Raw genomic sequence first — 56,640 nt, 5'->3', positions numbered from 1 at the left:
CGGGCCGGTCTTGCCGGGCCGTACGGTGATCGTGTCGGGGGCCCCGCCCTTCCAGGCGGCGTCGACGGTGACGTCGCCGCGGGCGCGCAGGCCGGTCACCGAGCCGTCCTTCCACGTGCTGGGCAGCGCGGGAAGCACGTGCACCACGTCGTGCTGGCTCTGCACCAGCATTTCGGCGATACCCGCGGTGGCGCCGAAGTTGCCGTCGATCTGGAACGGCGGGTGGGTGTCCCACAGGTTGTCCAGGGTGGAGGACTTCAGCTGCTCGGCGAGCATCTTGTGGGCGTGGTCGCCGTCCAGCAGGCGCGCCCAGAAGTTGATCTTCCAGGCCTTGGACCAGCCGGTGCCGCCGTCGCCGCGCGCGGTCAGGGAGACCTTGGCGGCCTCGCCCTCGGGGGTGCCCGCGGTGATCTGGTTGCCCGGGTGCAGGGCGAACAGGTGGGAGACGTGCCGGTGGGTGTCGGTGGGAGAGTCCCAGTCGGTCTTCCACTCCTGCAGCTGGCCCCAGGAGCCGATCCGGATGCCGGGGTCGAGCTTGCTCAGGGCCGCGGTCACCTCGTCCTGGAACGCCTGGTCGACGTCCAGCTTCTTGGCCGAGGCGAGCGCGTTGGTGAAGACCTCGCGGACGATCTGCTGCGACATCGAGGCGCCGGCCGAGAACTGGCCGTTCTCCGGGGAGAAGCTGGGCGAGACGACGAGCTTGCCGTCACGCGGGTCGGTGTGCAGGAAGTCCAGCCAGAACTCGGCCGCGCCCTTGATCGCCGGGTAGGCGGTCTCGCGCAGGTAGGTCACGTCGCCGGTGAAGCGGTAGGTGTCGTACAGGTGCTGGGTCGTCCAGGCGGCGGCCTCGGGGAACCAGAACGAGGCGGGGTAGTTGTGCAGGCCGGTGAAGCCGTACGGGTTGGTCTCGTTGTTGACCACCCAGCCGCGGGCGCCGTACATGTCCTGGGCGGTCTTGCGGCCCGGGGCGACCATGGCGGTGATGTAGCGGTCGTAGGGCTTGGTGGTCTCGTGCAGGTTGGTCTGCTCGGCCAGCCAGTAGTTCATCTGCAGGTTGATGTTGACGTGGTAGTCGGCGTCCCACGGCGGATTGGTGACGTTGTTCCACACGCCCTGGAGGTTGGCGGGCAGGATGTCGTTCTCGCGGGAGGAGGCGATCAGCAGGTAGCGGCCGTACGCGAAGAACAGCGCCTCCAGGGCGCGGTCCTGAAGGGCGGAGCCGCCGGTATAGTTCCTGCGCAGCTCGTCGGTGGGGATCGTCGGCGTCGATCCGCCGAGGTCCAGCTTCACCCGGTCGAACAGCTCGCGGTAGTCGGCGAGGTGGGCGGCCTTGAGCTGGTCGTAGCTCTTGGCCGCGGCGGTGTCCACCGCGCCGGTGACGGCGGCGTGCGGGTCCTCGCCCCGGTAGGTCGGATACGTCCCGGCGTAGTCGGTTCCCGCCGACAGCACGAACACCGCGCTGTCGGCGCCGGTGACGGTGATCTTGTCCCCGGCGTCCACGCGGGAGCCGCCCTGGGCGATCACCTGTACCTGGGCTTCGAACTTCAGCTGGTTGCTGCTCAGCGCGCCGCGGATGGTGAGTCGCCCGTCGGCGGCGGTGACGGTCTTGTCGTTGCGCGGTGAGGTGTGCCGCAGGGTGAAGGAGACCTTGCCGCCCTGGTCGGCCGAGAGCCGGCCCACGATCACGTTGCCGGGGTTACTGGCGAAATACTCGCGGGAGTACGTGACACCGTCGGCGGTGTAGCCGACCTTGGCCACGGCGTCGCGCAGGCTCAACTCGCGGCGGTAGCCGGTGGAGCTCTGCGGCGCTCCGGCGATGTCCAGATATAGGTCACCAAAAGTCTGGTACGACCCGAAACCGGTCTTGCCCTGCCCGAGCCGGGCGGCCACGCTGTCCGGGCTCACTCTGCCGTCGCGGTCGATCTGCGCCTGCACGTCGGCGATGGCGCCCGGCCGCGGCGTCCGCCAGTTGCCGAAGTCATAACCGGCCTGACCGGGACCGCCGGTCCACAAGGTCTTCTCGTTGAACTGGATCTGCTCGCTCGCCACGCCGCCGAAGACCTTGGCGCCCAGCGGCCCGTTGCCGATCGGCAGAGCCTGGGTCTCCCAGTTGGTCGCGGGCTTGTCGTACCACAGGGTTAAGTCATCGGGTGTCTGGGCTGCGGTGACTGCCGGTTCGGGGTCGGCCTGCGCCTGCACCGGTATCGTCAACCCGACAGCCAGGGCTAACGCGGCGAGGAGGGAGACACCTAGTCTTCGCTGCGGAGAGTTGATCACAGATTCCTCCGATCACATGGGGGGTCCGAAATAAGGAAATAGCACCGAAACCTGTCCGCAACAAGACTTATGGTCCGATGTTCTCCCACTCGTGATCGGACCTCAGTGGTCACGCTCCGGCGCTCGCATCTCCCGGCGAGATCCGACCGTCCCAGCTCACCCTGTCCTTGCGGGAGGCCACGACCCCTTCACGACTCGGCAAATCAGAACAATCTTCTGCATGCGTCCGATAGACCGTGACAAAACATCCGATGTATCGTCCACTGGCCGGTGTGCTGTCACCAGGTAGACGCGATTGCGTTAGCCCAGGTCAGCGCTAATGTCCCCCAGGGCATGTTCAGCGAGCGCGACGGGAGTGCAGACATTTGTCCAAGACTGATGGTCGGCAGCCCACACATCGTCTTCTGCATGAGTGAGTACAACCTTGAGCAGTCGCATGGGATGCGCGTGGTCCACGACGGCCCGCGGGAGGCGCCGCCGCTGTTGCTCATCCACGGATCGGGTTTCTCGGGCGCTTCCTGGAGCCCGGTGGTCCCGGCACTCGCCGGCCACCATCACGTCATCCGGGTCGACCTCCCGGGCTGCGGCCAGTCCCCGCCCGCGCGGTCATACGACGTGCCCGTGCAGGCCGGCCGGGTGGCAGCGGTGCTCGACGACCTCGGCGTTCGTCGCGTGACCACGGTCGGGCACTCCAGCGGCGGCTACATCGCCACCGCGCTCGCCGAACAGCGCCCCGACCTGGTGCGGTCGCTCGCGCTGATCAGCACAGGACCGAGTCTCGACGCGCTCCTTTCGCAGCCGTTGTCTGGGGCCGCGACGCCGGGCGAGCCGAGGACAGGCTGCGCGCCGCCGCGTCGTGGGACGAACGGTTCACGATCGCGGCGGAAATCCTCGGCCGACGGCTGGGCGCCCGCCCACCCGTCGATCCGGAAGTCGTCTACACCTGGCGGCGGACGCTCACCAGCCGGGGGCGGGTGCGGGTCGACGGCCTGGCGAACGAGGTCGGCTGGAGCCGCAAGCGCCTGTGGTCCCGCTTCCGGTCCCAGCTGGGCATCACCCCCAAACGCGCCGCCCGGCTGGTGCGCTTCGACCACGCCGCCCACCTTCTCGCGGCGGGTCACGCCGCCGCCGGCGTCGCCGAGAGCGGCTACGTCGACCAGCCCCACCGCCACCGCGAGGTCAAGGCGTTCGCCGGACTCACGCCCACGGCCGTGGCCGTCGCGCCGTGGCTCGCGATTGACGACGTCGCGTGGCCGGTCGATCCTACTCGTCCTCGGGATTCAGCTCGAAGGTAAAGTAAATGCTCAGTACGTAGGGCTCGGGTTCGTCGTGCATGAAATCCCAAGAAACATCAACGAGGAAAACGGCATTTTCCTCCACCCACTGCTCTGCTTTTCTGAATGCTCCTGCGGCAGTTGTGGCGGGAAACAGCTTCCTGGCCATGGGGTGGACCTGGGTCTCGGCATCCGAGTCGTCGAAGTCGTGCGGAACTTCCAAACGGATATTGACGTTTGACTTCATGCGTCCATCACCTTTCGGTATACCGGAGATGCAGGTTGCCGAGGTTTCGGCGTCGAGTGTACTTCGCTCCCTAAGCGAGTGAGCTCTTTTCGTGGGTCAGGGACGAATAGGCGCCGTGGGCCAGTCCGTCGCGGATCAACTTTGTGGCCGCGGGGCGCATGATCTGCGCGCTTGATCGGTCAGGATCGCGCTCGCGACGACACCGAAGAGATGATCGGCGCGGCGCGCGAGCGAAGGTTGGTCGCCGAGCCACGTGAGCGCCCCGATCAGCGCGAACAGATCGGTGCCATCGATGTCGGTCCGCGCCATGCCCGCGGCCTGAGCGCGCGCGAGGAGCCGCGTGGCGGCCGCGCGCATCGTGACGCACGAAGCATGGAGTGCGGACTCGGTGTCTTCAATGGCGGCCATCATCAGCGCCACAACGCCCCGATACTCATGTGCGCACGCGACGCAGTCGCGTAGCCACGAAACAAGAGCCTCCTCGGGCGAGCTCGACGTTTCGAGCTCGGCTGCCTGTGCCGCCAGCTCGTCGAAGCCTGCGCGGAGCAAGGCCTCAAGCAACGCCTCTCGCGTCGGGAAGTGACGGTACAGCGTGCCGAGCCCGACGCCGGCCCTGCGGGCGACATCACGCAGCGACGCGTCGGCGCCTTGCTCGGCCACGACGGCGCTCGCGACGACAAGCAGGTGGTCGTAGTTCTTCTTCGCGTCGGCTCGCATCTACCCACCTTGACAATCGGAGCAGTGCTCCATATATATTCGGAGCACCGCTCCGCTAAGCCTAGCCCAGCTGCAGTGAAAGGCGAAACCGATGCCGGCAAACACGATGAAGGCCATTCGGCTGCACGAGTTCGGTGGTCCTGAGGTGCTGCGTTACGACGAGGTGCCGATTCCCGAGCCGAAGCCGGGTGAGGTGCTCATTCGCGTTCACGCGGTTGGCGTCAATCCCCCCGACTGGTACCGTCGCGAAGGAATGCCCAACGTGCCTCCTGAGGTGAGACCGCCGTTGAGCTTGCCCGCCATTCCGGGGACGGACGTGTCGGGCGTCGTCGAGGCCATCGCCGCGGATGTAGCTGGCTTCTCCGTCGGCGATGAAGTCTTCGGCCTCCTGCGCTTTCCCGGCCTCGAAGGCAACGCCTATGCCGAGTACGTCGCCGCACCCGCGTCAGACCTCGCCCGCAAGCCGGCTCGCCTCGATCACGTGCACGCCGCAGGGGTGCCCATGGCAGGGCTCACCGCGTGGCAGTTCCTGATCGAGCTCGGACACGAGCATCCGTCGCCCTTTCAAGCGGCACGGCATCGCCCGATGGCACTCGGCGCCGAGACGACGGTGCTCATCAATGGCGCCGCGGGCGGCGTGGGGCACTTCGCGGTGCAGCTCGCGAAATGGAAGCGCGCACGTGTCATCGCGGTGGCATCGGGAACGCATGAGTCGTTCCTGCGCGAGCTCGGCGCCGACCGATTCATCGACTACACCAAGAGCCGTCCCGAGGAAGCCGCGCACGACGTCGATCTCGTTCTCGATACCGTCGGTGGCCGCGACAGCAGTCGCCTCCTGCGCACGCTCAAGCGCGGCGGCGCGTTGTACCCGGTGTTCTTCGGCGACTACGACCCCGAGGAGACCGCGAAGCTAGGCGTCACGATCTCGGGCACCCAAGTGCGCTCGAACGGCCCGCAGCTCGCAGCACTCGGGCGCCTGCTCGATGCGGGCACCCTTCGCGTCGCCATCGACAGCACGTTCCCGCTTGCGGATGCTCGAGGGGCGCACGAACGAGCCGCCCGCGGGCACCTCCAAGGCAAGATCGTGCTCACCGGCGCGTGAGACGACAAGGTCGTGGCCCGCTCCTACGCCGAGTGGTGCGGCATCCTCGACATCCTGATCGCCGTTCAACTGGTGCTCATGCTGTAGAGGTCAGGATGGGTCCCGCGGGCAGGTGGCGGCCGTGCGGGGTGGGGTCCAGGAGGGTGTTGTCGTGGACGACGGGTCGGCCGCCGACCAGGACGGTTCGCGGGCGGCCGGTGAGGCGCATGCCCTCGTAGGGGGTGTAGTCGGTGGCCATGTGGAGCTCGCCGCTGGTCACCTGCCATCGCGCGACCGGGTCCCAGATCGCGATGTCGGCGTCGGCGCCGGGCATCAGGGTGCCCTTGCGGGGATACAGGCCGTTGGCCCGGGCGGGGTTGGCCGAGGTCAGGGCGACGAAGCGGCTGGCGGGCAGACCGGCGCCCGCGACGTACGCGGAGAAGATCACGGGGAGGCGGGTCTCGACGCCGGGCAGGCCGTTCGGCATGGCTCGTACGTCGGTTCGGTGTGACCGTTTCTGGGCCAGGTCGTAGCAGCAGTGGTCGCTGCCGATCGTGGTGATCTCGCCGGTGAACAGGTGGCGGGAGAGCGCGTCCACGGCTGGGCGCGGGCGGAGCGGCGGGCAGCAGACGAACCGTTCCGGGGAGGCGCCGCCGTACCGGGTGTCGTCGAGGATCAGGTGGTGGGCGACCGACTCGGAGAAGGCGCGCACCCCGCGGCGGCGGGCCGCCGCGACCAGTTCGACGGCCTCGGCGGTCGACTGGTGCACGAAGTAGACGGGGGCGCGCAGCGACTCGGCGATGGCCAGCACCTCGGCCACGGACGCCGTTTCCGCCAGTTCGGGGCGGGTGCCGGCCATGTGCTCGGCGCCGATCGCGCCGCTGGCCGCGCAGCGGGTCTGGGCGTCCTCGATGATGTGGTCGGCCTCGCAGTGGATCACCACCATACCGCCGAGGTCGCGCAGGGTCTTCATGGTGCGCAGGATGGTGTCCTCGTTCGCCATGGTCTCGCCGCGGTAGGTGGTGAACATCTTCACGGTGGCGACGCCGTCGGCGACCAGCGCGCCGAGCTGGGCGGGCACGGTCTCGTCCCACTCGACCACGCAGGCGTGCAGAGCGCTGTCGCACAGCCCCTGCCCGGCCTTCGCCCGCTGGGCGTACGCGACATCGGCGGGCCGCTCGCCGGGGCGCGGGATCGCGAAGTCGACGATGGTCGTGGTGCCGCCGAACACGGCGGCCGTCGTGCACTGCGCGTAGTCGTCGAGCGAGGTGAACTCGCCGGAGGTGAAGCCCACGTGGCAGTGCGGGTCCACGCCACCGGGCATGACGAGCGTCCCGGACGCGTCGATCTCGGTGGCGCCGCGCGGCGCGGGGGTGCCGGGCACGGCGAGGGCGGTCACCCGGCCCTCGGCGATGAACACGTCGGCGGGCGCGGACCAGCCCGCCTCGACCACCGTTCCCCCGCGCACCACCGTCTCAGCGGGCGTCATCGCGCGCTCGCGGCCATGTGCGCGCGCCAGCCGCCCGCGGCGCTGATGTCCGTCACCCCGGGCGCGGTCAGCGACTCCGCGCGCATCCGCATGGACAGGCAGCCCGAGCCGTCGGACAGTTCGATCACCGTCAGTTCCAGCTCGGGCGGTTCGCGGGGAAGCAGCTCCTCGCGCAGGATCTCGTAGGTCACCTCATATAGCTCTCCCGGGACGGCCACGCCGTCGCCAATCACCGGGTGCAGGCCCGGGAACTCATCCCGCACCGAGTAGAACCGGTAGCGGGGTGCGGTTTCGGCGGGTCCGAGGAGGCGTGCGCCGCTCAAGGCGGTGTTCAGGCTGCCTCCGGACATCGCCTGTCCGTTGACGAACATTCTCATGGGTGACTCCCTCGATCGGTGGGGTCAGGCACGGGCACGGCGTCCAGCAAGGACCTGGTGTACGGATGCCGCGGATTCCCGTACACCTCCGCGCGCGTGCCGATCTCGACCAGCGCGCCCTGCTCCATGACCGCGACCCGGTCGCACAGGTAGTAGACGACCGCGAGGTCGTGGGCGATGAACAGGATCGACAGGCCCAGCCGCTGCCGCAGGTCGCGCAGCAGGTTGAGCACCTGCGCCTGCACCGAGACGTCCAGCGAGGAGACCGGCTCGTCGCAGATGAGCAGCCGGGGCCGCACGGCCAGCGCCCGCGCGATGGAGATGCGCTGCCGCTGCCCGCCGGAGAAGGACCGGGGATGGCGGTCCAGGTGCTCGGCCGACAGGCCCACGGTCTCCAGCAGGTCCGCGGCCCGCTTCCGGCGCAGCCGCCGGTCGGGTTCGAGCCCGTGCACGGCGAGTGGCTCCTCGATCAGCGCGGCCACGGTCATGCGCGGGTTCAGCGACGCGTACGGGTCCTGGAAGACCATCTGCATGTCGCGCCGGAGCACCCGCAGCTCGCGGCGGCCGGCGGCGAGCACGTCGCGCCCGCCGAGGACGACCTGCCCGGCGTCGGGTTCGGTCAGCCGGGCGACGCAGCGCGCGGTGGTGGACTTGCCCGACCCGGACTCGCCGACCAGGCCGAGCACCTCGCCCGGCGCGACCTCGAAGGAGACGCCGGACAGCACGCGGCGCCCGGCGAAGCTCTTCGTCAGGTTCGCCACGCGCAACAGGGGCTCGGTCACCGTTCACCCTCCTTGATCGTGACCAGCGGGCGGGTGGGGTCGCCGCCGATTCGGGGGACGGCGGCCAGCAGCGCCTTGGTGTACTCGTGCCGGGGGCGGTGGTAGATGTCCTCGACTGTGCCGGTCTCTACCGCCCGGCCGTGCCGCATGACCACGGCCCGGTCGGCGAAACCGGCCACGATGCCGAGATCGTGGGTGATGAGCAGGACGGCCATGTCGCGCTCGTCGGTCAGCTCGTGCAACAGTTCCAGCACCCGCGCCTGGACGCGCACGTCCAGGGCGGTGGTCGGCTCGTCGGCGATGAGCAGATCGGGTTCGGCGATGACCGCGATGGCGATGACGACACGCTGCCGCATGCCGCCGGAGAACTGGTGGGGGTAGTCGTCGAAGCGGCGCTCGGCGTCGCGGACGCCGAGGCGGGCGAGCAGGTCGACGCCGCGCCGCCTGGCCACCTTCTTGGGTACGCCCCTGATGACCAGCGGCTGCGTGATCTGCCAGCCGATCGTCATGACGGGATTGAGGGCGGCGAGCGGGTCCTGGAACACCAGGCCGACGCGGGCGCCGCGGATGGCGCGCATCCGGCGGGGCGGCAGCGTGAGCAGGTCGGCGCCGTCGAGTTCGACCCGCCCGCTCAGCGTGGCGTCGGGGTCGAGCCGCAGGATCGCGCGGGCGGTGACGGACTTGCCGGAGCCGGACTCGCCGACCAGGGCGAGCTTCTCGCCGCGCGCCAGGTCGAGATCCACGCCGTGGACGACCTCAACGGGCCCGGGATAGCACACCCGCAGATCTCGTACGGCCAGCAAGATGGACGTCATCGAACCTCCTCCCGGATCGTCGGGTCGTTGCGTACCCGCAGCCAGTCGCCCACCAGGTTGAAGGCGACGGCGGTGAGCAGGATCGCCAGGCCGGGGAAGGCCACCGCCCACCAGCCGTTGGTGAGGTTGTTGGCGGCCGCGGCGATCATGGCCCCCCACTCCGCGGACGGCACCTGCGCGCCCACCCCGACGAACGACAGGCCGGAGATGACCAGCATCACGGCGGAGACATCCAGCGTGGTCTGGACGTAGAGGCTGTTCAGGGCGTTGGGGAGGATGTGCCGGAAGACGAGCCTGGCCCGGGAGACGCCGAGCATGCGGGCCGCGTCCACGTACTCCGCGTCCTTGACCTCGCGGACCAGGGTGCGGACCAGCCTGGCGTAGCCGGGCCACCAGGTCAGGGCCAGGGCGATGACCGCGGACCGCAGGCCGGGGCCGAGCGCGGCGGCGAGCCCGAGGGCGAGGATGATCGAGGGCAGGGACAGGCCGATGTCGGTGAGCCGCATCAGCACCTCGTCCACGGCCCTCCCGCCGAGCGCGGCGACCGTGCCGATCAGGGTGCCGATCAGCGTGGCGGCGACGATCACGATCACGGTGGCGGGCAGGGTGACCCGGGCGCCGTACAGGATCCGGCTGAGCACGTCGCGGCCGTTGACGTCGGTGCCGAACCAGTGCGCGGCGGAGGGACCTTGGAGCGCGTTGGCCAGGTCGACGGCGTAGGGGTCGTGGGGTGCGAGCAACGGGCCCACCGCGGCGAGCGCCACCACGAGCACGGCGACCGCCAAGGCGATCCGATCGATCGGCGTCATGCCCGCACCGCGATCTCCGCCCGCCGCTCCCGGCCAGCCGCCTTGCGCAGGCGCGGGTTCAGCCAGAGCTGGACCAGGTCCACGACGACGTTCATCACCACGAAGACCACTCCGATCACCAGGACGGTGCCGATCACGGCGTAGAGGTCGTTCTGCAGGACCGCCGTCACGGCGTACGCGCCGATGCCGGTCCTGCCGAAGATGGCCTCGACCAGCACGGTGGAGCCGAGCATCCAGCCGAGCTGCATGCCGAGGATCGTGCTGGCCGGGACCAGGGCGTTGCGCAGGCCGTGGCGCACCACCACGCGGAGCTCCGACGCGCCGGTCGCCCGGGCCAGCGTGATGTAGTCGGAGTCCAGCGTGGCGATCATGGAGGAGCGCACCGTCCGCGCCACCACGGCGACGAACGCCGCCGCCAGCGTCACGGCCGGCAACACGAGATGCAGCAGGGCGTCGCCGAAGGCCGTCCAGTTCCCCGACAGCAGCGCGTCGAGCGAGATCATGCCGGTGATCTCCGGCACCTGCTGCCCGAAGGCGAGCTGGCCGGTGAGCGGGAGCAGGCGCAGCTGGGCCGCGAAGACGAGCTGGAGCATCAGCCCCAGCCAGAACACGGGCACCGCCGCGCCGAGCAGGGTGATGAGCCGGGCGGCGACGTCCGCCGCCCGGCCGCGCCGGTAGGCGGCGTAGACGCCCAGCGGCACGGCCACCGCGATGTTGATCGCCATCGCGGCCAGCACCAGTTCCACCGAGGCGGGCAGCATGGCGGCCACGTCGTCCAGCACCGGCCGCTGGGTGAAGACCGAGGTGCCGAGGTCGCCGTGGAGCAACCGCCCCAGGTAGCCGGAGAACTGGTCGGGCAGCGGCTGGTCGAGACCGAGCCGCGCGCGGACCGCGGCGACCTGCTCGGCCGTCGCGTTCCGCCCCGCCGCGGCCCTGGCCGGGTCGCCGGGCAGGACCTGGGTCATCAGGAACGTGACGACCGCCAGCCCGGCCAGGACGACGACGCTCGTGACCAGGCGCCGCAGCAGGAAGCGGCCCATGGGAGGTCAGCCCACCTGGATCTTGTAGACGTCCACGGTCTGGTGGTGCGCGGGCTGGTAGACGTAGCCGTTCAGCCCGGCGCGCAGGACCGTCACGTACTGCGGATTGGACATGTTGACCGAGGGCACGTCGGCGGCGATGGTCTGCTGGGCCTCCTTGTAGGCCGTGCACCGCTGATCGAGGTCCGTCTGCTGCTGCGCGCCCCGGACCAGGGTGTCGATCGCGGGGTTGTCGTAGCCGCCGTTGTTCTGGCCGTTGTTGATGAACTTGGAGTCGAACAGCAGGTACAGGACCGAGTCGGGGTCCGGGTACGGCGGGAAGGCGTAGATCATGCCGAGGTCGGGAGTGGTGGCGTTGCTCTTCAGCTTCTCCGCGTACTGCGGGTAGGTGATCGCCTCAAGCTGGAGGGTGATGCCCACCTCCGCCAGGTTCGACTGGAGCAGCGTGGCCGCCTGCTCCATCTCGGCCGTCGCCTTCAGGTAGGTCATCGTCAGGGTGACGTCCTTGAGGCCGGCGGCGGCGAGGATGCTCTTGGCCTTCTCCGGGTCGCGGCCGGGCTGCGGCACGGTCGGGTCGAAACAGGACATCGCGCTGGGCAGCACGCCCACGGCCTTCTTGCCCGCGCCCTTGAGGATCGCCGAGACGTGCTGGTCGTAGTCGTAGGAGTAGGCGATGGCCTCGCGCAGCGCCTTGTCGGCCAGCGGGGAGTCCTTCATCTTGAAGAACACGTACAGCTGCACGTTGGTGTCGGCCTTGTTCACCACGTAGCCGGAGCTTTCCAGACCGGCCCAGTCGTTGGGGTCGATGTCCATCGCGATGTCGATGTCGCCGCTGGTGAGCGAGGTCTTCTGGGTCGCCGCCTGCGGCAGGTAGCGGAATACCACGTTGGTCGCCTGGCCGGTGAAGCCGCCCCAGTAGCCGTCGAATTTGACGAACTTGGCCTCCTGGTTGGGGGTGTACCCGGCCAGCTTGTACGGCCCCGACCCGGCGTCGCCTGCGGCCAGCCACTGCTGCCCGTCATCCGCGCCCGCGTTGGTCTTCACCAGCGCGGAGTTGAGCAGGTAGACCCTGGTCAGCGCGGCGGGGAACGGCGAGTACGCCTGCTTCAGCTTGATCGTCAGGTGGGTGTCGTCGGTGACCGTGGTCGAGTCGTAGGCGCTCATCAGCGAGGCCACACCGATCTTGAGCTTGGCGATGCGGTCCAGCGTGTACGCCACGTCGGCGGCGGTCAGCTTGGCGCCGTCGTGGAAGGTCACGTCGCCGCGCAGGGTGACGTCGAGGCTCTTCCCGTCGGCGGCGAAGGCCCATTCCGTGGCCACCGAGGGGCTGAGCTTGTCGCCCTCGTACCGGACCAGGGTGTCGTAGGCGGGGATGACCACCTCGTCCACGGTGGAGTTGTCCGCCTGGGCCGGGTCGAACGTGGCCGGCGGCTCGTTCTCGGCGATGATCAGTGTCTGCTTGCGCGGGTCGGCGCCGCCGGTGGAGCCGGTCGAGCCGCTCTGCTCGCCGGCGCCGCCGCACGCCGCGAGGGCCAGCGAACCGAGGAGGAGGATGGAGATCAGTTTGGGCGGGATATGGGAGCGGTGCATCGGCTGTTACCCTTCGTGGTTTTCGGCTCTGGCGGGTGTGGGCCGCCAGCCGCCGGTCTCATCGACGATCACCCCGTAGATCTGCTCGGCGACCTCGGCGCTGACGTAGCCGTCCAGCACGTCGGCCACCACCGCGGCTGGATCGCGTTCCAGCGGATCGCCGTATCCCCCGCCGCCCGCGGTCCGGTTCACGAACCGGTCCCCCGCCCGCATCGCCGCGCGGTACATTCCGACCCGCTTGGCGCGGTCGGTCTCCGGCCACAGCACCATCTCGCTGGGCTCGGACTCCTGGCCGCCGTGCAGCGCCCAGGGGCGGGTCTTGCTCTTCTTCTTCATCGACAGCACCTCGCCGTCGGCCAGGTAGCGGACCTGCCTGAGCACGCCCAGGCCGCCGCGGTGCCGGCCCGCGCCGCCGGAGTCGGGGATCAGTTCGAGCCGCTCGTGGAACAGGGTCGCCTTGTGCTCCAGCACCTCGATCGGGGTGTTGCGCACCACGCTCTGCGAGGGGTGCTGCTGGGCGTTGGCGCCATCGTGGTCCCTGCTCGCGCCCCAGCCGATGCCCTCGTTGTTGCTGATCACATAGTCGGCGTCGGTACGCGGATCGTGCCCGAGCGCCATGAACCCGGGCTCGTCGCCCCCCGAGGAGGCGGGAATGGAGTCCAGCACCTGGGCCAGCGCCTTGTGCATCAGCTCGAAGGCGACGATGCCGCTCCACTGGGTGAAGGTCGCGACCGGGTAGACGGCGTGGAAGAAGTTGCCGGGATCCGCCTTGATCGCCAGCGCCCGGTAGTGCCCCGCGTTGGACGGCTCCGTCGCGGTGGTCAGCTCCTTGTAGATCGCCTTGGCCAGGCTCTCGGTGGCGCCGATGGGCAGGTTGACCGGCCCGGCGACCGCGCCGTCCGAACCGTTGAAGTCGACCTCCATGCGCTCACCGGCGATGGTGACCTTGACCTCCATCCGGATCAGGTCGTCGGTGATGCCGTCGTCGTCGCAGTAGTCGAAGGCCGTCCAGGTGCCGTCGGGCAGCGCCGCCACGGCCTTGCGCGCGACCCGCTCGCCGTGCTCGATGATCTGGCGTACGGCCTGGTCCACGGTCGGCCCGCCGAACTTCTCCCAGACCTGCGCCAGCCGGTTCTCGCCGGTGCGCAGTGACGCCAGCTGGGCGTGGAAGTCGCCGATGGTCAGGTCGGGCAGGCGGGAGTTGAAGCGGATGAGCTCGACGATGTCGCGGACGACCTCACCCCGGCTCACGATCTTCGTGCCCGGGAAGATCAGCCCTTCCTGGTGCATGTCCGTGGAGTCCAGGACGTATCCGGGGGCCTTCGCCCCGAGGTCCATCCAGTGCGCGCGCACGGCCAGGTAGGCGGCGGGACCCTCGTGCCCGGGGCGGAAGACGGGCGCGAACAGCATCGCGTCGTAGGAGTGCGCGCCGCTCCAGTACGGATAGTTGAGCAGGTAGACGTCGCCCTGGCGGAGGTTCTCCCGCCCGACGTACTCGACGCCCTTGACGATGGCGTGGTCGTTCGCGCCGAGGAAGGAGGTGATCCCCGCCGCCTCCGCCGTCAGCTCCAGGTCGGCGTTGTAGATCGAGATGCCGAAGTCCAGCACCTCGTAGATCACCGGATTGAACGCGGCTCTGACCAGGGTGCGGCGCATCTGCTCGCCCACCGAGACCAGGTAGTTGCGGATCACCTCGACGGTGGCCCCGTCCAGCGGTTCAGTCATCGTCTCCTCCAGCGCCGGTGACCAGCAGTTGTCCGTAGCCGTCGACCGTGAGCCGCTGGTCGGCGAAGATCACGGTGGTCGAGGTGCCCTCCTCGACGATCGCCGGGCCGCGCAGCGTGTGGCCGGGCGCCAGCGAGTCCCTGAGGTACACCTGGAAGGGGGTGACCTCGCCGGTCGCGACGTCGAAGGCCGGGCGGGAACCGGCGGGTCGCGCGCGGCCCGGGCCGGTGGCCGGCAGCTCGCGCAGCCCTGGTTTGGCCAGCTTTCCCACCGCGCGCACCCGCAGGGTGAGGATCTGGCCCGCGTCCGGCATCGCGTGGCCGTACCTGGCCTCGTGCTGGGCGTTGAAGCGGGACAGCACGGTGGCGGCCGTGTCGCCGGGGGCCAGGTCGATGCCGAGGCTGTGTTCCTGGCCGTGGTAGCGCACGTCGAGGCGGCGGATCAGCTTGCGGTCCTCGGGCTTGATGCCCTGCGTGGACAGCACCTCCTCGCCCTGCTGCTCCAGCTCGGCGAAGGCGGGTTCGACGGCGGCGAGGGTGGCGTCGCTCAGCGGACGCAGCACGGTGGTGGCGAATTCGTACTCCAGGTCCGACATCAGCATGCCGAAGGCGGAGAACGCGGCCGGGACCCGCGGAATGAGGGTCGTGGCGATGCCCATCTCGCGGGCCAGCATCGGGCCGAGCAGCGGACCGGCGCCGCCGTAGGCGAGCAGGGCGAACTCCCGCGGGTCCAGGGCGCGTTCGACGGTGATCTCGCGCAGCGCGCCGACCGTGCGGGCCAGCAGGACCTGGAAGACGCTCGCCGCCGCCTGGGTGACGGTCACGCCGAGGGGGACGGCGAGCTCGGTCTCGATCGCGGCGCGCGCGGCGCCGGCGTCGATGGCCATCTCGCCGTCCAGGAACGCCGCGGGGTCCAGGTAGCCGAGCACCAGCGCGGCGTCGGTGACGGTCGGCTCGGTGCCGCCCGCGCCGTACGCCACCGGCCCGGGAACAGCGCCGGCGCTGTGCGGGCCGACTTTGAGCAGGCCCTCGTCGATCCAGGCGATCGAGCCGCCGCCCGCGCCCACCGTACGGATGTCGAAAATGGGGATGAGCAGCGGGAAACCGTCGATCGCCGCCTCGTGCACCTCCCCCGGCTCGCCGTCCTCGATCACGCAGCAGTCCACGCTGGTGCCGCCGACGTCGAAGGAGATCAGCTTGGGCAGGTGCTGCTCGCGGGCCAGGAAGGACGCGCCCACCACGCCGCCGGCGGGGCCGGACAGCACGGTCATCAGCGGCGCGCGCCGGGCCAGCTCTGCGGTCATCGCGCCGCCGCCCGAGCGCATGATGTGCAGCGGGCGGGTGAGCCCCGCGTCTGCCAGGCCGCCCTCCAGGGCGCCGATGTAGTCGTTGAGCACCGGCCTGATGTACGCGTCGAGGGTGACGGTGCTGGTGCGCTCGTACTCGCGGTACTCCCTGGTGATGTCGGTCGAGGTCGAGACCGATACGTCCGGGTAGGCCGCGCGCAGGATCCGGGCGGCCCGCCGCTCGTGCGCGGGGTTGGCGTAGGAGTGCAGGAAGCAGATCGCCAGCGAGCGCAGCCCGCGTTCCTCCACCAGGAGGCGGCCCGCCTCGCGCACCGCGTCCTCGTCGAGTTCCGTCACCTCGGCGCCCTGTGCGTCCATCCGGCCGGGTACGCCGGTGCGGTGGCGGCGGGGCACGAGCGGCGGCGGGGGCGCGTACGAGAAGTCGTACATGTGCGCCGCGGGGACGTTCGCCCGGGCGATCTCCAGCAGGTCGCGGAACCCCTCGTTGGTGATGATCCCGACGTCCGCGCCCCGGCGCTGGAGGATGGCGTTCAGGCCGAGCGTCGTGCCGTGCACGAACGCCTCGACGTCGTCGAGCCGGTCCGCGAGGCCGCCGACCGCGTCGAACACGCCGCGGGCGGGCGAGCCGGGCGTGGTCGGGGCCTTGTGCAGCCTCAGCTCGCCGGTCGTCTCGTCGTAGGCGATGGCGTCGACGAACGTGCCGCCGATGTCCACCGCGAAGCGGATCGCCGATTTCACAGGGCACCTCCGTGCCGGGGAGCGGGCAGGTCGTCGCGGACGATCCGCCCGGCCTGCATGACGAAGGGGATGCGGCGCAGCGCCGAGACGTCCCCGAGCGGGTCGCGGTCGGTGACGATCAGGTCGGCCAGGTAGCCCTCCTCGACGGAGCCCGCCCGGCCCGCAAGCCCGACCAGGCGGGCCGCGTCGAGGGTGCCGGCGCGCAGCGTCTGGGCCGGGTCGAGACCGGCCTCCGCCAGGAACTCCATCTCGCGGACCGCGACCACGGTGTCCTCGATCGGCTCGCCCGGCGGGTAGTCGGTGCCGGCGAGCATGGTGATGCCCGGGGCCCGCGGGTCGGCGGGGTCGGCGACGCCGGCGGCGATGGCCCGGCGGATGCTGGCCAGGTGGCCGGGGCCGACCTCCAGCGCGCGTTCGATCTGCCACGCCGTGAAGTCGTGCTCGGCCATCCACTCCGGGCAGCGGGTGACGCACAGGGTGGGGGTGAGGTAGACGCGCCGCTCCGCCATCCGCGCGGCCGTGTCCTCGTCCAGCTCGTAGGCGTGCTCGAAGCCGCGCACCCCCGCGTGCAGCGCCTCCCTGATCGCCGATCCGGATCCGGCGTGCGCGGTGACGTAGGTGCCGTGCTCCTCGGCGGCGCGGACGACCGCCCGCATCTCCTCCGCCGTCATCTGCGCGCCGGTGAACGACTCGCCCTGGTGGGCGATGCCGCCGGTGATGAAGATCTTGAGCAGGTCGGCGCCCGCCGCGAGCTCCTGCCTGGCGGCGCGCAGGAAGCCGTCGTGGCCGTCGGCGTAGGAGCAGGCGCTCCCGTGGCCGTGGCCGCCGGTCGTGGAGATCGCGCGGCCCGCGCCGACGATGCGCGGCGCGGCCACCCAGCCCTGCTCGGCGGCCGTGCGCACCAGGAGGTCGGCGCGGTTCTGCTCGTGCACGCAGCGGATCGTGGTGACCCCGGCGTGGAGGGCGTCCTGGGCCCGCGACAGCGCCCGCAGGGCCGTGAGTCCAGAATCTTCCGACTCGTCGATGGCGGAGAACGGGTAGCGCACCGACAGGTGGGTGTGCACCGAGATCAGGCCGGGCAGGACGTACCTGCCGCCCAGCTCGACGGTGGCCGCCTCCGGTGGCGGGGCGGCGGCGGTGATCCGCTCGATCCGCCCGTCCTGCACCACCACGTTGACGTTCCGGCGGATCCGCCCGGAGCGTACGTCCACCACGTGCCCGCCGGTCAGTGTCAGCACCGCTGTCTCCCTTCGTGCGTCATCGGTTGGGTCATGAGCCGGTCGGGCCCGAGGTCGGCGATCTCCACCGGCGGCGGCGCGCCCTCGGCCAGGCGGCGCAGCGTCTCGCCCCACAGCGGCGCGAACGTGAACGCGTACGTCCCGCCGGCCACCAGGAAGCCGGGCTCGCCGGGCACCTCGCCGATCAGCGGCATCTCGTCGGGGGTGGCCGCCAGCGGTCCCGCCCAGGCGCGCAGCAGCCGCAGGTCCCGGATGAAGGGCAGCACCCGTACGGCCAGGGCCACGTTGCCCAGCAGGCTGCGCGTGCTGGTCGCGCTCCTGCCCGCCAGGTTCAGGCTCCCGGCCGGCCAGCCGCCGCCGATGAGCAGGTTGCCCGCGGTGACCTGCTTCACCGACAGCCCTTCGCCGATGTGCTGGACCAGGTGGGACAGGGTGACGGGGGCGCGCACGGTGGCGTGCATCTGGATCGCCACCGGCGTCATCCGCAGCCGGATCCCGGCCCGCGCGGCGATCTCGCCCAGCCACGGCCCGGCCACGTCGATCACCACGGGGGTTTCCACGACGTGCTCCCCCGCCTTGACCCGCCAGGTCGCGCCGCGCCGCGTGATCTCCCGCACCGGGGCGTACGGCACGAGTTCGGCCCCGTGCCGGGCCGCCGCGGCCAGGTAGGCCGGGGTGACCTTCAACGGGTTGGCGTAGCCGTCCCTTTCGCACCAGGTTGCGGCGGCGACCGTGGGGCCGAGCAGCGGCAGCGCCGCACGGGCGGCGTCGCCGTCGAGGACCTCGGTCGGGATCCCGGCGGCCGCCTCCCAGGTGTGCTTCTCCTTCAGCTCCTGGCACTGGTCGGGGGTCTCCGCGATGGTGAATCCGCCGCTCCGCCGCAGTTCGACCGAGGTTTCCAGGTCGTCTTCCACGCTTTCCCACCGGTCGCTGGCCGCCCGCTGCAACGGCAGGAACTTGGCGCTGTCGAGGGGCACCTCCTGGCCGGGGCGCCGGGTGTGCACGGCCTGCACGTGCAGGTTGCCCGCCGTCGTCCCGGAGCCTTCGCGGCCGGGTGCGCCCCGGTCGAAGATCACGACCCGGCTTCCGCCGCGGGCCAGCTGCCAGGCCGCCGCGGCGCCCAGCACTCCGGCCCCGACGATGACGACGTCCGCGGTGCGCTTCATGCGGTCTCGCCTTCCGTGGCGAGCTGGAGCAGCGTCGCGATCCGCACCGGGCGTACCGGGATCCGCGAAGGGAAGACCGTGTCGCCCCCGACGAGTCCCGCGACGGCGAAGCCGCACACGCGCCCCTGGCAGGGGCCCATGCCCGCGCGGGTCCTGGCCTTGGCGGCGTTGACGTCTCCGGTGGCTTCGGCGCGGAGCTCGCCGACGGTGACGGACTCGCAGCGACAGGCCAGCGTGCTGTCGGGCAGGGCGGGGAGCAGCGTGTCGAGGAGGAGGGCCGGGCTGGGGTAGAGCGCGTCGGTGAGGGCGGCGAAGTGGCCGAGGCGGGCGAGCGAGCGCGCCTCGGCGGGAGGGGTGGGGTGGCCGGTCTCGCGGGTGAGGATGGCGTGGGCTGCCGCGAGCCCCCGCGCCTTGGCCAGGTGCGCGCCGCCGATCCCGGCGGCCTCGCCCACGACGTACACGTCCGGGCGGGAGGAGCGGCCGGCCGCGTCGGTGACCGGGATCGCGTCGCCGGTGGCCGCGTCGGCGACGACCTCGCAGCCCAGCATGCGGGCCAGGTCGGTTTGCGGGCGGAAGCCGTACCCGACGCACAGGGCGTCGACCTCGACGGTCCGGACGGCCAGGCCGGGGCGCGCGGCGGCGGCCAGCGTCACGGCGGAGACGCGGTCGCGGCCGTCGGCGCGGAGCACCACGGTGCCCTGCCAGATCGGCACCCGGGCGCGGGCCAGCCGCGCGGCGTACCCGGCCAGTTCGCGCAGCCGCGCGGGGTGGCGCAGCGCGCCCAGCGCCCGCCGTCCCAGCCGGTACGGCGTGCCCGCCTCGGCGATGCCGGCCACCTTCACCCCGAGCGCGAGCAGCGAGCAGGCGACCGGCAGCAGGAACGGCCCCGAGCCCGCCAGCACGACCCGCTCCCCGATCGGGGTGTGGTCGCTCGCCGCCAGGTGCTGGGCGAAGCCGGGCGTGGTCACGCCGGGGAGCTGCCACCCCGGGAAGGGGAGGGCCCGCTCGTAGGCGCCCGTGGCGAGCACGATGGCGCGGCCCCGCAACCGGACCGGCGACCCGGCCGTATCCTCGGCGAGGAGCGTGCGGCCGTCGTCGGCCAGCCCCCAGACCAGATGGCCCGGGCGGCATTCCACCCCCGCCGCGCGCGCCTCGGCGATCAGCTCGCCGCCTTCGCGGCGGTGGTCGCCCCAGCGCCTGGCGACCTCGGGCGCCGGCCGCCGGTAGTACTGACCGCCGAGTTCGGGCTGCTCGTCCAGGATCGTCACGGTCAGCCCGGCCGATGCCAGCCGGGCGGCGGCGGTGAGCCCCGCGGGCCCGCCGCCCACGACGACGACGTCACGCTCAACGATCATCGGGCGCTCCGGTGTCGACGCGCATGCCGGGCCGGATCCTGGTGAGGCAGGCGCGGACCGAGGGCACGCCGTCCACGGTCACCTCGCACTCGAAGCACACGCCCATCCCGCAGAACGGGCCGCGCGGCCCGCCGTCGACCGGGTTGCGGCGAAGCGCCCACCGGCGGTCGCCGACGAGCGCGGCGGTGAGGCTCACGCCCGCCACGGCGGTCACCGGGCGGTCGTCGACGATGATCGTCGCGGTCCGGGTCATCGCTCACCCCGGGCTTCGGCCAGGCCGGACTCCCGCAGGACCGCGCCGATCGCGTCGAGTGTCGCCGTGTCGCCGATCGGCAGCAGCGGCGGCCTGAGGTGTCCCCCCGGCTGCCCGAGGATCGCCATGGCGGCCTTGAGCTGGGCGATCGGCGTGCCGTACACGCCGCTGTAGTCGGGGTTGATCAGGCGGGTGGAGAGCCCCGCGTACCGGTCGGCCCAGCCGCGGGCGGCCTTGGCGTTCCCGGCCGCGACCGCGTCGTAGTACGGCACCGCGAACGGCGCGCCCAGCCCTCCCCCGTCGATGTTGCCGTCGCCGCCCAGTTCCATCAGCACGGCCAGGCCGCGCCGGTGCACGAAGCTGCCGAAGACCCGGACCTGGTCGCTCACGGCCTCGACGGTGCCGAGCATGCGCAGCCAGTCGCCGGTGCTGTCCTTGATCGCCACGACGTGGTCCAGGTCGGCCAGGCGCCGCATGAGCCCGGGGTGGGCGGAGATGTCGACGCTGACGCCGCGCGGCCAGTTGTAGACCATGAACGGCAGGTCGGTGGCCGAGCTGACCTCCCGGAAGAAGGCGAGGATCTCCTCGGGACCCGGATGGACGTACGGCGGCGGGGTGGCGAGCACGCCGTCCGCGCCCGCCTCGGCCGCGTGCCTGGCCAGCTCGATCGCCTCGCCGGGGGTGTAGGCGGTGACGCCGACGACCACCGGGATCCGCCCGGAGAGTTCGGCCACGGCGATCTCGGCGACTCGGCGACGCTCGGCGGGCGTCTGGCTGAACCACTCACCGGTGCTCCCGTTGACCAGGACTCCGTGCACCCCCTGCGCCGCGTAGAGCCGGAGCAGCGCGCGCCACGCCTGCTCGTCCAGCGCTCCATCCTCGGTGAAGGGTGTCGGCGCGGCCGGCCAGTAGCCCCGCCAGCTGACGTCGTCGCGATCCATGGGTCCCCCGGGGTCTCTGCTACGCTCCACGTTTGTGGGATCGATTGCATAAGGTTGCGCCCGTAGACCGGTTCCGGTCAAGCAAGAAACATGCTTTTTACCTGTTCAATTTCCCGGAAACATGGCAGCGCGGAATTCCCATCTGAGAAGATCGCGGGATAGGATGGGATCGATCCCAGCAAGGAGCAGGATGGCGATCACGTTGAAGGACGTCGCGGGCGCGGCGGGCGTGTCACGGAGCACCGCGTCACGTGCCCTGAGCGGTTCCCTGCTGATCTCCCCGGAGACGAGGGCCGCCGTGGAAGAGGCGGCGGCCAAACTCGGCTACCGCCCCAACCGCGCCGCCAGCACCCTGCGCTCCCGCCAGTCCCACCTCATCGGCCTGGTCCTGAACAACCTGATCAACGCCTCCTTCCACACCATCGCCGAGGTGGTGCAGCGGCGGGCCGCCGTTGAGAACTACCAGGTGATGCTCTGCATCACCGACGCCGACCCGCGCCGCGAGGAGTCGTTCCTGCGCACCCTCGCCGCGTACGGCGTGGATGGATTGATCATGATCGGGACCGGCAAGAACGCGGCGCTCACCAACGCGCTCCTAGCCGAGGGCATCGGGATGGTCAGCGTCATCCGGGCCGCCGCCGAGAGCGCCGCCCCCAGCGTGCTCGCGGCCGACCGCGAGGGCGCGCACGCCGCCACCACCCACCTGCTCGACCTCGGGCACGAGCGGATCGCCTTCATCGGCGGCGAACTGACGACCAACTCGGGACGGGAACGTTTCGCGGGCTACGAGCAGGCGCTGCGCGAACGCGGCCGCCAGGTCGAGCAGGACCTCGTCGAGCGCGGGCCCTTCGACCCCGCCTTCGGCGCCGAGGCGACCACCCGCCTGCTCCGCCAGAACCCGACGGCCCTGTTCACGGCCAACCACGAAGCCGTGTTCGGCGTCCTGCCCACCCTGGTGGCCGCCGGGATCGACATTCCCGGCCGGCTCTCGCTGATCTGCTACGAGGACATCCCCTGGCTACGCTGGTGGCAGCCCGCCGTGACCGTGGTCGACAACGGCGCGCGGGAACTGGGCGAGCTGGCCATGGACCTGCTCCTCCAGCAGATCGAGAAACGCTCCCCCGGCGAGCACGGCACCGGCCGCTCCTACCGCGTGGGCGCCAAACTCATCACCCGCGCGTCCTGCGCGCCCCCGCGCTGACGGGCCGGTCAGCGCAGGCGGGCGTAGAAGGCGCGCAGGTCCTCGGTCAGCACGTCCGGCACGATGTGGGCGGCGTAGTGGCCGCCGCGGTCGTACGACTTCCAGTGCACGATGTTCTGGTGGTCGCGCTCCGCGAACGTGCGCATGGAGACGAAGTCGCCGTCGAACATCGCGAGGCCGGTCGGGACGGTGGTGGGCCCTTCGGGGTGCTCTGCGTGCGCGTCCTCGTAGTAGAAGCGGGTGGCCGACGTCGCGGTGCCGGTCAGCCAGTAGAACATCGTGTTGGTCAGGATGAAGTCGGCGTCGACGAGGTCCCCGAAGAGCTGCGCGTTCCAGCCCAGCAGCCCGACCGGCGAGTCGAAGATCGCGTACGACAACGTCTGCGGCTGCTGCGAGTGCAGGGTGTTGAACGACATCTTGGTGTCGTAGAACCATTGCAGCACTTCCAGCCCTTTCTGCTCCTCCGGGGTGATCTTCTCGAACTCGGCCGGATCGCCGGACGGGAACGAGAAGAGCTGGGTGACGTGCACTCCGACGACGTGCTCGGGATCGAGCCGCCCGACCTCGGGCGAGACGAGCGAGCCGCCGTCGTTGCCGACGGCGCCGTAGCGGTCGTAGCCCAGCCGCCGCATCAGCTCCGCCCACGCCTTGGCGGTGCGGTACCGGTTCCAGCCTCTCTCCCTGGTCGGGCCGGAGAAGCCGAAGCCGGGCAGTGACGGGATCACCACGTGGAACGCCTGCGCCGGGTCCTCGGGGTCGGTGAGGGGCTCGATGACCTTCAGGTACTCCACGATCGAGCCCGGCCAGCCGTGCGTGAGGATCAGCGGCAGGGCGTTCTCGTGCCGCGAGCGGACGTGCAGGAAGTGGATGTTCTGCCCGTCAATCTCGGTGGTGAACTGCGGAAACCGGTTGATCTCGGCCTCGTGGGCGCGCCAGTCGTACCCGTCGCGCCAGTACTCGGCGAGCCTGCGCACGTACTCCACCGGAACGCCGTAGTCCCAGCCTGTGCCGGGAATCTCGTCCGGCCAGAGGGTGCGGTCGAGGCGGCTGCGGAGGTCGTCCAGCTGGGCTTGCGGGATGTCGATGCGGAACGGCTTGATCTCGGTGTTTTCGCTCATGACAGGTACGCTACGGACCCTTCCGGTCAGGTTCTGTCCTGAAGTCCTGGCATGCTGGGGAACATGTTGGAGACCTCGGCGCGGCTGCTCCGCCTGCTGTCGTTGTTGCAGGCCAGGCGGGACTGGTCCGGCGCGGCCCTCGCGGAGCGGCTGAATGTGAGCGAGCGGACCGTGCGCCGCGACGTCGAACGGCTGCGCGACCTCGGATATCCGGTGAACGCGACCCGGGGCACCGACGGCGGCTACCGGCTGGGCGCCGGCACCGCCATGCCGCCGCTCCTGCTCGACGACGACGAGGCGGTGGCCGTGGCGGTCGGGTTGCGCACCGCCGCCGGCGGAAGCGTCACCGGCATCGAGGAGACCTCGGTGCGCGCGCTCGCCAAGCTGGAACAGGTGCTCCCCTCCCGGCTGCGGTACCGGGTCAACACGCTGCAGACGTACACCGAACCCGTGCCCGCGGACCGCCCAGGACCGGCGGTCGACCCGAGCGTGCTGACCACGCTCGCCGCGGCCTGCCGCGACCAGGAGCGGCTGCGGTTCGACTACCGCGCCCACGATGGATCCACCGGCGTCCGGACCGTCGAACCGCACCGGCTGGTGTCGTGGGGCCGCCGCTGGTACCTGGTCGCGTGGGACGTCGACCGCCAGGACTGGCGCACCTTCCGGGTCGACCGCGTCGAACCGCGCGTCCCCACCGGCCCCCGCTTCCCCCCTCGCGATCCGCCCGAGGGCGGCGCGGCCGCGTACGTCGCGCGGGGAGTCTCAGCCGCGGCCTGGCGCTATCGATCCCGGGTCGTCGTCCACGCGCCCGCCGAGGTCGTGACCGAGCGCGTCAACCCCGCCGTCGGCGTGGTGGAGGCTCTGGACGAGCACACCTGCGTACTGCACACCGGCGCGGACTCCCTCAATACGCTCGCCGTCTACCTCGGCATGCTCGACCTGGACTTCGAGGTCACCGGCCCCCCGGAACTCATCGACCACATCCGCGACCTCACCGCCCGCTACGCCCGCTCCACCCCGGTCCGCTCGTGATCTCACCGCCACGAGTGGTCGGTGAGATGGTGTGACCCCCACTCGACCTGCCAGGAGGTGGGGACGATTTACACGACATAGCCCAAAAATGAATTAAACGCCCCTAGTTAGGGTTTTGGCTTTTTAGGCGCTGGTACCGGGCAATGCGGCCACAATATTTGTGAACAGGTGAGGCGGCCGGTTCTGCTCGTAACGGTATTCGCGGGCCTGGGCGGCGATCTCACGGCGGAGCACCGCGAGATGGGCGAAGGCTTCTCTGTGGGCAGTTCGACGCGCGCGCCGTCCGTAAATGAAAAAGCTTCATGGCTAACGAAATAGAGACATCTGCCCAGATTAGTTGCCTTGCCCGCATACTGGAGAAAAGTCCCCGGGTCTGGACGGTGTCCGGCGGAACGGCCCTGATTCAGTCGGACTCTCCTTCCATTTGGCCATGAGCACGTGGAGCTCCGACCCGGTGCCGTGAGTAGTTTTCCTCGAGAGGGGTGAACTCCTCGTCGAGGGCCTTGCAGATCGTTGTCCGCCCGCCTGGGAAGTCGAATTCGCCAGAAGTTGTCACTGGGATTACTCGTTCAGCTTGGTGGCCACCTTGCGCCGGTCGGGAGCCTTGATCGACACTTTGCGGCCCCATCAACGCTGTGCGGCCTTGTGCGGAGAATTCATCGGTCGTGGCCGCTCACCCCGTTGGCCCTTTTCAATGGCCTCGATCGGCAGCCCTGCCTCCAGAGCAGGGCCGACAACGGGGAGCGAAATGCATAACCTCATCAGGTGCGCCATCGCCGTGCTCACGTTTTTCACGGCCACGGCGCTGTTCACCGCCAACTCGGCGCCGGCCGGTGCGACTGCCCTGTGCTGGAACACCGGCTGTACGGGTGTGAACCCCCAGAGCAGCGGCTGCTCCAGCAACGGCGGCTCCACAGTTCGCTGGAGGTATTGGTCCCACAACAACCTACCGACGGACGACTACGGCCTGGAGCTGAGGCGATCGAGCGGGTGCGATGCCCAATGGGCCAGATTCATTCGCGATGATTGCGAGTGGCTGAAGAACAACGGCTACTACCTCAAACTCCGCGCCGACTTGTGGACCCCGTACGGGTGGTACCACCACGCCACCTACTACAAGGACGTGGGCTATTCCTGCGACACCAGGGTCTACACATCCATGATCGGCCAATCCAGCGCTCGCTACGCCGCCTGTTACATCCGCTACGAGAACGGCCAACGGCCCAATCCGGCCGGCGTCCCGGACGAGCAGTGGGAGTGCCTCGACTGGTACTACACCTAAGATCCTCCCTTGAAGGTCAACCGGCGCCGCCGGGGGAGATCAGGCCGGTCTCGTAGGCGACCACCACGGCTTGGACCCGGTCACGCAGGCCGAGCTTGGACAGGATGCGCGCGACGTGGGTCTTCACCGTGGTCACGCTGAGGGTCAGCTGGTCGGCGAGTTCGGCGTTGCTCAGGCCGGTGGCGAGCAGGCGCAGCACGTCCAGTTCCCGAGGCGTCAGCTGGGACAGATCGCGGTGGAGAGTGGGCTTCACGTTGTCGCGGCGGGCGAAACGTTCGACCAGGCGGCGGGTGATGGTGGGCGCGAGCAGGGCGTCGCCGGAGCGCACCAGGCGTACCGCGGCCACCAGGTGTTCGGGGGTGACGTCCTTGAGCAGGAACCCGCTCGCCCCGGCGGCGAGCGCGGCGTACACGTAGTGGTCGAGGTCGTAGGTGGTCAGGATCAGCACGCGGGTGTCCTCGGCGCCGCCCGCGAGGATCCGCCGGGTGGCTTCGAGGCCGTCCATCCGCGGCATCCGGATGTCCATGAGCACGACGTCGGGCCTGGTACGGCGGACCGCGGCGACGGCTTCGTCCCCGTCGGCGGCCTCGGCCGTCACGTCGATGCCGTCGGCGGCGAGGATCATGCGGAATCCCGTGCGTACCAGGGCCTGGTCGTCGGCGATGACGGCGCGCAACCGCTCGGTCATGGTGTCCTCCACGGGACGCGGGCCTTGATCCGGAATCCGCCCTCGGCAGTCCGTCCGGCGTCCAGAGTCCCGCCGTAGATACCGAGCCGCTCGCGCAACCCGATCAGCCCCCTGCCGTCGCCGGTCCGGGGCCCGGCGCTCCGTACTCCACCGGTGTCCGTCACCTCGATCTCCAGCCAGTCGCCGTCATGACCGATCGTCACGAACGCGGCGGCCCCGGCCGCGTGCTTGATCGTGTTGGTGAGGGCCTCCTGCACGACGCGGTAGGCGGCGAGGTCGATCCCAGGAGGCAGCGGCCCAGGCGGCGACACCTTGACGCGCACCGGCACGCCGACGGCGCGGACCCGTTCCACCAGGGCTTCGAGCTGGTCGAGCCCGGGTTGGGGTTCGAGCCCGTCGGAAGGCCCGTCGAGACGCTCGCCGCCCGGGCCGGCGAGCAGGCCCATGACGTTGCGCAGTTCGGCCATGGCGGCCCGGCCGCCGGACTCGATCGCGATCAGAGCCTGCTTCGACTGCTCCGGCTCCACGTCCATGACCTTTCGGGCCGCGCCGGCCTGGATCACCATCACGCTGACATTGTGGGTCACCACATCGTGGAGTTCGGCGGCGATCCGGGAGCGCTCCTCCGCGACAGCCCTGCGCATGGCGTTTGCCTGCGCCTGCTGCAGTTCGGCGAGCCGATGCCGGCTGGCGCCCAGCTGGCGCCGCCAGAAACGGACGAAGCTCCCGAAGACGCCGACGCTCAGCAGGACGACGAACGGCCCCATCCAACTCGGCAGCCCAGGCGCGACGTCCCGGAACGCGCCACCGGCGAGCCCGGCCGCGAGCACGAGGCCACCCATTGCCAGGAACCGGTTACGGCTGTGGACGACGGCACCGTACGCGGCGACAGCGCAGGCCAGCACGGTGATCCAGGTGGCACTCGCGTGGGTGGCCAGCGCGGCGGCCAGCACCACCCAGAAGGTGATGAGCGGGTACCGGCGCCGCGCCGCCAGCGGCAACGCCGTCAGCGCCACCAGGAACGCGGTCGGATCCCAGGGGAGAGGCTGGGCCGGCTCGTTGCCGGACGGGTTGCCAGGGGGTGGGGACAGGACATCAGGAGGTGGTGGGCGGTCGGTCGGGGGATCAGGCACTGGCGGGAGATCAGGAACCGGCGGCAGGGGCGCAGTGGCAGGTCGGAGCCGTAAGTACTCGATCACTCCGGACTGATTCTCGACATATTTCACCGATACGGTCACCGCGATGACCGTCAGGACGATCGCGACCACCACGTCGGCGGCGAGTGCTCTGCGAGACGGCCTTGGGGGTCCTTCGCTACTCAGCCCCGGCGTGTCCCGGTAGGCCTCATCCAGCCGACTGCCCAGGTCGAGCACATGCCGCCACCACGGTCGTCGTTCACCCGTCTCCACCGGCACATTGTCACCGCCTGCCGGTCCGTCACGCATCGGCCGTTGTGACGGGGCTCACGGTCTTCGGGAGTACATCGCAGGGATGACCTGGCGGCCCTTCGTTCTCAGGCAGTACGCGATCTCGGTACGACGGCCGACGCGCACCGGCACGAGCAGTGCCTAGTTTCATTCCCACCATCACGCCGCGTCGAGGCGCTGTTCATGACCACCTCTCAGGAGGACATAGCGTGACTTCTGTCCTAGAGGCCCAGGCACTGGGCAAGAAGTACGGCAAACGCTGGGCACTCAGCGACTGCACCATCGACATCCCGGCGGGCCACGTCGTGGGGCTGGTGGGCCCCAACGGGGCCGGCAAGACGACCCTGCTGAAGCTGGCCTGCGGTCAGCTCGAACCGACGACGGGCGACATCTCGGTGCTCGGCGGGCGGCCCGGGGGCACGCCCGCGCGACTGGCCGGGGTCGGGTTCGTCGCCCAGGACACCCCCGTCTACGCGGGACTGACCGTCGCCGAACACCTGCGATTGGGCGCCCGGCTCAACCCCCGCTGGGACACTGCACTCGCACGCGAACGCATCGGACAGCTCGGTCTCGATCCCTCGCACCGGGCGGGCAAGCTGTCGGGCGGCCAGCGCGCCCAACTCGCCCTCACCCTGGGCCTGGCCAAACGGCCCGAGCTGCTGATCCTGGACGAGCCGGTCGCCTCGCTCGACCCGCTCGCCCGCCGCGAGTTCCTGCAGGGCCTGACGGAGGCCACCGCCGAGCACAAGCTGAGCGTGGTGCTCTCCTCCCACCTGGTCTCCGACCTGGAACGGGTCTGCGACTTCCTGATCGTCCTCGTCGACTCCCGCGTCCGGATGGCCGGGAAGTTCGACCAGTTACTGGCCACCCACCACCGCCTCACCGGCCCGCGCCACGCCCTCGATCGGCTCCACTCCGACCAGCACGTGATCTCCGCCAGTCACACCGACCAGCAGAGCACCATCGTCGTCCGTAGCGGCGCTCCCATCCACGACCCCGCCTGGACGGTCAGCCGACTCAGCCTGGAGGACCTCGTCCTGGCCTACATGGACAAGCACGCCGCCGAGAACCGGCGGGTCGCCCTGGAGGTGCAGGGATGATCTGGCTGACCTGGCGCCAGTTCCGCGGCTCGGCCACGATGATGGCGGCCGCGCTCGCCGTCCTCACCGCCGTCCTGGCCCTGACCGGCCCGGACCTGGCATCCCGCTACGCGGCCGGGATCGCCGGGTGCACTCCGGACGACACCTGCGACCGGTTCTTCGACGGGTTCTTCGGCGAACATCAGCTCCTCTTCGTGGCCGTCAGCTTCGTCGTGCTGGCCCTGCCCGCTCTGGTCGGGCTTTTCTGGGGAGCCCCGTTGATCACCCGGGAGCTGGAGGCGGGCACGCACCTGCTGGTGTGGAACCAGAGCGTCACCCGCGGCCGGTGGCTGGCGGCCAAGCTCGGGCTCGTCGGCCTGGCGGCCATGGCCGCGGCGTGCCTGTGCGGTCTCGCGGTGACCTGGTGGTCCGACCCCCTGGACAAGTCGGCTGTTCTGGACCTGGCTCTGATGGCTCCGCTGGTGTTCGGCGCGCGTGGCATCGCCCCGATGGGGTACGCGGCCTTCGCCTTCGTCCTCGGCGTGACCGTGGGCATGCTGGTACGCCGCACGCTGCCCGCCATGGCTCTCACCCTGGCCGCCTTCGTCGCGATCCAGCTCGCCATGCCGCTGCTGGTCCGTCCCCACCTGATGCCCCCGGTCACCTCGACCTTCGAGCTCGGCCAGGCGAACGTGGGCGGCATCCACGTACAGGGAGAGGGAGGCGGACCTGTGCTGATTTCCATGCAGCCGGGCGTTCCCGGCCACGCGGGCGCCTGGGTCCTGTCCAGCGACCTCCTCGATCCGTCCGGACGTACGATCGCCGGCATGGGCGAAGAAGCGCCCATCCCCGTATCGGCAACGTCGGGACCCTGCGCACCGGCAGGGGGACCACCGAGTTTGGACGCGTGCTGGGTCGAGATCAACCGGCTCGGCTACCGGCAGCAGGCGACCTACCACCCCCTGGAGCGCTTCTGGCCATTCCAGTGGATCGAGACCGGGATCTACGCCCTGCTCACCCTCGGCCTCACGTGGTTCTCCTTCTGGTGGATCCGGAGACGCCTGTCATGACCATCCTCAGGACCGCGGCCGCCGGGCTCGCCCTCCTCCTAGCGGCGGCGTGCACGGCACCCATGCCGCCGCGCAGCCAGGCGAGCACGGCGGGCGCAACGGCCTGCGCGCCACCCCAGGGCGCGTGGGAACCGGAGACGGCCACCACGATCGACGTCATCGAGCAGGCGTACTTCTGCATCCTCGGCAACTACTACAGCGGCCCGACGCTGGACGCCCGATCACTGCTGACGGCCGGGTTCCTCGCCCTGACGCAGGAGCTCAACCGCGACGGGCGCGACGTGCCCGACGCGATCATGCCGGCGCTGACCGGTGACCGGAAAGCCGACTGGGCCGCCTTCGAGACCGCCTACCGGAAGATCACCGATCAGGTCCCCGACCTGCGCGACAAGCTGACCGTCGTCACCCTCGAAGCCATCGTGGCCGCCCTCGGCGACAACCACGCCAACTGGGCGCACGACTTCAAGCGACCGATCGACTACTACGACGGCGACGACTACGGCCTGGGCCTTGAGGCGAACGTGGACGGCCCGCAGGCGGACGGCGACACTCCCCGCGTCGCGCTCGCCCCGCTGTTCGTCACCACAGTGCTCGGCGGCGCGGCGAAGGCCGCCGGGCTGCGCCCCGGCGACGTCATCGAGTCGATCAACGGGACGCCGCCCTTCTTCGACGGCGAGGCCACCCCGGCGATCGCCGCCCTCTACCCGGACTACCCCGAGACGCGCCCGGTCGAGCTGCGGCTCCTGCGGCAGGCCACCGGCCGCCGCTGGACGGTCACGCTCAAGCCCAGCCCCTACGAACGGGATCTGGCCGCTCTGCAGGTGGTGCGGTCGAAGTTGCTGGACGACGACGTCGCCTATGTACGGATGACCGGATTTCCCTCCGACTCCGCCAACAGGGTGCTCAAGGCGATCACCCGGCTACGCACCGGCCGGGCGCTCGCCGGCGTCGTGCTGGACCTGCGCGGCAACGGCGGCGGCAGCCCCGTGGAGGCGACCCGGCTGCTGAGCGCGTTCGTCCACGGCAAGGTCACCGCCCACCAATGCGCCGCGGACGGAAGATGCGTGGCCTCCCGGACCGACGACACCGTCGAACTGCTCCACCTGCCCCTGGTCGTGCTCGTCGACCAGGGCTGCGCCTCGGCCTGCGAGCACACCAGCGCCGCGGTCAAGGACCTGCGCATCGGCCAGCTGGTCGGCACCAGAACCGCCGGCGTGATCTCCGGCCCGGCCCGGTCGTACCTGCTGGCCAACAACACCCTCCTGGGCTTCCCCGCCAGGCACCACCTGGGGCCCGACCGTGAGGTGATCGACCGGATCGGCGTGCCGCCCGACCACTACGTGCCCCTGACCCCACAGGACGCGGCCGCCGGGCGCGATCCCGCGCTGGCCAAGGCCCTGACCTTGCTGCACAAGTGAATGGGGACCTCTCCATGAGACAGATCCTGGCCGTCGCCGCGGGACTGGCCGTCCTGGCCGCGTCCGCCTGCTCCGCCCCCGCACCGCCCCGGTCCGACGCCCCGCCGGTCACGCCGGCCGGGCCCGCCGCCCTGCCCGCCCCCACCGGCCCTCATCTGGTCGGCTCCACCGCCCTGTACCTGAAGGACACCTCCCGCCCTGACCCCTGGAACCTCGACGCCGACGCCAGGGAGCTCAAGGTCACCCTGTGGTATCCGACCGAGCAGCGGGACGGGCGGCGCGCGCCGTACATGACACCCAAGGAATCGGAGCTCCTGCTGAAGGGCACCGGGATCGCCAGCGCGCCGTACGACACGCTGAGCAAGACCCGCACGAACGCCATCGAAGACGCCGGCCCGGCGGGCGGAAAGTTTCCGCTGGTAGTGCTCTCCCCCGGCTTCACCAAGCCGATGAGCACCCTCACCTCCCTGGCCGAGGACCTGGCCAGCCGAGGGTACGTCGTGGCCGGGATTGACCACGCCTACGAGAGCTACGCCACCACATTCCCGGACGGGCGGGTCGCGGAATGTCTCGCCTGCGACAGCGACACCGACCCGGGCTTCGGCACGGGCGTGGTCCAGGGCCGGGCGGCCGACGTCTCCTTCGTCCTCGACCAACTGCCATCGAAATGGGGCGGCTCCGCCCTGATCGACCGCTCCAGGATCGCGATGGCGGGCCAGTCGATCGGCGGGGCCGCCGCCCTGGCGGCCCTGGTCAAGGACCCCCGGATACGCGCCGGAATCGACATGGACGGCACCACCTACGCCCGCATCCCCAAGACCGGGCTCTCCAAGCCGTTCCTGTTCATGGGGACGAAGCAGCACATCCCCGGCGGACCCGACAACTCCTGGGACCGCGACTGGAAGCTGCTGACCGGATGGAAGCGCTGGCTCGTCCTGACGGGCACCGAACATACGTCCTTCACCGACAGCCCGCTGCTGGCGGACGCCCTCGCCATCAAGCCCCTGCCCGGCACTCTGCCCGCGGCCCGCGCAGCCGAGCTCACCCGCACCTACGTGGCGGCCTTCCTCGACCAGCACCTGAAATCACAGCGGCAACCCCTCCTCGACGTGCCGTCATCCCGCTACCCCGAGGCCAAGTTCTGCCCCGCGACCTGCGCTCAATCCTGAGGCCCGGCGGCCCCCTGAAGCCGTCGGGGGATGCTGAAGACACCGGAGAGGCGGATCGGCGTGTCGGCGCAGTCATTCCAATCCGCGGGCTGCCGAGAACTACAAGCGGACACTCGTCGACCTCCTCCGCATGCCCGACATCAATCTGTGAATCCCGCAACACACGGGCACGCTGTGGTCCGGGAGGAGCAGTCGAATGGAACTTCCATGAGCGACCTGGGACTTCGCGGCTCCGGCTGGTCGCGGTGTTGACGTACGCGTCTACCGTCCACACGCTGCATTGATCCGACACGGCATGGCGGGGCCGCCCGCATCCCTCCGTCGCTCAGGGAGTCACCATGAAACGATTTGTCTACGCCGTCCTGGTAGCGCTCGCTGTGTCGGTCGGACTCGTGGTGACCACGCCCGCGGTCTCCGCGGCGGCCCCTGTGAGGATCATGCCGCTCGGTGACTCCATCACCGGTGGGCCCGGGTGCTGGCGGGCCCTGCTCTGGGACCGCTTGCAGCGTACGGGCTTCACGAACATCGACTTCGTCGGGACCTTGCCAGGCGGCGGCTGCTCCGTGGCGCACGACGGTGACAACGAGGGGCACGGAGGGTTCCAGGCCACCGGCATCGCCAATCAGAACCAGCTGCCGCCGTGGCTCGCCGCCACCCGGCCGGATATCGTCCTCATGCACCTGGGCACCAACGACATCTGGGGCAATATTCCGGCCACGACCATCCTCTCCGCGTACAGCAAACTGGTCGACCAGATGCGTGCCAGCAATCCGAGCATGAAGATAGTCGTCGCCAAGATCATTCCGATGGCGCCCAGCGGGTGCACCTGGTGCCCTCCCGGCGTAACCGCGCTCAACGACGCCATCCCCGGCTGGGCCGCCGGCAAGTCCACCGCCCAGTCGCCTATCACGGTGGTCGACCAGTTCACCGGCTTCGACCCGGTGGCCGACACGAACGGGGACGGGGTGCACCCGGACGATTCCGGCTTCCAGAAGATGTCCGACCGCTGGTACCCGGCGCTGACTCCCCTCCTCGGCGGCACCACGCCACCCACCGACACCACCCCGCCGACGGTCCCGACCGGGCTGACGGTCTCGGTCAGCTGCACCCTGACGGTGACGCTGAACTGGACCGCCGCCACCGACAATGTCGGGGTCGCCGGCTACGACGTCTACCGCTCGTCCAACGGCGGCACGTTCACCTCTGTCGGCACGACCACGACCACCTCGTTCACCCAATCTCTCAGCGGGCTTGCCCAGTACCAGGTCCGAGCACGCGACGCCGCCGGCAACACCTCCGCCTTCACCGCGCCGGTCACCGCCGTACCGCCGCCGTGCCCGACCAGCCCACCGCCGGACACGCAGCCGCCCACCACCCCGGGCACGCCGACCGCGACCATCACCTGCGGCTCGGCGACGCTGAACTGGACCGCGTCGACGGACAACGTGGGCGTCACCGGGTACGAGATCTGGCGCGCACCCGGCACCACCGGTGGCACGTTCGTCTCCGTCGGCACCTCGACGACCACGTCGTTCACCCAGTCCGGCGTGGGGACCTTCCGCTACCAGATCCGGGCGCGCGACACGGCCGGCAACGCCTCCGCGTTCACGCCTCCTATCACGGTCATCACCCCGGCCTGCCCGTCGCCGACCCCGGGCACCGGCGCGTGTACGGCGGTGTACAGCCAGGTCAGCAGCTGGTCCGGCGCATTCCAGGGTCAGGTGACCGTGACCAACACCGGCACCACCCCGACCACCGGGTGGACGGTGACCCTCACCTTCCCCAACGGCCAGCAGATCACGCAGATCTGGGGTGCCCGGACCAGCGGCACCGCCAGCCCGTACACGATCACGAACGAGAGCTACAACGGAACGCTGGCCCCGAACGCGTCCACCACGTTCGGCTTCCTGGCGAACTGGAGCGGCACCAACAACCCACCCACGACCACCTGCACCCGAACCCCGACAAGTTAGACGCCGATGCGGTCAGTGGACCTGTTTGTGCTGGTCGGCGGGGCTAGGGCCAGGCGTCTCGCGGTGATGTGGGCTTCGGCGGCGTTGGCGCCGACGTTGCACGCTTGAGCATGGCGAAATACCGGCACGGTGGAATCCATGTGTCTTCGGCCAGGATCAGGAAGAGGTTTCTTGGTGGCCGATATCAGGAAAGCCTACTGTCCTGATATGACTAACACCCGATATGCCGTCAACGGCATGGTTTGCACGGTTGACCATCTCGCCTCGTCCGCGGGGATCACCACACTTGACCGAGGGGGCAGTGCCGCCGACGCGGCTGTGGCGGCCAACGCGGTGCTGGCGGTGACGGCGCCGCACATGTGCGGTCTTGGCGGAGATCTGTTCGCCCTGGTGCACGACGGCACGGGGGTGAGCGCGCTGAACGCCTCCGGGCGCGCCGGCAGCGGCGCGGACGCGCGGCGGCTGCGTGACGAGGGCCACGACCGGATGCCCCACCTGTACGACATCCGGTCGGTGCCCGTGCCCGGCTGCGTGGACGGCTGGCTGACGCTGCACGAGCGCTTCGGGCGGCTCCCGCTCGACGTGGTGCTGGCTCCGGCGATACGGCTGGCCGCCGACGGCTTCCCGGCGTCGCCGCTGCTCGTGCCCGGGGCGCCGTTCATCGGGTCACTCCCGGGAGCCGGTGACTTCGCCGAGGTCCGGGCGGTCGGCGACCCCGTACGGCGGCCTGGCGTGGCGCGGGCGCTGGACGCGATCGCGACGAGCGGACGCGCGGGCTTCTACCAGGGGGAGTTCGGCCGCGGGCTGCTCGCCCTCGGTGCCGGCGAGTACACCGAGGCCGACCTGGCCAGGGTCAACGCCGACTGGGTGACCCCGCTGCACGTCACCGCGTTCGGGCACGGCGTATGGACGATCCCTCCGAATTCGCAGGGCTACCTGCTGCTGCTCGCGCTCGGCGTGCTGGAGGGGTTCGAACTGCCCGGGGATCCGTCCGACCCGCGCTGGGCGCACCTGCTCGTCGAGGCAGCCCGCGCCGCCGGACACGACCGGCTCGAGGTGCTGCACGAGGGCGGGCTCGCTCCGCTCGGCTCGGCCGCCGGACGCCGCGCGCTGGTCGACCCCGACCGCCGTACGGCAGGGCTGGGCGGCGCGACGGCCCGCGGTGACACCACCTACCTGTGCGTGGTCGACGGCGACGGCATGGGCGTATCGCTGATCCAGTCGAACGCCGCCGGATTCGGCAGCCTGCTGTTCGAGCCGGACACGGGGATCAACTTACACAACCGCGGCATCGGCTTCTCCCTCACGCCCGGCCACCCCGCCGAGTACGGCCCCGGCCGCCGCCCCCCGCACACCCTGTCACCCGCCCTGATCACCCGCCCGGACGGCTCGCTGCGCACGGTGATCGGAACGATGGGCGGCGACGCGCAACCGCAGATCCTGCTCCAGCTCGTCACCCGGCTGCTGGCCCACGGCCAGACCCCCGGCGAGGTGATCGACGCGCCGCGCTGGGCGCTCGGCGTCGACCGCAGCACCGGCTTCGACACCTGGCGCGGCGGCGAGGTCGTCGTCGAGGTCGAGGACGGCGCCGCCTGGGCCCCCGGCCTGGCCGACCGCGGCCACGTGGTCCGCCACGAGCCGTACGGCGACAACTTCGGGCACGCGCATCTCATCGACGTGCTGCCCTCCGGAATGCTCGCCGGGGCCGCGGACCCACGCGCCCGCATCGGCGCCGCCCTCGGTCGCATCGCGACTGAGAGGTGACGTGGTTTACGACTGGGGAGAAGCGGAGGAGACGCCGGGTCGCCAGCCGAGTGCCGGGCCGAGCCTGGTGGCGATGTCGGTGAGAATCTGCACGTAGTCGCCGTGGTCGAAGGTGAACGGCAGTGCGAACGCGACCTCGTCGATCTCCCGGAAGGCGGCGTGGGCGTAGAGGCGTTCGGCGATCTCGTCGGAGGTTCCGACGAGATCGGGCGCGAACATCAGGCGCGCCGGACCCTGCGGTGACACGGTACGCGGCGTCCGCTTCTCCGCGTACTCCTGGTACTTGGCGCGTTGCTCCGGGGAGGCGGTGTCGGTGGGGATGACGACGAGTCCCTGGGAGACACGGGCGCGGTCGCCATCCGGGTGGTGAGCGCGGAAGGTGCGGATATGCGACAGCTGAATCTCGGCGAAGTCCTCGGATTCTTCGGCCTTGACGACGCTGCTGGTGAGGAAATTCATGGCGTGCTCCCCCGCCCACTGGGCCGAAGGCAGGCTGCCGCCGCCGTACCAGAGGCGGCTGCCCAGGCCGGGTGAATGAGGCTGGACCCGGTCGGAGAACACCTCGAAGCCCTCGACGCCGCTGAAATCGGTGGCCGGTTCGCCGCGTACGAAGTCCAGCAGGCGCCGTACCCGCTCGTAACTGAAGTCCTCCACGTCGGAGCTGCTGGGGTAGAGCGCGTGCTTGACCTGATCGTAGTGGATCGGCGGGCCGACGCTGACACCCGGATTGAGGCGGCCTCCGGAGAGGATGTCAAGGGTTGCCAGGTCTTCGGCCAGTCGCAGCGGGTTCTCCCATCCCAGGGGGATGACGGCCGTGCCCAGCTCGATACGGCTGGTGCGCTGGGAGGCCGCCGCCAGGACCGCGACCGGGGAGGAGATGCCGTACTGCAGATGACGGTGCCGCACCCAGGCGCTGTCGAAACCCAGCTGTTCACCCAGTTCGATGGTCTCCAGCGTTGACTCGTGGCCCCGGCGAGGATCGGCCTCGTCGAACAAGCCAATGGTCAAGAAGCCCAGCTTTCGCAAAGGTCGCGAAGTCAGCGGCACAGGTCCCTCCCTACTCCGCGGCATGCTCCGCCAGGCCGCGCCCGCGAACACAGCCAGGTGACCGCCACAATCACCATCATCGCAGGGTCACGAGGTGCGGCACCGCCCGCCGACGAGCCGTTCGATCACGTCCGCGGAGCGAGCCCGCTGAGCGCGGCTGCCTCGGGGAAGGCGAGCGCTCCACGCTCCCGTCCGCTCGCGCACGGCCGAGACCTTCACCTGCTTGGCCACGAACTCCACGACCTCGCCACGGCAGATACTTCGCCATGGGCTGCGGGCTTGATCACCGATCGTTAAGATCTCGGTGTTCGCCGGTTGGTGACGTTTCCAGGGGTTCTGGTGGCGTCGATCGATCGGACGGCGTACCCGAGGTTCGCGCGTGCGGTGTCGGCGCGGGAGCTGGCGGAGGTGTAGCGCACTGGGGGCTTGCGGCAAGACCCGGGTCGTGCCTCATGATCGCCGACCGTAAGGCCAGAACCTGCGGAAATGAGGGACGCGAATTGCGTGTGTCGTTGTCGATGTGGGGATCGCGCGGAGATGTCGAACCGCTGGCGGGACTCGCGGTGCGGCTACGGGAACTCGGTGCGGATGCCCGGGTGTGCGCGCCGCCGGACGAGGACTTCGCGGCGCCTTTCCTCATTCCAGAACATGTGATTCGGCTCGGTGGATCCGGGCTCAGGGAGGGCCCATGGCAGAACGATGGAAGAACCCGGGTCTGATCGGCGAGCTCGCGGCCGAGTTCGCCGGCACGATGATTCTCCTCCTGTTCGGTCTCGGCGTGGTGGCCCAGGTGGCCGGCGGCGGCATCGGTGACCACGACAGCATCGCCTGGGCGTGGGGCCTGGGCGTGATGCTCGGCAGCTACGTCGCCGGACGGATCAGCGGCGCGCATCTCAATCCCGCCGTCACCATCGCGCTCGCGGCCTTCAAGGGCTTCGAGTGGCGCAAGGTGGCTCCCTACTCGATCGCCCAGTTCCTCGGCGCGTTCGTCGCCGCGCTGCTGGTGCGCTGGAACTACACCGAGGTCCTGCACGCCGCGGACCCCGGTCTCACCATCAAGACCCAGGGCGTCTTCTCCACTCTGCCCGGCAACGGCACGCTGCCGGTCGGCGAGTGGGGCGCCTTCCGCGACCAGGTGATCGGCACGGCCATCCTGCTGTTCCTGATCCTCGCCATCACCGACGCCGCGGGCACTCCCCCGGCCGCCCACCTGGTGCCGTTCGTCATCGGCCTGCTCGTCGTCGGCATTGGCATGGCGTGGGGTACGAACGCCGGATACGCGACCAACCCGGCACGTGACTTCGGGCCGCGGCTCGCCAGCTTCTTGACAGGCTACGGAGGCGCATTCCGCGATCAGACGGGTTATCCGTACTTCTGGATCCCGATCGTCGGCCCCATCGTCGGCGGACTCGCCGGCGCCGGGCTCTACCACCTGCTGATCGGCCGCTTCCTGCCTTCTGCCGCCCCGCAGGAGCCGGGCGAACTGCCGACTCCCGACCGTGTGGAGGCGACCCGCGGCTGATTCCGCCGGTGCCCGCCATTGCCCGTGCTCGACCCCATCTCCGGCCGAGCTCGCCTGTCGTACCGGCGGGCCGAAGAGTCATCGCCGGCCGGTTCGCCGAGCTGATCGTTGAGTTCGTACAGCGCGACCACGACCTCCTGGTCAGCATCCAACCCCCGGAACGCCGTACCCCGGAGGGAGATCATCATGACCACGACCAGCCAGGCGGCCCTGTTCCGCTCCTTGCACCGGGTACGGTCGTCAGCGCGGTGCGGTGACCTTCGGCGTCCCGCCGGGTACGCTCTTGCCGCGCAACACGGGCACCAGCACGGTGGCCGCGAGCGTCAGCGTTGCGGCGGACAGCAGGCCGGTCCCGGCGGACCAGCGGTCGACTATCGCGCCGGCCACCGCGACGCCTGCGGCCCCGCCCAGGGCGGTTGAGGCGCCGAGCCAGGCGAACGCCTCGGTGTCGCTACCCTCTGGGGCCAGCGTCGCCACCAGGTGTGCCAGGTTGGTCAGCGCGGGCGCCACCCCGATGCCGGCGAGCACCATGAGGGGATACATCGCTGCCACGTTGCCCGCCAGGACCAGCGCCGCGAAGCCGAGCCCCACGATCGGCAGGAGCAGCAGGGCGTGCCTGCGGGGCGAGCCCCGCCAGTCCCGGCTCCCGTAGATCAGCCCGCCGGCCATGCTGCCCAGGGCCCAGGACCCGAGCAGCGCACCAGCGGACTCGATGCTCTGCCACTCGGCGGCTCGGGCGGTCACACTGACCTCGACGACGCCGATCGTGAAGGTCAGGGTCGCTGTCATGACGAGCACCGGCAGCAGGCCGGCCAGGACGGTCACGGACGGCAGCCGCCGACGGCCCGCCTGCGCGGGGTGAGGTGAGCCGCCTGCGGCGGAGGGTAGGAAGACCACCGCACCGAGCAGCATCAACGCAGCGCATCCGAGCAGTGCGACGCTCGGGGCCGCGATCGCGGCGGCGACGCCGGCCACCGTCGGGCCGACGATGAACAGCACCTCGGTGGCAATCGAGTCCAGGCTCAGCGCGGCGGCCTGCATCCGCTGTGACAGAACGCGGACGACGACGGCGCGCAGTGCGGCGCCCAGCGGTGGTGTGCTCACTCCCGCGACGGCCGCGAAGCCGATCATCCCGGGTGCAGTGCGGCTGGTGGCCAATCCGACGGTCGCGGCCGCGCTGATGGCCGCGAAGGCGACGAGCGCGCGGACTCCCCGCCGATCGGCCAGCCGTCCCACTACGGGCGCGCCCGCAGCGCCGGCCAGGGCGTAGGTCGCGACGACAGCGCCTGCGGCGGTGAAATCGTGCAGTCGCTTCTGGCCGGCCAGCAGCATTGCCAGAGGCATGATCGTCTGCGCTAACCGTCCGATCACCGCGCCCGCGGCGGCCCAGCGGAGGCGTCGGTCGGCGAAGACCGCCCGGAACCGCCGTAGCCCGCGCGGGACGTTTTCGCCGGTCATCACGCCTGCGATCGGAGTGCCGCGTGAGGAAGGCCGTAGAGCACCAGACGGACGGGCCGTTGCTCGGCGGATGGGTGGGCGGCGGCTTCGTCCAGGTGTTCTCGGGTCACGCGTTCGACCGCCAGCCCCCATGCTCTGAGCTGCTCCGCCGTCATCGCCGCCGTGCGGGTGTGGACGGTCACCGCCGACTGCCACTGCTGCGGCCATGACCTGCGCTCGCCGATGGCGCGCAGCAACAGTCCGTAGTTGTGCTGCAGACCTGCCTCCAGCAGACCGTCGGCGGCGTCGTGCCACTGCTGGTTCCCGGCATTGCCGGGTTCGGTCAGGGGCACCTGCAGCTCGTCGAAAGCCCGGCGCCAGGGGTGTTCACGCTGATTCGCCCCAGCCTCGGAAGCGACCTCGATGAGGCCATGCCGGGCCAGGACGTGCAGATGGTATGAGCACGTCTTCGCACTGAGCCCGAGCAGTTCGCCGCACCGGGTCGCGGTGAGGTTGTCGCAGGTGCGGAGCAGGTCCAGGATCGCCAGCCGGGTGGGGTGCGCGAGCGCTCGCAGCGCTGCCACATCGCGATTGGGAATATCTGTTCCGGAAGACATGTTCCGAATATACCACCTGATAGAGCCTTGACGGTGTCCAGGTTTGGCGTCGCGCGCCGGGCGCGGATCAGCCGTACTGTCGGGAGTTGACGAGCATGCGAACAAAAGGTCGCATTAGGCCCAGTAGGAGCATTCCCCACCGGCGAGCTCGCGCTCAACGATGGCGGCGCTGGGCCCCCTGCACTACCTGGTCGGCGACGTTCTCCCCGACCCGGGCCGGCCCCGATGACGACGACGTCGTCAGTGTTGCTGTTCATGTCAGTTTCCCTTCGCGGCGCGGCCGAGACGGAAGGCCGAGATGAGGAAGAAGATGCCGCCGGGGATGGCGTAGCCGGCCGCGTTGGTCAGCGTCGGGCTGTCCGCGGAGGCGCCGGCGATGAAGAACGCACCGGCGAGTACCGAGATGCCGCCGCTGATGATCATCGGCCACTGGCCGCCCATCTTGCGGCGGGTGACGCCCACGATCAGCTGGACCAGCCCGGCCGCGACTGCCCAGGCGCCCCACACGCGCAGCACCGCCGGGATACCGGACGCGCAGGCGATGGCCACGCCGATGGTGGTGATCAGGCTGACCGCGATGTTCACGTACAGCAGGGCAGGTGATCCGGTGGCGCGCGACGCGCGGGCGTCGATGATGGCGGCGGCCACGTCGAACAGCGGGTAGAGCACGAGCAGAGTGACCGCGAGCGGGCCCAGGTTCGAGGCGGTCGTGAACATCGCGAGGGCCCAGACGATGGCGAACGCGAACCGGACGAAGTACAGCCGCCGCAGTGCGGACGCGGTACCGGAAATACCGGGCGAAGCAGCGATAGTGCTCATGGTGATCCCTTTCGGTGGATGAGCGCGGTTCAGCGCGGCCCGTGGCCGGCCTTTCTCGATCAGGTGGGTGACCAGCGATGGCCTGGTCCTGCCCGCTGACCAGGTACCAGGACGGGATGGTCTGCCAGGCCGCCGCCTCGCTCGTGCCTGTGGAGGCGCTGCCGGCGGATGGCGCTGCGACGACGCCCCTGGTCGCGGCAGCCACTGGTGCGTACGTGAATACGACGAGCCGCTACTAGACCTCCCCTGCTAGACCGAACGTTCTGTCTCGACACAGCATGGCAATCTGCGGCGGAGACTGTCAAGACCGAACGTTCTATCCCATAGGATGGCGGTATGCCCAGCCAATCCGAAGGCCGGCCGTCCGAAGCGCGGTCCCGGCTGCTCAACACGGCCACCCGGCTCTTCTACGCGGAGGGCATCCACGCCGTCGGCATCGATCGCATCGTCGCCGAAGCGCAGGTGACGCGGGCCACCCTCTACCGGCACTTCCCCGGCAAGGAAGACCTTGTCCTCGCCTACCTCAACGAGGTCGACCGGGCCATGCGGGGTCAGGCGGACGAGGCCGTCGCCGCCGGACTACCGGCCGCCGACACCATCCGGGCCCTCAGCAAGTCCATCGCCCAAAGCATCCAGTCCCCCGGCTTCCGGGGATGCGCCTTCCTCAACGCCGCCGCCGAGTATCCCGACCCCGCGTCCCCGGTGCACAAGGCCGTGCTCGCCCACCGCCAATGGTTCCTGGAAACCGTCACGGAACTGCTGGCCAAGATCCAGGAGCCCGGCGCCGAACCCGCCGCCCGCCACTTCGTGATGATGCGCGACGGCGCCATGGCCGCCGGCTGCCTGTTCGACCCGGTGCTGATCCGCGAGACCTTCCTGCGCGGAGTCGAGAGGCTCCTGCAGGTTTATGCCGCCACCGACTACAGCGGACCGGCGGGCGCCTGAAGCCGCAGGCCTCCGCTCAGGAATGAAGCGGTCGAGCCCCTGCCAGCCGGATCCCAAGGCGCGGCGGCGGTATTTCCTCACAGCCGTTCTGGCTGGCCTTCGGGACTGGCATGTCGTATTCATCCACGCATCTAGCGGATGCGGATTGGTCACAGTTCGTTCCTGTTGCCGTGCGCCGCGGCTGGAAGGCTCAGGATGCGCTCATGGCGAGGTGGGGCCGGTTCGTGGCGTTACGCGCTGGGCTGGACAGGCAGGCACCGTCCCGGGCCGCCGGGCACGACCTAGAGCCACGCATCGCCCCTACCTTCGCTGACATCGGGTATCAGGCCGGCTCGGCCGTTGATGGGAGGGCCGCGGCGATGCAGTCGAGGACGCGCTGGAGCCCGTACCGGAACTGGTCGGCGCGGCTCAGGTGCGGCTGGCGCGCCTCCATCACGATCTTGGTGAAGATCGGGTACTCCCCGCTCTTCACCAGCCGGTCGACGTACGGGTAGCTCCGCGCCATCCACTCCGACTCGCTGAGCCCGCTGCGGCGGACTTCCTCGGCCGAGCTGATCTCCTCGCGGACGGTGCCCTCGACGTAGCTGTTCAGCATGGCCACGAGGCCGAGGTTCTCGTCGATGGAGACGAAGGCGTCGAGCACTCCCATCAGCCGTTCGATCAAGAGCAGCTGGTTGGGGCCGAAGCTGGGGAGTGACCGCTGCACGGTGGCGATCCACGGGTGCCTCAGCCACATGGCCCGCAGCCCGTCGGCATAGCGGGTCAGGTCGGCGCGCCAGTCGCCCGAGGGCATGCCCGTGACGTCGATCTCGCCCATCAGCCGGTCGGCCATGAGCTCGACCAGGTTGTCGCGGCTCGGGACGTACCGGTAGAGGGACATCGCGCCCGCGCCGATCTCGGCGGCGATCCGCCGCATGGTGGCGGCCTCCAGCCCCTCGGCGTCGGCGATCCGGATCGCCGCCTCGGTGATCTGCGCGCGGCTGTAGGTGGGCTTCGGCCCGCGGGCCGGGCGCTCAGGCCGCATCCAGATGTTCATGTACTCGGTCACCGTTCCACCCCCTACTTGCGTACATAGTACCCAGTAACTTAGCCTGGGCGACATAACCGCGTACAACGTACCCAGTGGAGGGATCATGGCGGATCCGGTCGTCTTCGCCGAGGGGCTGCACAAGTCCTTCGGCGACACCCATGCGCTGCGTGGGCTGGACCTGAGCGTTCCGAGCGGAACGGTGTGCGGCGTGCTGGGGCCCAACGGCGCGGGGAAGACGACCGCGGTGCGCATCCTGGCGACCTTGTCCGATCCCGATGCCGGGCATGCCCGCATCGCCGGATACGACGTCGTCCGCGAGGCCGGCAAGGTGCGCGCCAGGATCGGGCTCGCGGGCCAGCACGCCGCCGTGGACGAGAAGCTCACCGGCCGTGGCAACCTGCGCATGTTCGGGCGCCTCTCCCACCTGTCCCGGCGCGAGGCGCACCGGCGGGCCGACGAGCTGCTCGAACGCTTCGGTCTGATGGACGCCGCCGATCGGCAGGTCACCGGCTACTCCGGCGGCATGCGGCGCCGCCTCGACCTGATCACCAGCCTCATCCTGCGCCCCGAGGTGCTCTTCCTGGACGAGCCGACCACTGGCCTGGACCCGCGCAGCCGCGGCGAGATCTGGGACAACGTCCGCGAGCTGGTGGCGGACGGCACCACGGTGCTGCTCACCACGCAGTACCTGGACGAGGCCGACCAGCTGGCCGACGACATCGCCGTCGTCGACCACGGACGGGTGATCGCCACGGGCACACCCGACGAGCTGAAGGCCACGATCGGCGATCGCCTCGACGTCGTCCTCGAAGACCCCGCCGCGCTGCGTCCGGCGGCGACCGCGCTGAAAGCCCTGGCCGGGACCGATCCCACGATGACCGGCGCCGACCGGCTCAGCGTCGCCCTGCCGGGCGGCGGCTTCCGGCTCGCCGACATCGTGCGCGAGCTCGACCGCGCCGGGGTCGCCGCGGCCGACGTGCGGCTGCGCCGCCCCACCCTCGACGAGGTGTTCCTGCGCCTCACCGACCGGAAGGAACTGGTCTGATGACCGACCTCGCCCCGCCGCTGGGCCGCCGCCTGCGGTGGACGTTCACCGACGGGCTGACCCTGGTCGGCCGCGAGCTGGGACGGCTGCGACACGATCCCGGCGAACTCGTCGCGGCGCTGATCTTCCCGGCCGTCATGGTGGTGCTGTTCGGGTACGTCTTCGGCAGCGCGATCCAGGTGCCGGACGGCGGCGACTACCGCGAGTACCTCATGCCCGGCCTGTTCGCGATGGTGACCTTCGCCGCGGTGATGGGGGTCATGACGCGGATGGCCACCGACGCCTCCCGCGGTGTGATGGACCGGTTCCGCTCCATGCCGATGGCGCGCTTGGCGGTGCCGTTCGGGCAGACCGGCGCCGACCTGCTGACCGGCCTGCTGATGCTGGCCATCATGGTGGGCGCGGGCCTGCTGGTGGGCTGGCAGCCGCACCGCGGCCTGATCCTCACGGCCCAGGCGTTCCTGCTGATGATCGTGCTGCGGTACGCGCTGAGCTGGGCGGGCGTCTATGTGGGCCTGGCGGTGAAGAACGACCAGGTCGCCGACGCGATGGTGCCGCTGTTCCTGCCGTTCACGATGCTGTCGAACGCGTTCGTCCCGACCGGCGGCATGCCGGGCTGGCTGCGCTTCCTGGCCGACTGGAACCCGGTGAGCGCGCTCACCGCCGCCGCACGGGAGCTGTTCGGCAACCCGGGCGCCCCGTCCGGAAACGTGGCCTGGCCACTCGCGCATCCGGTGACCGCCGTCCTGCTCTGGTCGGCCGCGCTGCTGGTGATCTTCGTCCCGCTGTCGCTCCGCGCCTACATGCGCAGAGGACGCTGAACGCTCCGGCCGCCGCGGCTGCCTATCGACGAAATTCGGGCTGAGCTCCTGCAGCCGACCGAGCGGGTGCACGCCATCAACAAGTCGGCCCCGATCGCCGGCGCGCTAGTTCGCCGAGCCATCCGACGGGCGATCCAACGCGAGGCTCAACCGGGAGAGGAAACCAGCGCTACCTGAGCCATTGCGGAATGTAGCCGGCAAGCACCATGACCCCCTACTCCAGCATCGCCGCCACCAGCTGCGACGAGTCACGCGTCGGGGCTGACCAGTCCTGTTTGGTAGGCGATGACGACCAGTTGTGCGCGGTCACGGGCAGCCAGTTTCGCCATCGCGTGGCTGACGTGGGTGCGCGCGGTGGCCGGGCTGAGGAAGAGTTCGGCGCCGATCTCGTCGTTGCTCAGGCCCCGTCCCACCAGAGCCAGCACTTCTCGTTCGCGCGCGGTGAGCACCGCGAGCCGGTCCTCCGCGGCGTTGGCCGCCGTTCGCCGCGCGGTGAACTGGCTGATGAGACGTCTGGTGATCCTCGGGGCGAGCAGGGCTTCTCCGGCGGCGATCACGCGGATGGCATGCAGGAGTTCGGCGGGTCCTGCGTCCTTGAGCAGGAAGCCGCTGGCACCGGCTTGCAGTGCTTCGAAAACGTAGGCGTCGGTGTCGTACGTGGTGAGGATGAGAATCCGGATGCTCTCCAGCCCGCGCATCTCGGTGATCTGGGCCGTGGCCTGGATTCCGTCGACCTTCGGCATGCGGATGTCCATGAGGACGACGTCGGGGTGGGTGGCGCGGGCACGCTCGACGGCTTCGGCGCCGTTGGTGGCTTCTCCGACCACGGTGATGTCATCTTCGACGTCGAGCAGCAATTTGAATCCGGATCGCACCAGCTTCTCGTCGTCCGCGAGCAGCACCTTGATCGGAGCGGTGGTCGACGGTGACCCGGATGCCGTGTTCATAGGCGTGACCCGGTCGGTGCGAGCGGCAGCCGGGCCGTGACCTGGAAACCTCCGCCCGGAGTCGGCCTGGCGTCGAGCTCTCCGCCGAGCAGCTGACAGCGCTCGCGCATGCCCAGGATCCCGCGGCCGGCCTTGGCCGACGTGTCCGTGCCGTTGCCGGACGGTCGATCCGCGGAGTCGTCACCGGATCCGGTGCGGCGGCCCTCGTCGGTGACGCGGATTTCCAGGACGTCGATCCCCGGGTTCAGCGAGACCGTCACCCGGGTCGGGCCGACGTGACTGATCACATTGGTGATCGACTCCTGCAGAATCCGGTAGGCGGCACTGTCCACCGCGCTCGGCAACGGCGTCGCGGGCGCGGTCGCTTCGAGCGTGACGTCCAGTCCGGCGTCGCGTGCCTTGGCGGTGAGTTCGTCGATCTGTTCCAGGCCAGGGTGTGGCACGCGGCCGTCGTTGTCGTCGCGGAGCACGCCGAGGATGGTTCGCATCTCCCGTAGCGCCCGGGAGCTGGTCTGCTCGATGGCCTGCAACGCTTCGCGGGCCCGCTCCGGTCTCTTGTCGAGCACGTGCGCGGTGACCCCGGACTGCACGTTGATGATCGCGATGGCGTGCGCGACGGTGTCGTGGACTTCGCGCGCGATCCGGAGCCGTTCGGCGTCGACCCGCGCACGCGCTTCTTCCTCGCGGGTCCGTTCAGCCCGTTCCGCACGCTCCTGGGCTTCGGCCGCGATGACTCGCCGGGACCGTACGGACTCGCCAAGGGCCGCGCTCATGATCGACGCGCCGATGCGGAAGAATACCCAGCCGATGGCGGCGCGCGGCTCGATGTCGGCCGCCGCGAACGCCCACCCGATGGCAAGCACCGCGATACCCACACCGGCGATCACCAATGACCGGCGCCCGTCACCGTAGGCGGCGAGGGTGTACAGGGCGACGAAGAGCCCGAGCCAGCCGGGCCCGTCCGGGAAGTCGAGACCGTAATACACCAAGCTGGCGAGTGCGGCGGTGACCAACACCGGAACCGGCCACCGGCGGCGGACGGCCACGACCAGGCCACTCACCACCAGCAGCGCCAATCCGAGGTTTCCGACTTCGGTGAGCGGACGCGGTGCCCCCTCGGCGGCAACGCGGGCGAGCGTGCCCTGCACCTGCATCACGGTGACGAAGAGCGCGATCACCACGTCTTGCGTCCCTACCCGCAGGCGGAACGGCACGCCGTGGTGTTTCATGCCGTGATCCTACTGTTCTCGCGTACGGACGACCCTCCGCCCAGACGCGCGACCTGCTACGTCGACAGGCGTAGCGAGACACGTATCGGCTACGCCCGATTGCGTAGACGCTGCCATCCGCTGTCCGATGCCGCAGCGGCCGCACCGGCGCGACGATCGCCGCCATGAGCGATCACTCTCACCCACCTCAAGGAGCGCGCCATGCGTAGATTCTTCGCCGGCCTGGCGACCCTGCTGGTGCTGGCCGTCGTCGCGCAGTTCTTCCTGGCTGCCAGCGGTGCGTTCGACACGGCGCCCAACGAGGAGTCCTTCCAGCCGCACCGCATGCTGGGCGCCGGAATTCTCCTGCTCACGGTCCTGGTGACCATCGTCGCCGCGATAGCCCGGATGCCCGGGCGGCTCATCGGGCTGAGCGGCCTGGTCGCCGGGCTCGCGATTGTCCAGTTCGTGATCGCGGCGATCGCCAAAGCGTTCGACGGCACCGCCGGCGAGCTCGTCTTCGGTCTGCACGCACTCAACGGTCTCGCCATCATGACCGTGGCCAGCATGATCGTCCGCCAGGCCGGACAGCTGTCCAGGCCGGCCGTACCCGCGCGACAGGCGCCATGACCACCAGGCTGTGGCTCATCCTGGATCACGTCGTCGCGCTGCTGGGCGTCGCCACGTGGTTCGCGGCCGGCGTCACACTGGCGCTCCGGCGCACCCGGCCGGCGTTCGCCGCCCTGGTCGCGGCGGTGCTCGTGACGCTTGTCCGGGTGGTCACCGTGGGGATACTGGCCGGCCGGGGCTGGTGGTTCGTCCAGGAGAAGGTGCTGCTGGGGCTGCCGATGCTGGTGGCCGCCGGGGCCGGCGCCGTGCTGCTCGCCGGTCCGCGACTGCTCTCGGCGCTGCGGGGGCGCGGCGACGGTGGGTCGGCGGGCGGCGTGGTTTCGGTGCTCACCGCGGCTTACGCGGCGCTGGCCGGTCTTGTGGTGACCTTCCTGGTCGGCTACCCGCTCACCTGGAGCACGGCCTTGATCACGATCTCGCTTGTGTGCGCCGGCGCGTTGCTGACCGCGCGAGTGGTCGCGCCTCCCGCTGAGAACATCGCTGCTGCGCGCGTCGCGCCGGAGGGTCGGCGCGCGATCTCGCGCCGCCGGTTCATCGGCTGGACCGGTGGCGCGGCTGTGGTGACCGCGGCCGGGGCCGGCACCGGGCTGTCGTTCCTCCCCGCCGAATCGGTGACCGTCGGAGGCGGCCCCGGACGGTCGTCCCGAACGGCCGTGTCAGTGGCCGACTTACGGGGCTCCGGCTCACCGGCACCGGGTGGCACGGTGCGGCGGCTCGTACTCACCGCGAAGAAGGCCACCGTACGGCTCCCGTCCGGACGAGAGATCGAGGCGTGGACCTACAACGGCGAGATCCCGGGTCCGGCGATCACGGCGACCCAGGGTGACCTGATCGAAGTGCGGCTGCGCAACGCCGACATCGAGGACGGCGTGACCCTGCACTGGCATGGCTACGACGTACCGTGCGGCGAGGACGGCGCGCCGGGTGTGACCCAGCTGGCCGTGGGACCGGGTGAGGAGTTCGTCTACCGGTTCCGCGCCGACCAAGTGGGCACTTACTGGTACCACACCCATCACGCGTCTCACCTCGGCGTACACAAGGGGTTGTACGGAACCCTCGTCGTAAACCCGCGCGGCGGACAGCGAGCCGACGTGCAGGTGGACCTGACCCTGCCTGTACACACCTTCGGCGGCACCGTCGTGATCGCAGGCAGCGACGGCCGAACCGAACACCTCGCGCCACCAGGTACACCCGTGCGGCTGCGATTGATCAACACCGACTCGGATCCGCACTGGATCGTCCTCGCCGGAACCCCGTTCCGGATGGCGGCCGTCGACGGCCGGGACCTCAACCAGCCCGGCGAGGTCAGCGACGTCGGACTGCACCTGCCCGCAGGCGGGCGATACGACCTGGTGTTCCTTATGCCGGACACGTCCGTGGCACTCGTCGTCGACGACGATCGTGACGGCGGACTGCGCCTGCATGGCGATGACCCCGGTGAAGCGCGCGTCGAGGACGACTTGCCGGAACTCGACCTGCTGCGGTACGGAGCTCCGGCCCTCGTGCCCTTCGACGCCCGCGATGCCGACCGGCACTTCACCATGGTCCTCGACCGCGGAGTGGCCATGGTCGACGGCCGACCGGCGTATGCGCACACCGTGAACGGCCGAGGCCACCCCTCCATCCCCGGCCAGCTCGTCGCCGAAGGCGACGTCGTCCGGTTCACCGTCGTCAACCGAAGCCTGGAAACGCACCCCTGGCACCTGCACGGCCATCCCGTGCTGATCCTGTCCAGGGACGGGACGCCGTCGACGGGCAGTCCGCTGTGGGTGGACACATTCGACGTCCGGCCAGGCGAGACATGGGAGGTCGCATTCCGCGCGACGAATCCCGGAATCTGGATGAACCATTGCCACAACTTGCCCCACGCGCATCAGGGCATGATGCTGCGTCTCCACTACGACGGCGTCACGACGCCGTTCGGCGGCTCGCACGGCGGAAGCCATGGCCACTGATCCAGCCCGCGCCGCTCGCTCGCCCCGCTGCGACATGCGCTGATCCGTTTATGCGGCAACGAGAGAAACATGCTGACTTGAGGAGAAGATGATGACAATCGAGACCCCCCGTACTGGTGGAGCTCTGGCGGGATTAGCCCGGTTCTGTTACCGGCGCCGTCGCCTGGTCCTGCTGACCTGGATCGTCGGCGTCATCGCGGTGGCGTTCGCCGGCTTCGGCTTCGGCGCCGCCTCCGACAACGATTTCTCCGGTGGAGACTCCGATTCCGCCAAGGCGCAGGTTCTGATCGAGAAGCACTTTCCCGAGCAGCAAGGGGACACGCTGACTCTCGCGATCAAGGCGGCGAATGGGATCGACGACCTTGCCGCCCGGCAGAAGATCGAGAAGGTCATCGCCGATTTGGACGCCTCGCCCATTACCGGGCCGGTGAGCTCGCCGTACCAGGACGAGGATCTGGTGACGGAGGATCGTCGTATCGCCCGTGCGACCATCCCGCTGACCGCCAAGGATGTGGAGAAGGCCGAGGTCAAGCGCCTGGTGGACACGGTCAAGAGCGCCTCAGGTGACGGCGTGACGCTGGGGCTGGGCGGGGATAAGGCGGAAAAGGCAGAGACGCCCCCGCAGGGTCCGGCCGAGAGCGTGGGCGTCCTGGCGGCAGCGGTGATCTTGTTCATCGCCTTCGGGTCGCTGGTGGCCATGGGCCTGCCGATCGTGACCGGACTGATGGCGGTCCTCGGTGGCATCGCCCTGATGAAGCTCGTGGGGTACGTGGTCCCGTCGCCGGACTTCACCGTGCTCGTCTCCGCGTTGATCGGGCTCGGGGTCGGCATCGACTACGCGCTGTTCATCCTGACCCGCTACAAGGACAGCCTGCTGGACGGCGACGAGCCCGAGAGCGCCACGGTCAAGGCCATCACGACCGCAGGTCACGCGGTGCTGTTCGCCGGCACGACCGTCGTGATCGCGCTGCTGGGCCTGATCGCCATGGGACAGAAGATGATGACCGGCGTGGCCATCGGCGCGTCGGTGACCGTGCTGGTGACGATGATCGCCGCGGTGACCCTGGTGCCGGCGTTCCTGGGCTTCGCCGGCCACAAGATCAACTCGCTGCGCCTGCCCCGTCGCACGTCCCGCCGGCACAGGGCCGACGATGTCCCGTCCCGGGAGCGCCGTACCCCCGCCGAGCGCTGGGCCGGCGTGGTGCAGCGCAAGCCGCTGATCGCCGCGACGCTGGCCGGCGCGGGCCTGCTGGCGATGGCCGCCCCCGCGCTGTCGATGCGGCTGAGCCTGCCCGACGCCAGTGTCCAGCCCCACGATAGGAGCAGCTACACCTCACACAAGATCATCTCCGAGGGCTTCGGCCCCGGTTACGGCGCACCCCTGATCTTCGCCGCCGAGGTCGGCTCCAAGGACGCCAATCTGCGTCCCATCATCGAAGCGGTCGGGAAGACCGAAGGCATCGCCTACGTCACGCGGCCTCGGGTCAGCGATGACGGGCAGGCCGCCACCTTCATGGCCTTCCCCGAGACCGGATACCAGGAGGAGGCGACCGCGACCCTGGTGCACGAGCTCCGCGACGACGTGCTGCCCAAGGCGTCCGGCGGTGAAGAAGTCTATGTCGGCGGCCCGAACGCCGGTGCGATCGACTTCGCCGAGGACACCGGCTCGCGCCTGCCTCTGATGATCGCGGTCGTCATCGTGCTGTCCCTGGTGCTGCTGATCGTGCTGGTCCGGTCGGTCACGATCGCGCTGCAGGCCGCCGTGATGAACCTGCTGTCCATCGGCGCCGCCTACGGCGTGCTGGTCGCGGTCGTGCAGTGGGGATGGTTCGGCTCGGCCCTCGGTTTCCCCACCGACATGCCGATCACGACCTGGGTGCCGATGATGATGTTCCCGCTCCTGTTCGGCTTGTCGATGGACTACGAGGTCTTCCTGATCTCGCGGATCCGTGAGGAGTACGAGCGCACCGGCGACACCCAGCGGGCCGTCACGCACGGGCTGGCGCGGACCGCCAAGGTCATCACGGCGGCGGCCGCCATCATGATCGCCGTCTTCACGACCGCCCTGCTCGGCGCCGACGTCTCGGTCAAGCAGATCGGCCTGGGCATGGCCGTCGCCGTGTTCATCGACGCCACCATCGTCCGGATGATCCTCGTTCCCGCGGTGATGGAACTGTGCGGCAAGGCCAACTGGTGGATGCCCGGACGCCGGGCACCGAAGGCGACCTCGGCCGCACCGGCCAGGCTCGGGGAAGAGACCAGAGTCTGACCCTTCCCCGAGTCGGAGTGCTGGACCGTTTGGCCGTCAGGAGGCGCAGGGTGGCCAGGGCGGCGGCCTCGTCCGGCTCCTCGGCGAGGGACCAGCGGGCGCCGCCCGGCCCGACCGCGCCGACCTGGCGCGGAGTTCGGTCACGGAGCGCCGCGACGCTCCAGACTTCGCAGGTACGCCGCCACGTGGTGCTTGCCGCCGTACTCGGCCCAGCCCAGTGGGGTCGAGTCGTGGTCGGCGTCCTTGATCGTTGGGTCGGCGCCGAGTTCGATCAGCGTCCTTGCCGTCTCCACGTCGTCGTTCCAGGCGGCCGCGTGCAGCGGGGTGGATCGATGCAGGTGGTTCACGTCGAAGCCCAGGCCGGCGAGCAGGCGCGCCGCCGCGGGCTTGCGCTGCTCGGCCGCGCTGGTGATCAGTTCCGGGGATCGGGCGAGCGCTCGCGTCAGCGGTTCGGGGCCGAATCCGGCCACGGCGTCGGCGTCGGCGCGCATGCAGGCGGCGGTGAACGCGTCCATCTCCTCCAGCACCGCCGAGGCGCCTGCCGCGGCGAGGAGCTCCGCGACCTCGGTGTGCCCGTTCAGCAGAGCGAGCTCGTAGGGGGTGCGCCCGCCGTACGCCGGGTGCTCGCCCAGGCCGTTGACCTCCGCGCCGTGTGCGAGGAGCAGCCGGGTTCGGCGCGGGCCGCCGCGCAGCGCGGCGGTGGCCAGTTCCTCGCGCAGCAGCTGCTGCGGGGACTGCAGCGTCGGACCCAGCCGCGCGTGCCACGGCCCGCCCTGGCCACGGCCCAGGCCGAACTCCAGCAGCAGCTGAAGGTGGGCGGTGTCGTCGGAGAAGGAGCCGCCGAGCCCGAGGTTGTACAGGGTCTGGCTGTCGTTGGGGTCCGCTCCGGCCGCCAGCAGCAGCCGGGCCAGCGCCAGGCCCTGCGGATGGGGTGGCTGGTCGCCCTCGCCGCCGCCGAACGCGCCGGTGAGGGCGGTGAACGGCGAGGTCAGCCCGTCCCACAGGAATCCGGCGTTCGGATCGGCGCCATGGTCGAGGAGGAGCCGGGCCGCTGCCACATACCGGCCGGGAGCGGTAAGCCGTGCGTAGGTCAGGTACAGCAGCGGCTCCCATCCGAAGGGGCCGCCCTGCACCCGGGCCAGCCCCGGATTCTCGGCCAGCGCGTCGGCCAGCGCATCGTCCGAGCCGGTGGCCGCCATCGTGAAGACGTTCGCGGTGGACAGCTGCGGATGCCGGGCCAGCAGCAGGTCGGCCTCCCCGGTCCGGCCCGGGTAGTCGGCGCCGTAGGTGAGGCAGGCAAGCCGCGAGAACTCCTGCGGCAGCTCTTCGGTCGGCGCGACCTGGTGCGGCGAGCGGGAGTACCGCTTGACGGTGCCGATGTGTTCTTGCAGCCTGGGCCAGCTCGCGAAGCCGTACATGCGGGCTGTGACGAGCTGCGCGTCGGACAGCTTGAGCGTCTGCGGCGCCCGGGGATGGAACTCGGTGACGAGCCCGAGCGCCTCGGGAACTCCCGCCTTCACATACTGAAGGAGTGTTTTGGCCTGCTTGCGGAGCCGCTCGATGCTGGGGTTGTCGGGCAAGCGATGGATAGCCACCAGAACCTCATTTCCGTCTGGCCTGGTGTCCGCATGATCAGGCCGGAAAAGAGGTCGGGCCAGGTCGTTCGATGAGCATCAGGTGGGCTTGGCCCTTCCCGCGGACCGGTGGCGTCCTGCGCGCGCTCCCCCAAGCCTACGCCGAGCGCCTAGCCTGTCACCAGACAGCCCGCAGGGTTGTTCAGGGCCTGCGGCCGTGAAAGGTGCGGCGCAGGTCGCGCACCCAGGCGTCGGGGTTCTCCCAGGGGATGAAGTGGCCGCCGTGGTCGTGGGCGTTGACGTTGACGTGGTTGAACCAAGCGGCTTGCGGGCCGGTCTTGAATGCCCGGACGCGCTCGCTGGCGGTGTGGCTGCCGGGCGGGTTCTCGTACGTGACGAAGGTGAGGCCGACCGGGGCCCGCACGATCGGGGTGCGGTCGTGGGCGGGGGTCCAGGGGTAGCGGTTGGCATTGGCGTAGTAACGCATCGACGTGGCGATGGAGTTGTTCACCCAGTAGATCGTGGCGTGGGTGAGCAGGTCGTCCTTGGTGAAGACGGACTCGACGTCGCCGCCGTTGTCGCTCCAGGCGTTCCAGCGCTCCAGCAGCCAGGCGAGCAGTCCGGCGGGTGAGTCGCTCAGCCCGTGGGCCAGGGTGGCGCCGTCGAGCATGTGCACGGCGAGGTGGGACGCCCAGCGGTGGTCCAGCTCGATGATGCGGGCGCGGACGTCGGCGGGCTGGTCGTCGGTGAGGGGCCGATTCCGGGCGAAGTCCCAGGCGCGGTGGCCGGTGAAGAAGTCGAGCGGCAGCCCGGAGCCGATGTGGATGCCGTACAGGTCGTCGGCGTACTTGTGGCCGAGTTGGCTGGAGACGATCCCGCCGATGTCGCAGCCCCCGGCGGCGTACTTCTCGTATCCCAGGGTCTCGGTCATCAGGGTGTGCCAGAGGTCGGAGACCTTCCAGAAGTTGACGTCAGAAAAGCCGGTGAGCGGCCCGGGGAAACCGAAGCCGGGCAGGGACGGCACGATGACGTCGAACGCGTCGGCGGGGTCACCGCCGGACGCGGCCGGGTCGGCGAGCGGGTCGATCACCTTCGACCAGTGCCAGAACGTCCACGGCCAGCCGTGGGTGAGGATCAACGGGATCGGGCGAGGGCCGCGGCCAAGCTTGCGCATGAAGTGCACCGGGACACCGGCGACGCTCACCTGGTAGTGCTCGTAGGCATTGATGGCGGCCTCGGCCTTGCGCCAGTCGTAGGCGTCCCGCCAGTAGGCGACCAGCTCACGGAGATAGCTGTCCGGGACGCCGTAGGACCAGTCCCCGTTCCCCTCGTCCAGCGGCGGTCGGGTCAATGTGAGACGGGCGCGCAGGTCATCGAGGACCTTGTCGGGCACATGGATCGGGGTGGGCTCCAGGGGGAAGGCGTGCGGGGTGGTCATGGCGTGGTTCCTGTCGTCGGCCTGTTGGGTGGCTGGGCGGCGACACCGCGCCATTTCTAACGATAGGACGTTTCCTCGCCGGCCCCACGCTGGCCGGCGAGATCGAGTCGGGGATCGCGCTGGCGGTCCTGGCGCGGCCGATCCGCCGCTCGGCGGTGCTGCTGGGCAAGTGGCTGGGCCTTGTGATCTTCGGTAGCGGCTTCGCGGCCGGGGCGGGCCCAGATCATCGTCGTCCGGGTCACGGTGGGCTACCGGCCACCGCAGCCGGTGACCGGTCTGGCGCTGCTCGCGGCGCAGACGACAGTGCTGCTCACCCTGGGCCTGCCACTTTCCTGTGGGGAAAGTTGATGCTACTTTCCTTATAGGAAAGTAGATGGACGATCAAGGATGGCCACATGAGCCCCAACGATGCCCAATCCACGCTCGACGACATCCGCCGCCTCCAGGACAGGACCCGCGACGAACTCGTCGGTCACAACTTCTCCCTCCCCTACGCGCTCCTCATGGCGCTGGGGCTCTTCATCGGGTTCGCCTCCACCGACCTGCCGCGCCCCTGGAACGACGTGGCTTGCCTGCTCGGATTCGGCCTGTACGTGGGAGTGACGATCCTGCAACAGGTGCGCCAGTGCCGTTCCTCCGTCCGCCCCCGGTCTCTCTGGGTGCCCACCCGCCTGGAGCTGGTGTTCTACGTGGGCTGGGCGGTCAGCATCCTGCTGGTCTTCGCCGCCGCCCGGACCGCCACCTGGGCGCTCGATCTCCCCGCGCAGGGTACGGTCGCCGCGGCCGTGGTGGCGCTGGCGTTCGTCGCGGCCACGCCGCTGGCCCGTCGGATCGTCAAGGCGATCATGCGGCAGGACAGCGGGCGCTACTGATGGACCCCTCCTTCGACGAGTTC

At 70.1% G+C, this 56,640-nt stretch carries 50 protein-coding genes and 1 pseudogene (2 of these 51 only partly in view); 21 read left to right on the top strand and 30 right to left on the bottom strand.

The genetic code is table 11. From position 1 onward, the window contains the following. Nucleotides 1-2,211: the 5' portion of a glycoside hydrolase N-terminal domain-containing protein gene (locus ABGB08_RS25495; RefSeq protein WP_347594434.1), read on the bottom strand. 2,145 nt of this gene lie to the left of the window's left edge; the window shows 2,211 of its 4,356 coding nt (coding positions 1-2,211); it begins with the start codon at nt 2,209-2,211; the stop codon falls past the left edge of the window. A 399-nt stretch (nt 2,212-2,610) separates the two neighbouring features. Here ABGB08_RS25495 and ABGB08_RS25490 point away from each other — a divergent pair. After that, nucleotides 2,611-3,270: pseudogene (locus ABGB08_RS25490) on the top strand (alpha/beta fold hydrolase); the annotation flags it as partial. Next, nucleotides 3,252-3,572, top strand: coding sequence for a helix-turn-helix domain-containing protein (locus ABGB08_RS25485; RefSeq protein ID WP_347594432.1), 321 nt, complete (start codon nt 3,252-3,254; stop codon nt 3,570-3,572). The pseudogene ABGB08_RS25490 and the gene ABGB08_RS25485, both read left to right, overlap by 19 nt. Here the strand turns inward: ABGB08_RS25485 and ABGB08_RS25480 are convergent. Continuing rightward, nucleotides 3,541-3,798: a hypothetical protein gene (locus ABGB08_RS25480; RefSeq protein ID WP_347594430.1), complete on the bottom strand. Its 258-nt coding sequence runs from the start codon at nt 3,796-3,798 to the stop codon at nt 3,541-3,543. The two genes, ABGB08_RS25485 and ABGB08_RS25480, sit on opposite strands and share 32 nt — an antisense overlap. A gap of 135 nt (nt 3,799-3,933) precedes the next feature. Next, nucleotides 3,934-4,515 (bottom strand): helix-turn-helix domain-containing protein, encoded by a 582-nt coding sequence (locus ABGB08_RS25475; protein WP_347594428.1) that lies wholly within the window; start codon nt 4,513-4,515, stop codon nt 3,934-3,936. 91 nt (nt 4,516-4,606) lie between these two features. Here ABGB08_RS25475 and ABGB08_RS25470 point away from each other — a divergent pair, with 91 nt between their 5' ends. Beyond that, a complete protein-coding gene (locus tag ABGB08_RS25470; protein WP_347594426.1) occupies nt 4,607-5,617 on the top strand; it encodes an NADP-dependent oxidoreductase in 1,011 nt (336 codons plus the stop codon). Between the two features lie 76 nt (nt 5,618-5,693). On the opposite strand, the gene hydA is transcribed toward ABGB08_RS25470, so the two are convergent. Genes hydA through ABGB08_RS25400 form a run of 14 tightly spaced genes read right to left on the bottom strand, consistent with a single transcriptional unit; the run spans nt 5,694 to nt 21,220 of the window. Beyond that, nucleotides 5,694-7,085, bottom strand: coding sequence for a dihydropyrimidinase (gene hydA / locus ABGB08_RS25465; protein WP_347594424.1), 1,392 nt, complete (start codon nt 7,083-7,085; stop codon nt 5,694-5,696). Further along, nucleotides 7,082-7,462, bottom strand: a complete 381-nt coding sequence (locus ABGB08_RS25460; protein WP_347594422.1) for a gamma-glutamylcyclotransferase — start codon at nt 7,460-7,462, stop codon at nt 7,082-7,084. The genes hydA and ABGB08_RS25460 overlap by 4 nt, the downstream gene beginning before the upstream one ends. Next, entirely contained in the window at nt 7,459-8,244 is a 786-nt protein-coding gene (locus tag ABGB08_RS25455; protein ID WP_347594420.1) for an ATP-binding cassette domain-containing protein, read from the bottom strand. Before ABGB08_RS25455 ends, ABGB08_RS25460 begins: the two co-directional genes overlap by 4 nt. Then, complete coding sequence (locus ABGB08_RS25450) at nt 8,241-9,059, bottom strand: ABC transporter ATP-binding protein (RefSeq protein ID WP_347594417.1); 819 nt, start codon at nt 9,057-9,059, stop codon at nt 8,241-8,243. Before ABGB08_RS25450 ends, ABGB08_RS25455 begins: the two co-directional genes overlap by 4 nt. Continuing rightward, nucleotides 9,056-9,868: an ABC transporter permease gene (locus ABGB08_RS25445; protein WP_347594415.1), complete on the bottom strand. Its 813-nt coding sequence runs from the start codon at nt 9,866-9,868 to the stop codon at nt 9,056-9,058. The genes ABGB08_RS25450 and ABGB08_RS25445 overlap by 4 nt, the downstream gene beginning before the upstream one ends. After that, complete coding sequence (locus tag ABGB08_RS25440) at nt 9,865-10,908, bottom strand: ABC transporter permease (RefSeq protein ID WP_347594413.1); 1,044 nt, start codon at nt 10,906-10,908, stop codon at nt 9,865-9,867. The genes ABGB08_RS25445 and ABGB08_RS25440 overlap by 4 nt, the downstream gene beginning before the upstream one ends. Nucleotides 10,909-10,914: 6 nt before the next feature. Further along, the gene (locus ABGB08_RS25435; RefSeq protein ID WP_347594411.1) at nt 10,915-12,498 is read right to left on the bottom strand and encodes an ABC transporter substrate-binding protein; all 1,584 of its coding nucleotides are present in this window, start codon (nt 12,496-12,498) and stop codon (nt 10,915-10,917) included. 6 nt (nt 12,499-12,504) lie between these two features. Beyond that, nucleotides 12,505-14,223 (bottom strand): hydantoinase B/oxoprolinase family protein, encoded by a 1,719-nt coding sequence (locus tag ABGB08_RS25430; RefSeq protein ID WP_347594409.1) that lies wholly within the window; start codon nt 14,221-14,223, stop codon nt 12,505-12,507. Further along, complete coding sequence (locus ABGB08_RS25425) at nt 14,216-16,267, bottom strand: hydantoinase/oxoprolinase family protein (protein ID WP_347594407.1); 2,052 nt, start codon at nt 16,265-16,267, stop codon at nt 14,216-14,218. Before ABGB08_RS25425 ends, ABGB08_RS25430 begins: the two co-directional genes overlap by 8 nt. After that, nucleotides 16,264-17,505 (bottom strand): amidohydrolase family protein, encoded by a 1,242-nt coding sequence (locus tag ABGB08_RS25420; protein ID WP_347594405.1) that lies wholly within the window; start codon nt 17,503-17,505, stop codon nt 16,264-16,266. The genes ABGB08_RS25425 and ABGB08_RS25420 overlap by 4 nt, the downstream gene beginning before the upstream one ends. Continuing rightward, the gene (locus tag ABGB08_RS25415; RefSeq protein ID WP_347594403.1) at nt 17,499-18,671 is read right to left on the bottom strand and encodes an FAD-binding oxidoreductase; all 1,173 of its coding nucleotides are present in this window, start codon (nt 18,669-18,671) and stop codon (nt 17,499-17,501) included. The genes ABGB08_RS25420 and ABGB08_RS25415 overlap by 7 nt, the downstream gene beginning before the upstream one ends. Beyond that, complete coding sequence (locus ABGB08_RS25410) at nt 18,668-20,026, bottom strand: NAD(P)/FAD-dependent oxidoreductase (RefSeq protein WP_347594401.1); 1,359 nt, start codon at nt 20,024-20,026, stop codon at nt 18,668-18,670. Before ABGB08_RS25410 ends, ABGB08_RS25415 begins: the two co-directional genes overlap by 4 nt. After that, on the bottom strand, nt 20,016-20,279 hold the full coding sequence (locus ABGB08_RS25405; protein WP_155359962.1) for a (2Fe-2S)-binding protein: 264 nt from the start codon (nt 20,277-20,279) through the stop codon (nt 20,016-20,018). Before ABGB08_RS25405 ends, ABGB08_RS25410 begins: the two co-directional genes overlap by 11 nt. Continuing rightward, nucleotides 20,276-21,220, bottom strand: a complete 945-nt coding sequence (locus tag ABGB08_RS25400; RefSeq protein WP_347594399.1) for a dihydrodipicolinate synthase family protein — start codon at nt 21,218-21,220, stop codon at nt 20,276-20,278. Before ABGB08_RS25400 ends, ABGB08_RS25405 begins: the two co-directional genes overlap by 4 nt. Nucleotides 21,221-21,410: 190 nt before the next feature. Here ABGB08_RS25400 and ABGB08_RS25395 point away from each other — a divergent pair, with 190 nt between their 5' ends. Next, nucleotides 21,411-22,421: a LacI family DNA-binding transcriptional regulator gene (locus ABGB08_RS25395; protein ID WP_347594397.1), complete on the top strand. Its 1,011-nt coding sequence runs from the start codon at nt 21,411-21,413 to the stop codon at nt 22,419-22,421. 8 nt (nt 22,422-22,429) lie between these two features. On the opposite strand, the gene ABGB08_RS25390 is transcribed toward ABGB08_RS25395, so the two are convergent. Then, nucleotides 22,430-23,539 carry an epoxide hydrolase family protein gene (locus ABGB08_RS25390; RefSeq protein ID WP_347594395.1) on the bottom strand — a complete coding sequence of 370 codons (1,110 nt, stop codon included), beginning with the start codon at nt 23,537-23,539 and terminating at the stop codon, nt 22,430-22,432. Nucleotides 23,540-23,602: 63 nt separating this feature from the next. Here ABGB08_RS25390 and ABGB08_RS25385 point away from each other — a divergent pair, with 63 nt between their 5' ends. Further along, nucleotides 23,603-24,571 (top strand): YafY family protein, encoded by a 969-nt coding sequence (locus tag ABGB08_RS25385; protein ID WP_347594393.1) that lies wholly within the window; start codon nt 23,603-23,605, stop codon nt 24,569-24,571. A gap of 778 nt (nt 24,572-25,349) precedes the next feature. Further along, on the top strand, nt 25,350-25,853 hold the full coding sequence (locus tag ABGB08_RS25380; RefSeq protein ID WP_347594391.1) for a hypothetical protein: 504 nt from the start codon (nt 25,350-25,352) through the stop codon (nt 25,851-25,853). Nucleotides 25,854-25,869: 16 nt separating this feature from the next. Here the strand turns inward: ABGB08_RS25380 and ABGB08_RS25375 are convergent, their stop codons facing one another. Next, nucleotides 25,870-26,541 (bottom strand): response regulator transcription factor, encoded by a 672-nt coding sequence (locus tag ABGB08_RS25375; protein WP_347594389.1) that lies wholly within the window; start codon nt 26,539-26,541, stop codon nt 25,870-25,872. Beyond that, nucleotides 26,538-27,950: a histidine kinase gene (locus tag ABGB08_RS25370; RefSeq protein ID WP_347594387.1), complete on the bottom strand. Its 1,413-nt coding sequence runs from the start codon at nt 27,948-27,950 to the stop codon at nt 26,538-26,540. The genes ABGB08_RS25375 and ABGB08_RS25370 overlap by 4 nt, the downstream gene beginning before the upstream one ends. 227 nt (nt 27,951-28,177) lie before the next feature. Here ABGB08_RS25370 and ABGB08_RS25365 point away from each other — a divergent pair, with 227 nt between their 5' ends. From ABGB08_RS25365 to ABGB08_RS25340, 6 genes are all read left to right on the top strand, one after another. Continuing rightward, nucleotides 28,178-29,068 (top strand): ABC transporter ATP-binding protein, encoded by an 891-nt coding sequence (locus tag ABGB08_RS25365; RefSeq protein ID WP_347594385.1) that lies wholly within the window; start codon nt 28,178-28,180, stop codon nt 29,066-29,068. Continuing rightward, a complete protein-coding gene (locus ABGB08_RS25360; RefSeq protein WP_347594383.1) occupies nt 29,065-30,117 on the top strand; it encodes an ABC transporter permease in 1,053 nt (350 codons plus the stop codon). Before ABGB08_RS25365 ends, ABGB08_RS25360 begins: the two co-directional genes overlap by 4 nt. Continuing rightward, nucleotides 30,114-31,535 carry a S41 family peptidase gene (locus ABGB08_RS25355; protein WP_347594381.1) on the top strand — a complete coding sequence of 474 codons (1,422 nt, stop codon included), beginning with the start codon at nt 30,114-30,116 and terminating at the stop codon, nt 31,533-31,535. Before ABGB08_RS25360 ends, ABGB08_RS25355 begins: the two co-directional genes overlap by 4 nt. 14 nt (nt 31,536-31,549) lie before the next feature. Beyond that, on the top strand, nt 31,550-32,704 hold the full coding sequence (locus ABGB08_RS25350; RefSeq protein WP_347594379.1) for an alpha/beta hydrolase: 1,155 nt from the start codon (nt 31,550-31,552) through the stop codon (nt 32,702-32,704). 338 nt (nt 32,705-33,042) lie between these two features. Beyond that, nucleotides 33,043-34,677: a cellulose binding domain-containing protein gene (locus ABGB08_RS25345; RefSeq protein WP_347594377.1), complete on the top strand. Its 1,635-nt coding sequence runs from the start codon at nt 33,043-33,045 to the stop codon at nt 34,675-34,677. A 207-nt stretch (nt 34,678-34,884) separates the two neighbouring features. Then, entirely contained in the window at nt 34,885-36,441 is a 1,557-nt protein-coding gene (locus tag ABGB08_RS25340; RefSeq protein WP_347594375.1) for a gamma-glutamyltransferase, read from the top strand. Nucleotides 36,442-36,447: 6 nt separating this feature from the next. On the opposite strand, the gene ABGB08_RS25335 is transcribed toward ABGB08_RS25340, so the two are convergent. After that, the gene (locus tag ABGB08_RS25335) at nt 36,448-37,449 is read right to left on the bottom strand and encodes an LLM class flavin-dependent oxidoreductase (protein WP_347594373.1); all 1,002 of its coding nucleotides are present in this window, start codon (nt 37,447-37,449) and stop codon (nt 36,448-36,450) included. Nucleotides 37,450-37,575: 126 nt separating this feature from the next. After that, nucleotides 37,576-37,719: a hypothetical protein gene (locus ABGB08_RS25330; RefSeq protein WP_347594371.1), complete on the bottom strand. Its 144-nt coding sequence runs from the start codon at nt 37,717-37,719 to the stop codon at nt 37,576-37,578. A 457-nt stretch (nt 37,720-38,176) separates the two neighbouring features. Between ABGB08_RS25330 and ABGB08_RS25325 the strand changes: the two genes are divergently transcribed. Further along, nucleotides 38,177-39,010, top strand: coding sequence for an MIP/aquaporin family protein (locus ABGB08_RS25325; RefSeq protein WP_347594369.1), 834 nt, complete (start codon nt 38,177-38,179; stop codon nt 39,008-39,010). Between the two features lie 240 nt (nt 39,011-39,250). Here ABGB08_RS25325 and ABGB08_RS25320 read toward each other — a convergent pair whose 3' ends face one another. The 3 genes from ABGB08_RS25320 to ABGB08_RS25310 form a co-directional block, all read right to left on the bottom strand. Beyond that, complete coding sequence (locus ABGB08_RS25320) at nt 39,251-40,468, bottom strand: MFS transporter (protein ID WP_347594494.1); 1,218 nt, start codon at nt 40,466-40,468, stop codon at nt 39,251-39,253. Next, complete coding sequence (locus tag ABGB08_RS25315; protein ID WP_347594367.1) at nt 40,468-41,031, bottom strand: helix-turn-helix domain-containing protein; 564 nt, start codon at nt 41,029-41,031, stop codon at nt 40,468-40,470. The genes ABGB08_RS25320 and ABGB08_RS25315 overlap by 1 nt, the downstream gene beginning before the upstream one ends. Before the next feature lie 291 nt (nt 41,032-41,322). Continuing rightward, nucleotides 41,323-41,883, bottom strand: coding sequence for a hypothetical protein (locus tag ABGB08_RS25310; protein ID WP_347594365.1), 561 nt, complete (start codon nt 41,881-41,883; stop codon nt 41,323-41,325). Between the two features lie 336 nt (nt 41,884-42,219). Here ABGB08_RS25310 and ABGB08_RS25305 point away from each other — a divergent pair, with 336 nt between their 5' ends. Continuing rightward, complete coding sequence (locus ABGB08_RS25305; protein WP_347594363.1) at nt 42,220-42,828, top strand: TetR/AcrR family transcriptional regulator; 609 nt, start codon at nt 42,220-42,222, stop codon at nt 42,826-42,828. 322 nt (nt 42,829-43,150) lie between these two features. Here the strand turns inward: ABGB08_RS25305 and ABGB08_RS25300 are convergent, their stop codons facing one another. Then, nucleotides 43,151-43,876 carry a TetR/AcrR family transcriptional regulator gene (locus ABGB08_RS25300; RefSeq protein ID WP_347594361.1) on the bottom strand — a complete coding sequence of 242 codons (726 nt, stop codon included), beginning with the start codon at nt 43,874-43,876 and terminating at the stop codon, nt 43,151-43,153. Between the two features lie 85 nt (nt 43,877-43,961). Between ABGB08_RS25300 and ABGB08_RS25295 the strand changes: the two genes are divergently transcribed. Together ABGB08_RS25295 and ABGB08_RS25290 are read left to right on the top strand one after the other, a co-directional pair. Then, nucleotides 43,962-44,903, top strand: a complete 942-nt coding sequence (locus ABGB08_RS25295) for an ATP-binding cassette domain-containing protein (RefSeq protein ID WP_347594359.1) — start codon at nt 43,962-43,964, stop codon at nt 44,901-44,903. After that, nucleotides 44,903-45,724, top strand: a complete 822-nt coding sequence (locus ABGB08_RS25290) for an ABC transporter permease (protein WP_347594357.1) — start codon at nt 44,903-44,905, stop codon at nt 45,722-45,724. Before ABGB08_RS25295 ends, ABGB08_RS25290 begins: the two co-directional genes overlap by 1 nt. Nucleotides 45,725-45,972: 248 nt before the next feature. Here the strand turns inward: ABGB08_RS25290 and ABGB08_RS25285 are convergent, their stop codons facing one another. Further along, a complete protein-coding gene (locus ABGB08_RS25285) occupies nt 45,973-46,671 on the bottom strand; it encodes a response regulator transcription factor (RefSeq protein WP_347594355.1) in 699 nt (232 codons plus the stop codon). Then, nucleotides 46,668-47,900: a sensor histidine kinase gene (locus tag ABGB08_RS25280; RefSeq protein WP_347594353.1), complete on the bottom strand. Its 1,233-nt coding sequence runs from the start codon at nt 47,898-47,900 to the stop codon at nt 46,668-46,670. The genes ABGB08_RS25285 and ABGB08_RS25280 overlap by 4 nt, the downstream gene beginning before the upstream one ends. Nucleotides 47,901-48,101: 201 nt before the next feature. On the opposite strand from ABGB08_RS25280, the gene ABGB08_RS25275 reads away from it, so the two are divergent. From ABGB08_RS25275 to ABGB08_RS25265, 3 genes are all read left to right on the top strand, one after another. Beyond that, nucleotides 48,102-48,509, top strand: coding sequence for a DUF6220 domain-containing protein (locus ABGB08_RS25275; RefSeq protein ID WP_347594351.1), 408 nt, complete (start codon nt 48,102-48,104; stop codon nt 48,507-48,509). Next, nucleotides 48,506-50,464 (top strand): multicopper oxidase family protein, encoded by a 1,959-nt coding sequence (locus ABGB08_RS25270; protein ID WP_347594349.1) that lies wholly within the window; start codon nt 48,506-48,508, stop codon nt 50,462-50,464. Before ABGB08_RS25275 ends, ABGB08_RS25270 begins: the two co-directional genes overlap by 4 nt. An 88-nt stretch (nt 50,465-50,552) precedes the next feature. After that, nucleotides 50,553-52,733, top strand: a complete 2,181-nt coding sequence (locus tag ABGB08_RS25265) for an MMPL family transporter (protein ID WP_347594347.1) — start codon at nt 50,553-50,555, stop codon at nt 52,731-52,733. Between the two features lie 140 nt (nt 52,734-52,873). Here the strand turns inward: ABGB08_RS25265 and ABGB08_RS25260 are convergent, their stop codons facing one another. Together ABGB08_RS25260 and ABGB08_RS25255 are read right to left on the bottom strand one after the other, a co-directional pair. After that, nucleotides 52,874-54,328 (bottom strand): ankyrin repeat domain-containing protein, encoded by a 1,455-nt coding sequence (locus tag ABGB08_RS25260; protein ID WP_347594345.1) that lies wholly within the window; start codon nt 54,326-54,328, stop codon nt 52,874-52,876. A gap of 181 nt (nt 54,329-54,509) precedes the next feature. After that, nucleotides 54,510-55,745, bottom strand: a complete 1,236-nt coding sequence (locus ABGB08_RS25255; protein WP_347594343.1) for an epoxide hydrolase — start codon at nt 55,743-55,745, stop codon at nt 54,510-54,512. Between the two features lie 395 nt (nt 55,746-56,140). Between ABGB08_RS25255 and ABGB08_RS25250 the strand changes: the two genes are divergently transcribed. Both ABGB08_RS25250 and ABGB08_RS25245 read left to right on the top strand, forming a co-directional pair. Then, complete coding sequence (locus ABGB08_RS25250) at nt 56,141-56,617, top strand: hypothetical protein (protein WP_347594341.1); 477 nt, start codon at nt 56,141-56,143, stop codon at nt 56,615-56,617. Further along, nucleotides 56,617-56,640, top strand: partial view of a transcriptional regulator gene (locus tag ABGB08_RS25245; RefSeq protein ID WP_347594339.1) — the start only. 321 nt of this gene lie beyond the right edge of the window; the window shows 24 of its 345 coding nt (coding positions 1-24); the start codon lies at nt 56,617-56,619; the stop codon falls past the right edge of the window. The genes ABGB08_RS25250 and ABGB08_RS25245 overlap by 1 nt, the downstream gene beginning before the upstream one ends.

Origin of the sequence: Acrocarpospora sp. B8E8, from assembly GCF_039871605.1 — a bacterium.
GTDB lineage: Bacteria > Actinomycetota > Actinomycetes > Streptosporangiales > Streptosporangiaceae > Acrocarpospora > Acrocarpospora macrocephala.
Note: the sequence above shows the minus strand (reverse complement) of the source record. Positions and strands in the feature narration are given on the sequence as shown.

Bases quoted from the DNA above. Each gene is read 5' to 3' on its own strand.
- ABGB08_RS25480 (WP_347594430.1), bottom strand. From the start codon at position 3,798: ATGAAGTCAAACGTCAATATCCGTTTGGAAGTTCCGCACGACTTCGAC.
- ABGB08_RS25475 (WP_347594428.1), bottom strand. From the start codon at position 4,515: ATGCGAGCCGACGCGAAGAAGAACTACGACCACCTGCTTGTCGTCGCG.
- ABGB08_RS25470 (WP_347594426.1), top strand. From the start codon at position 4,607: ATGCCGGCAAACACGATGAAGGCCATTCGGCTGCACGAGTTCGGTGGT.
- hydA (WP_347594424.1), bottom strand. From the start codon at position 7,085: ATGACGCCCGCTGAGACGGTGGTGCGCGGGGGAACGGTGGTCGAGGCG.
- ABGB08_RS25460 (WP_347594422.1), bottom strand. From the start codon at position 7,462: ATGAGAATGTTCGTCAACGGACAGGCGATGTCCGGAGGCAGCCTGAAC.
- ABGB08_RS25450 (WP_347594417.1), bottom strand. From the start codon at position 9,059: ATGACGTCCATCTTGCTGGCCGTACGAGATCTGCGGGTGTGCTATCCC.
- ABGB08_RS25445 (WP_347594415.1), bottom strand. From the start codon at position 9,868: ATGACGCCGATCGATCGGATCGCCTTGGCGGTCGCCGTGCTCGTGGTG.
- ABGB08_RS25440 (WP_347594413.1), bottom strand. From the start codon at position 10,908: ATGGGCCGCTTCCTGCTGCGGCGCCTGGTCACGAGCGTCGTCGTCCTG.
- ABGB08_RS25435 (WP_347594411.1), bottom strand. From the start codon at position 12,498: ATGCACCGCTCCCATATCCCGCCCAAACTGATCTCCATCCTCCTCCTC.
- ABGB08_RS25430 (WP_347594409.1), bottom strand. From the start codon at position 14,223: ATGACTGAACCGCTGGACGGGGCCACCGTCGAGGTGATCCGCAACTAC.
- ABGB08_RS25415 (WP_347594403.1), bottom strand. From the start codon at position 18,671: ATGAAGCGCACCGCGGACGTCGTCATCGTCGGGGCCGGAGTGCTGGGC.
- ABGB08_RS25410 (WP_347594401.1), bottom strand. From the start codon at position 20,026: ATGATCGTTGAGCGTGACGTCGTCGTCGTGGGCGGCGGGCCCGCGGGG.
- ABGB08_RS25405 (WP_155359962.1), bottom strand. From the start codon at position 20,279: ATGACCCGGACCGCGACGATCATCGTCGACGACCGCCCGGTGACCGCC.
- ABGB08_RS25400 (WP_347594399.1), bottom strand. From the start codon at position 21,220: ATGGATCGCGACGACGTCAGCTGGCGGGGCTACTGGCCGGCCGCGCCG.
- ABGB08_RS25395 (WP_347594397.1), top strand. From the start codon at position 21,411: ATGGCGATCACGTTGAAGGACGTCGCGGGCGCGGCGGGCGTGTCACGG.
- ABGB08_RS25390 (WP_347594395.1), bottom strand. From the start codon at position 23,539: ATGAGCGAAAACACCGAGATCAAGCCGTTCCGCATCGACATCCCGCAA.
- ABGB08_RS25385 (WP_347594393.1), top strand. From the start codon at position 23,603: ATGTTGGAGACCTCGGCGCGGCTGCTCCGCCTGCTGTCGTTGTTGCAG.
- ABGB08_RS25375 (WP_347594389.1), bottom strand. From the start codon at position 26,541: ATGACCGAGCGGTTGCGCGCCGTCATCGCCGACGACCAGGCCCTGGTA.
- ABGB08_RS25360 (WP_347594383.1), top strand. From the start codon at position 29,065: ATGATCTGGCTGACCTGGCGCCAGTTCCGCGGCTCGGCCACGATGATG.
- ABGB08_RS25355 (WP_347594381.1), top strand. From the start codon at position 30,114: ATGACCATCCTCAGGACCGCGGCCGCCGGGCTCGCCCTCCTCCTAGCG.
- ABGB08_RS25350 (WP_347594379.1), top strand. From the start codon at position 31,550: ATGAGACAGATCCTGGCCGTCGCCGCGGGACTGGCCGTCCTGGCCGCG.
- ABGB08_RS25345 (WP_347594377.1), top strand. From the start codon at position 33,043: ATGAAACGATTTGTCTACGCCGTCCTGGTAGCGCTCGCTGTGTCGGTC.
- ABGB08_RS25340 (WP_347594375.1), top strand. From the start codon at position 34,885: ATGACTAACACCCGATATGCCGTCAACGGCATGGTTTGCACGGTTGAC.
- ABGB08_RS25325 (WP_347594369.1), top strand. From the start codon at position 38,177: ATGGCAGAACGATGGAAGAACCCGGGTCTGATCGGCGAGCTCGCGGCC.
- ABGB08_RS25320 (WP_347594494.1), bottom strand. From the start codon at position 40,468: ATGACCGGCGAAAACGTCCCGCGCGGGCTACGGCGGTTCCGGGCGGTC.
- ABGB08_RS25310 (WP_347594365.1), bottom strand. From the start codon at position 41,883: ATGAGCACTATCGCTGCTTCGCCCGGTATTTCCGGTACCGCGTCCGCA.
- ABGB08_RS25305 (WP_347594363.1), top strand. From the start codon at position 42,220: ATGCCCAGCCAATCCGAAGGCCGGCCGTCCGAAGCGCGGTCCCGGCTG.
- ABGB08_RS25295 (WP_347594359.1), top strand. From the start codon at position 43,962: ATGGCGGATCCGGTCGTCTTCGCCGAGGGGCTGCACAAGTCCTTCGGC.
- ABGB08_RS25290 (WP_347594357.1), top strand. From the start codon at position 44,903: ATGACCGACCTCGCCCCGCCGCTGGGCCGCCGCCTGCGGTGGACGTTC.
- ABGB08_RS25285 (WP_347594355.1), bottom strand. From the start codon at position 46,671: ATGAACACGGCATCCGGGTCACCGTCGACCACCGCTCCGATCAAGGTG.
- ABGB08_RS25280 (WP_347594353.1), bottom strand. From the start codon at position 47,900: ATGAAACACCACGGCGTGCCGTTCCGCCTGCGGGTAGGGACGCAAGAC.
- ABGB08_RS25275 (WP_347594351.1), top strand. From the start codon at position 48,102: ATGCGTAGATTCTTCGCCGGCCTGGCGACCCTGCTGGTGCTGGCCGTC.
- ABGB08_RS25270 (WP_347594349.1), top strand. From the start codon at position 48,506: ATGACCACCAGGCTGTGGCTCATCCTGGATCACGTCGTCGCGCTGCTG.
- ABGB08_RS25265 (WP_347594347.1), top strand. From the start codon at position 50,553: ATGATGACAATCGAGACCCCCCGTACTGGTGGAGCTCTGGCGGGATTA.
- ABGB08_RS25255 (WP_347594343.1), bottom strand. From the start codon at position 55,745: ATGACCACCCCGCACGCCTTCCCCCTGGAGCCCACCCCGATCCATGTG.
- ABGB08_RS25250 (WP_347594341.1), top strand. From the start codon at position 56,141: ATGAGCCCCAACGATGCCCAATCCACGCTCGACGACATCCGCCGCCTC.